This window comes from Sulfuriferula multivorans (genome assembly GCF_003851125.1).
Taxonomy (GTDB): Bacteria; Pseudomonadota; Gammaproteobacteria; order Burkholderiales; family Sulfuriferulaceae; genus Sulfuriferula; species Sulfuriferula multivorans.
In genome coordinates, this window is record NZ_BGOW01000017.1 from 109,769 (window position 1) to 166,556 (window position 56,788).

Annotated in this window: 59 protein-coding genes (2 of these 59 cut by a window edge); 21 read left to right on the plus strand and 38 right to left on the minus strand. The window is 56.6% G+C overall.

Translation table 11 applies throughout. From position 1 onward, the window contains the following. From ribD to EI185_RS10420, 16 genes are all read left to right on the plus strand, one after another. Positions 1-592: the 3' portion of a bifunctional diaminohydroxyphosphoribosylaminopyrimidine deaminase/5-amino-6-(5-phosphoribosylamino)uracil reductase RibD gene (gene ribD / locus EI185_RS10345; protein ID WP_124705072.1), read on the plus strand. It extends 479 nt beyond the left edge of the window; only the last 592 of its 1,071 coding nucleotides appear in the window; the start codon falls outside the window, past its left edge; it ends in the stop codon at positions 590-592. Position 593: 1 nt separating this feature from the next. Continuing rightward, positions 594-1,190, plus strand: a complete 597-nt coding sequence (locus tag EI185_RS10350; RefSeq protein ID WP_124705073.1) for a riboflavin synthase — start codon at positions 594-596, stop codon at positions 1,188-1,190. Then, positions 1,187-2,278 carry a bifunctional 3,4-dihydroxy-2-butanone-4-phosphate synthase/GTP cyclohydrolase II gene (ribBA, locus tag EI185_RS10355; protein ID WP_124705074.1) on the plus strand — a complete coding sequence of 364 codons (1,092 nt, stop codon included), beginning with the start codon at positions 1,187-1,189 and terminating at the stop codon, positions 2,276-2,278. Before EI185_RS10350 ends, ribBA begins: the two co-directional genes overlap by 4 nt. 62 nt (positions 2,279-2,340) lie before the next feature. Beyond that, entirely contained in the window at positions 2,341-2,808 is a 468-nt protein-coding gene (gene ribH, locus EI185_RS10360) for a 6,7-dimethyl-8-ribityllumazine synthase (RefSeq protein ID WP_124705075.1), read from the plus strand. Next, the gene (gene nusB / locus EI185_RS10365) at positions 2,805-3,242 is read left to right on the plus strand and encodes a transcription antitermination factor NusB (RefSeq protein WP_124705076.1); all 438 of its coding nucleotides are present in this window, start codon (positions 2,805-2,807) and stop codon (positions 3,240-3,242) included. The genes ribH and nusB overlap by 4 nt, the downstream gene beginning before the upstream one ends. Before the next feature lie 15 nt (positions 3,243-3,257). Then, entirely contained in the window at positions 3,258-4,217 is a 960-nt protein-coding gene (thiL, locus tag EI185_RS10370; protein WP_124705077.1) for a thiamine-phosphate kinase, read from the plus strand. Further along, positions 4,198-4,686 carry a phosphatidylglycerophosphatase A family protein gene (locus EI185_RS10375; RefSeq protein WP_124705078.1) on the plus strand — a complete coding sequence of 163 codons (489 nt, stop codon included), beginning with the start codon at positions 4,198-4,200 and terminating at the stop codon, positions 4,684-4,686. The genes thiL and EI185_RS10375 overlap by 20 nt, the downstream gene beginning before the upstream one ends. After that, complete coding sequence (locus EI185_RS10380; protein WP_124705079.1) at positions 4,683-5,177, plus strand: CinA family protein; 495 nt, start codon at positions 4,683-4,685, stop codon at positions 5,175-5,177. The genes EI185_RS10375 and EI185_RS10380 overlap by 4 nt, the downstream gene beginning before the upstream one ends. Before the next feature lie 173 nt (positions 5,178-5,350). Then, complete coding sequence (gene recA, locus EI185_RS10385; RefSeq protein ID WP_124705080.1) at positions 5,351-6,373, plus strand: recombinase RecA; 1,023 nt, start codon at positions 5,351-5,353, stop codon at positions 6,371-6,373. A gap of 305 nt (positions 6,374-6,678) precedes the next feature. Beyond that, complete coding sequence (recX, locus tag EI185_RS10390; protein ID WP_124705081.1) at positions 6,679-7,125, plus strand: recombination regulator RecX; 447 nt, start codon at positions 6,679-6,681, stop codon at positions 7,123-7,125. Between the two features lie 283 nt (positions 7,126-7,408). Further along, on the plus strand, positions 7,409-8,524 hold the full coding sequence (gene gpgS, locus EI185_RS10395; RefSeq protein WP_124705082.1) for an N-acetylglucosaminyl phosphatidylglycerol synthase: 1,116 nt from the start codon (positions 7,409-7,411) through the stop codon (positions 8,522-8,524). After that, positions 8,517-9,269: an N-acetylglucosaminyl phosphatidylglycerol deacetylase gene (gene gpgD / locus EI185_RS10400; RefSeq protein WP_223247780.1), complete on the plus strand. Its 753-nt coding sequence runs from the start codon at positions 8,517-8,519 to the stop codon at positions 9,267-9,269. The genes gpgS and gpgD overlap by 8 nt, the downstream gene beginning before the upstream one ends. Next, positions 9,266-10,300: a glucosaminyl phosphatidylglycerol flippase gene (gene gpgF / locus EI185_RS10405; protein ID WP_189836368.1), complete on the plus strand. Its 1,035-nt coding sequence runs from the start codon at positions 9,266-9,268 to the stop codon at positions 10,298-10,300. Before gpgD ends, gpgF begins: the two co-directional genes overlap by 4 nt. A gap of 281 nt (positions 10,301-10,581) precedes the next feature. Continuing rightward, the gene (locus EI185_RS18505) at positions 10,582-10,824 is read left to right on the plus strand and encodes a hypothetical protein (RefSeq protein ID WP_502697136.1); all 243 of its coding nucleotides are present in this window, start codon (positions 10,582-10,584) and stop codon (positions 10,822-10,824) included. Positions 10,825-10,958: 134 nt separating this feature from the next. Continuing rightward, positions 10,959-11,834 (plus strand): oxygenase MpaB family protein, encoded by an 876-nt coding sequence (locus EI185_RS10415; RefSeq protein ID WP_189836369.1) that lies wholly within the window; start codon positions 10,959-10,961, stop codon positions 11,832-11,834. Between the two features lie 198 nt (positions 11,835-12,032). Then, positions 12,033-12,974 carry a bestrophin family protein gene (locus tag EI185_RS10420; RefSeq protein ID WP_124705085.1) on the plus strand — a complete coding sequence of 314 codons (942 nt, stop codon included), beginning with the start codon at positions 12,033-12,035 and terminating at the stop codon, positions 12,972-12,974. 32 nt (positions 12,975-13,006) lie between these two features. Here the strand turns inward: EI185_RS10420 and ycaO are convergent, their stop codons facing one another. The 5 genes from ycaO to pmbA form a co-directional block, all read right to left on the minus strand. Beyond that, complete coding sequence (gene ycaO, locus EI185_RS10425; protein WP_124705086.1) at positions 13,007-14,722, minus strand: 30S ribosomal protein S12 methylthiotransferase accessory factor YcaO; 1,716 nt, start codon at positions 14,720-14,722, stop codon at positions 13,007-13,009. An 80-nt stretch (positions 14,723-14,802) separates the two neighbouring features. Continuing rightward, a complete protein-coding gene (locus EI185_RS10430) occupies positions 14,803-16,203 on the minus strand; it encodes a TRAP transporter large permease (protein WP_124705087.1) in 1,401 nt (466 codons plus the stop codon). Next, positions 16,203-16,742 (minus strand): TRAP transporter small permease subunit, encoded by a 540-nt coding sequence (locus EI185_RS10435; RefSeq protein ID WP_124705088.1) that lies wholly within the window; start codon positions 16,740-16,742, stop codon positions 16,203-16,205. Before EI185_RS10435 ends, EI185_RS10430 begins: the two co-directional genes overlap by 1 nt. A gap of 19 nt (positions 16,743-16,761) precedes the next feature. Further along, the gene (locus tag EI185_RS10440) at positions 16,762-17,337 is read right to left on the minus strand and encodes a GDSL-type esterase/lipase family protein (RefSeq protein ID WP_223247781.1); all 576 of its coding nucleotides are present in this window, start codon (positions 17,335-17,337) and stop codon (positions 16,762-16,764) included. Between the two features lie 57 nt (positions 17,338-17,394). Next, entirely contained in the window at positions 17,395-18,732 is a 1,338-nt protein-coding gene (pmbA, locus tag EI185_RS10445) for a metalloprotease PmbA (protein ID WP_124705089.1), read from the minus strand. Positions 18,733-18,798: 66 nt separating this feature from the next. Here pmbA and yjgA point away from each other — a divergent pair, with 66 nt between their 5' ends. Continuing rightward, on the plus strand, positions 18,799-19,323 hold the full coding sequence (gene yjgA / locus EI185_RS10450) for a ribosome biogenesis factor YjgA (RefSeq protein ID WP_124705090.1): 525 nt from the start codon (positions 18,799-18,801) through the stop codon (positions 19,321-19,323). A gap of 58 nt (positions 19,324-19,381) precedes the next feature. Here the strand turns inward: yjgA and EI185_RS10455 are convergent, their stop codons facing one another. From EI185_RS10455 to EI185_RS10520, 14 genes are all read right to left on the minus strand, one after another. Beyond that, the gene (locus EI185_RS10455) at positions 19,382-20,563 is read right to left on the minus strand and encodes a YeeE/YedE family protein (RefSeq protein ID WP_124705091.1); all 1,182 of its coding nucleotides are present in this window, start codon (positions 20,561-20,563) and stop codon (positions 19,382-19,384) included. Positions 20,564-20,726: 163 nt separating this feature from the next. Beyond that, positions 20,727-21,416: a 7-cyano-7-deazaguanine synthase QueC gene (gene queC / locus EI185_RS10460; RefSeq protein WP_124705092.1), complete on the minus strand. Its 690-nt coding sequence runs from the start codon at positions 21,414-21,416 to the stop codon at positions 20,727-20,729. Then, positions 21,416-22,063, minus strand: coding sequence for a 7-carboxy-7-deazaguanine synthase QueE (queE, locus tag EI185_RS10465; RefSeq protein ID WP_124705093.1), 648 nt, complete (start codon positions 22,061-22,063; stop codon positions 21,416-21,418). Before queE ends, queC begins: the two co-directional genes overlap by 1 nt. A gap of 4 nt (positions 22,064-22,067) precedes the next feature. Next, on the minus strand, positions 22,068-22,859 hold the full coding sequence (gene ybgF, locus EI185_RS10470; protein WP_124705094.1) for a tol-pal system protein YbgF: 792 nt from the start codon (positions 22,857-22,859) through the stop codon (positions 22,068-22,070). 6 nt (positions 22,860-22,865) lie between these two features. Continuing rightward, entirely contained in the window at positions 22,866-23,438 is a 573-nt protein-coding gene (gene pal, locus EI185_RS10475; protein WP_124705095.1) for a peptidoglycan-associated lipoprotein Pal, read from the minus strand. A gap of 350 nt (positions 23,439-23,788) precedes the next feature. Further along, complete coding sequence (tolB, locus tag EI185_RS10480) at positions 23,789-25,075, minus strand: Tol-Pal system beta propeller repeat protein TolB (RefSeq protein WP_124705096.1); 1,287 nt, start codon at positions 25,073-25,075, stop codon at positions 23,789-23,791. Between the two features lie 30 nt (positions 25,076-25,105). Continuing rightward, a complete protein-coding gene (gene tolA, locus EI185_RS10485) occupies positions 25,106-25,984 on the minus strand; it encodes a cell envelope integrity protein TolA (RefSeq protein ID WP_124705097.1) in 879 nt (292 codons plus the stop codon). Further along, the gene (gene tolR, locus EI185_RS10490; protein ID WP_124705098.1) at positions 25,984-26,403 is read right to left on the minus strand and encodes a protein TolR; all 420 of its coding nucleotides are present in this window, start codon (positions 26,401-26,403) and stop codon (positions 25,984-25,986) included. Before tolR ends, tolA begins: the two co-directional genes overlap by 1 nt. Positions 26,404-26,406: 3 nt before the next feature. Next, positions 26,407-27,090 (minus strand): protein TolQ, encoded by a 684-nt coding sequence (gene tolQ, locus EI185_RS10495; protein ID WP_124705163.1) that lies wholly within the window; start codon positions 27,088-27,090, stop codon positions 26,407-26,409. 2 nt (positions 27,091-27,092) lie between these two features. Continuing rightward, positions 27,093-27,494 carry a tol-pal system-associated acyl-CoA thioesterase gene (gene ybgC / locus EI185_RS10500; RefSeq protein ID WP_124705099.1) on the minus strand — a complete coding sequence of 134 codons (402 nt, stop codon included), beginning with the start codon at positions 27,492-27,494 and terminating at the stop codon, positions 27,093-27,095. Continuing rightward, a complete protein-coding gene (gene ruvB / locus EI185_RS10505) occupies positions 27,487-28,530 on the minus strand; it encodes a Holliday junction branch migration DNA helicase RuvB (RefSeq protein ID WP_124705100.1) in 1,044 nt (347 codons plus the stop codon). The genes ybgC and ruvB overlap by 8 nt, the downstream gene beginning before the upstream one ends. A 10-nt stretch (positions 28,531-28,540) precedes the next feature. Next, the gene (gene ruvA, locus EI185_RS10510) at positions 28,541-29,119 is read right to left on the minus strand and encodes a Holliday junction branch migration protein RuvA (protein WP_124705101.1); all 579 of its coding nucleotides are present in this window, start codon (positions 29,117-29,119) and stop codon (positions 28,541-28,543) included. A gap of 16 nt (positions 29,120-29,135) precedes the next feature. Beyond that, the gene (gene ruvC / locus EI185_RS10515; RefSeq protein WP_189836370.1) at positions 29,136-29,663 is read right to left on the minus strand and encodes a crossover junction endodeoxyribonuclease RuvC; all 528 of its coding nucleotides are present in this window, start codon (positions 29,661-29,663) and stop codon (positions 29,136-29,138) included. Between the two features lie 30 nt (positions 29,664-29,693). Next, on the minus strand, positions 29,694-30,419 hold the full coding sequence (locus EI185_RS10520; protein ID WP_124705102.1) for a YebC/PmpR family DNA-binding transcriptional regulator: 726 nt from the start codon (positions 30,417-30,419) through the stop codon (positions 29,694-29,696). Positions 30,420-30,490: 71 nt separating this feature from the next. On the opposite strand from EI185_RS10520, the gene EI185_RS10525 reads away from it, so the two are divergent. Continuing rightward, entirely contained in the window at positions 30,491-31,990 is a 1,500-nt protein-coding gene (locus EI185_RS10525; RefSeq protein WP_124705103.1) for a helicase HerA-like domain-containing protein, read from the plus strand. A 185-nt stretch (positions 31,991-32,175) separates the two neighbouring features. Here the strand turns inward: EI185_RS10525 and EI185_RS10530 are convergent, their stop codons facing one another. The 4 genes from EI185_RS10530 to EI185_RS10545 all read right to left on the minus strand — a co-directional run bounded on the left by EI185_RS10530 (position 32,176) and on the right by EI185_RS10545 (position 35,899). Then, complete coding sequence (locus EI185_RS10530) at positions 32,176-33,099, minus strand: hypothetical protein (protein WP_124705104.1); 924 nt, start codon at positions 33,097-33,099, stop codon at positions 32,176-32,178. Between the two features lie 122 nt (positions 33,100-33,221). Continuing rightward, a complete protein-coding gene (locus EI185_RS10535) occupies positions 33,222-33,725 on the minus strand; it encodes a DsrE family protein (protein WP_223247783.1) in 504 nt (167 codons plus the stop codon). Between the two features lie 57 nt (positions 33,726-33,782). Next, the gene (locus tag EI185_RS10540; protein ID WP_124705105.1) at positions 33,783-34,514 is read right to left on the minus strand and encodes a response regulator transcription factor; all 732 of its coding nucleotides are present in this window, start codon (positions 34,512-34,514) and stop codon (positions 33,783-33,785) included. Beyond that, the gene (locus tag EI185_RS10545) at positions 34,511-35,899 is read right to left on the minus strand and encodes a sensor histidine kinase (RefSeq protein ID WP_189836371.1); all 1,389 of its coding nucleotides are present in this window, start codon (positions 35,897-35,899) and stop codon (positions 34,511-34,513) included. Before EI185_RS10545 ends, EI185_RS10540 begins: the two co-directional genes overlap by 4 nt. Positions 35,900-36,111: 212 nt before the next feature. Here EI185_RS10545 and EI185_RS10550 point away from each other — a divergent pair, with 212 nt between their 5' ends. Then, entirely contained in the window at positions 36,112-36,567 is a 456-nt protein-coding gene (locus EI185_RS10550; protein ID WP_124705107.1) for a DsrE family protein, read from the plus strand. An 87-nt stretch (positions 36,568-36,654) separates the two neighbouring features. On the opposite strand, the gene EI185_RS10555 is transcribed toward EI185_RS10550, so the two are convergent. The 5 genes from EI185_RS10555 to nudB form a co-directional block, all read right to left on the minus strand. Next, complete coding sequence (locus EI185_RS10555) at positions 36,655-36,888, minus strand: hypothetical protein (RefSeq protein ID WP_124705108.1); 234 nt, start codon at positions 36,886-36,888, stop codon at positions 36,655-36,657. A gap of 84 nt (positions 36,889-36,972) precedes the next feature. Continuing rightward, a complete protein-coding gene (gene clsB / locus EI185_RS10560) occupies positions 36,973-38,130 on the minus strand; it encodes a cardiolipin synthase ClsB (RefSeq protein ID WP_124705109.1) in 1,158 nt (385 codons plus the stop codon). Then, complete coding sequence (locus EI185_RS10565) at positions 38,127-38,879, minus strand: endonuclease/exonuclease/phosphatase family protein (protein WP_124705110.1); 753 nt, start codon at positions 38,877-38,879, stop codon at positions 38,127-38,129. Before EI185_RS10565 ends, clsB begins: the two co-directional genes overlap by 4 nt. Positions 38,880-38,985: 106 nt before the next feature. Further along, positions 38,986-40,776, minus strand: a complete 1,791-nt coding sequence (locus tag EI185_RS10570) for a GGDEF domain-containing protein (protein ID WP_124705111.1) — start codon at positions 40,774-40,776, stop codon at positions 38,986-38,988. Positions 40,777-40,887: 111 nt separating this feature from the next. Next, positions 40,888-41,325, minus strand: a complete 438-nt coding sequence (gene nudB, locus EI185_RS10575) for a dihydroneopterin triphosphate diphosphatase (RefSeq protein WP_124705112.1) — start codon at positions 41,323-41,325, stop codon at positions 40,888-40,890. Between the two features lie 93 nt (positions 41,326-41,418). Between nudB and EI185_RS10580 the strand changes: the two genes are divergently transcribed. After that, complete coding sequence (locus EI185_RS10580) at positions 41,419-41,955, plus strand: hypothetical protein (RefSeq protein WP_124705113.1); 537 nt, start codon at positions 41,419-41,421, stop codon at positions 41,953-41,955. 28 nt (positions 41,956-41,983) lie between these two features. Here EI185_RS10580 and aspS read toward each other — a convergent pair whose 3' ends face one another. From aspS to EI185_RS10630, 10 genes are all read right to left on the minus strand, one after another. Next, on the minus strand, positions 41,984-43,768 hold the full coding sequence (gene aspS / locus EI185_RS10585) for an aspartate--tRNA ligase (protein ID WP_124705114.1): 1,785 nt from the start codon (positions 43,766-43,768) through the stop codon (positions 41,984-41,986). 39 nt (positions 43,769-43,807) lie between these two features. Then, positions 43,808-44,425: a DUF502 domain-containing protein gene (locus EI185_RS10590; protein WP_124705115.1), complete on the minus strand. Its 618-nt coding sequence runs from the start codon at positions 44,423-44,425 to the stop codon at positions 43,808-43,810. 37 nt (positions 44,426-44,462) lie between these two features. Next, complete coding sequence (locus tag EI185_RS10595; protein ID WP_124705116.1) at positions 44,463-44,717, minus strand: FmdB family zinc ribbon protein; 255 nt, start codon at positions 44,715-44,717, stop codon at positions 44,463-44,465. Positions 44,718-44,798: 81 nt separating this feature from the next. Next, entirely contained in the window at positions 44,799-46,688 is a 1,890-nt protein-coding gene (locus EI185_RS10600; protein ID WP_124705117.1) for an ATP-binding protein, read from the minus strand. Continuing rightward, positions 46,685-47,626, minus strand: coding sequence for an ABC transporter substrate-binding protein (locus tag EI185_RS10605; protein WP_189836372.1), 942 nt, complete (start codon positions 47,624-47,626; stop codon positions 46,685-46,687). Before EI185_RS10605 ends, EI185_RS10600 begins: the two co-directional genes overlap by 4 nt. A 459-nt stretch (positions 47,627-48,085) precedes the next feature. Then, on the minus strand, positions 48,086-48,733 hold the full coding sequence (locus EI185_RS10610) for a response regulator (RefSeq protein WP_124705119.1): 648 nt from the start codon (positions 48,731-48,733) through the stop codon (positions 48,086-48,088). Between the two features lie 3 nt (positions 48,734-48,736). Next, positions 48,737-50,722: a TonB-dependent receptor plug domain-containing protein gene (locus EI185_RS10615; RefSeq protein WP_124705120.1), complete on the minus strand. Its 1,986-nt coding sequence runs from the start codon at positions 50,720-50,722 to the stop codon at positions 48,737-48,739. Positions 50,723-50,788: 66 nt separating this feature from the next. After that, positions 50,789-52,360, minus strand: coding sequence for an AMP-binding protein (locus EI185_RS10620; protein WP_124705121.1), 1,572 nt, complete (start codon positions 52,358-52,360; stop codon positions 50,789-50,791). Beyond that, positions 52,360-52,827, minus strand: coding sequence for a single-stranded DNA-binding protein (locus EI185_RS10625; RefSeq protein WP_124705122.1), 468 nt, complete (start codon positions 52,825-52,827; stop codon positions 52,360-52,362). The genes EI185_RS10620 and EI185_RS10625 overlap by 1 nt, the downstream gene beginning before the upstream one ends. After that, a complete protein-coding gene (locus tag EI185_RS10630; protein ID WP_223247784.1) occupies positions 52,827-54,206 on the minus strand; it encodes an MFS transporter in 1,380 nt (459 codons plus the stop codon). Before EI185_RS10630 ends, EI185_RS10625 begins: the two co-directional genes overlap by 1 nt. A gap of 146 nt (positions 54,207-54,352) precedes the next feature. On the opposite strand from EI185_RS10630, the gene uvrA reads away from it, so the two are divergent. Further along, positions 54,353-56,788: the 5' portion of an excinuclease ABC subunit UvrA gene (uvrA, locus tag EI185_RS10635; protein WP_124705123.1), read on the plus strand. It continues 381 nt past the right edge of the window; the window shows 2,436 of its 2,817 coding nt (coding positions 1-2,436); the start codon lies at positions 54,353-54,355; its stop codon lies beyond the right edge, outside the window.

Below are 56,788 nucleotides of genomic sequence, written 5' to 3' on the forward strand. Positions count from 1 at the left end.
CGTCAGCAAATGGATTACCGGCGCGCCGGCGCGCCACGACGTGCACCGGCTGCGCGCGCGTTCATGCGCCATTCTGACCGGTATCGGCACAGTGCTGGCGGATGACCCGGCGCTGAATGTGCGCGATGTTGAAACCACACGCCAGCCGCTCAAGGTCATCGTCGATTCGCGTCTGCAAACCCCGGTGACGGCGAATATACTGAATGGCGCTCCGACCCTGATTGCCTGTGCCGAACCGGACGCCCGGCGTATCGCCGCCCTGGAAGCCGCCGGCGCAGAAATCCGCTGCCTGCCGGGTGATGCAGGACAGGTTGACCTGGGTGCGCTGTTGTCCATACTGGCGCAGCGCGGGATCAATGAAGTGATGACCGAAGCCGGTGCCACACTCAATGGCGCGTTGATTGCGGCGGGATTTGTGGACGAATGGGTGATGTATATCGCCCCGCTATTGCTGGGCGACACGGCGCGCGGCCTGTTTGCGCTGCCCGAGCCGGCGCAGATGGAGGAACGCCGCAAACTGGTGCTGCGCGACATGCGGCTGGTCGGTACGGACATGCGCATCACCGCACAATTTGAGGTTAACGAGGCTTAAGATGTTTACAGGCATTATTCAGGCAGTCGGCAAGGTCGCGGCAGTGCAAGCCGGAAACGCCGATGCGCGTCTGCTGATCGACGCCGCCGATCTGGACTTGAGCGATGTGGCGCCGGGTGATTCCATTGCCTGCAATGGCGTGTGCCTAACCGTCGTAGCGCTGGATGCGGCGAGCTTTTCGGTAGACGTGTCGGCAGAGACTTTCCGCTGCACGGTGGGCTTTCCCGAACACAGCCTGGTCAATCTGGAAAAGGCGCTGCGCCTGGCCGATCGTCTGGGCGGCCACCTGGTATCCGGCCACGTCGACGGCGTCGGCGAAGTGCTGCGCTTCGATCCGGTGGGCGACTGCTTCGAACTGCTTATTCGCGCGCCCGGCGAACTGGCAAAATTCATCGTCACCAAAGGCTCGGTCACCGTCAACGGCGTCAGCCTCACCGTCAATCGCGTTGACGGTGACCGCTTCAGCATCAACCTTATTCCGCATACGCTGGAACATACCAATCTGCATGCGCTCCAACCTGCCAGCCCAGTCAATCTGGAAGTGGACATGATGGCGCGCTACGCCGAACGCATCCTTAATTATCGAGACCAAACATGAGCCTGAGCCCTATCGAAGACATCATCGCCGACCTGAAAGCCGGAAAAATGGTCGTACTGGTGGACGAGGAAGACCGCGAAAACGAGGGCGATCTGGTGATGGCAGCCGAATTTGCCACCCCTGAAGCAGTCAACTTCATGGCCACGCACGGACGCGGCCTGGTCTGCCTGACGCTGACCGACGAACGCTGCAAGCAACTGGGATTGCGCCAGATGGTGGCTGACAACCAGACGCCTTACAGCACCGCGTTCACGGTCTCCATCGAAGCCGCCACCGGCGTGACGACGGGCATTTCCGCCGCCGACCGGGCGCTCACCATCCAGGCCGCCGTCGCCAAACACGCCAAGGCTACCGACATCATCCAGCCAGGCCATATTTTTCCGCTACGCGCGCAACCCGGCGGCGTGCTGATTCGCGCCGGCCACACCGAGGCAGGCTGCGATCTGGCTGGACTGGCCGGACTGGAACCCGCCGCAGTAATTTGCGAAATCCTCAAGGATGACGGCACCATGGCGCGCCTGCCGGATTTGCTGGAATACGCCAAAATCCACGGACTGAAAATCGGCGCCATCGTCGATCTGATCCACTATCGCAGCCAGAATGAAAGCCTGCTGGAACGTGCAGGCAGCCGCACTATCGAGACGGTTTACGGCGAATTCCAGCTCATCGCCTACCGCGAAAAAATCTCCGGTGCCGCACACCTGGCCCTGGTCAAAGGCGAAATCAATGCCGCCAGCGAAACGCTGGTACGTGTCCACGAGCCGGTATCGGTGATGGATGTACTCGAAGTCGGCAGCCGCACCCACGCCTACAGCGTCAATCAGGCGCTGGCTAAAATTGCTGCGGTGGGTAAAGGCGTTGTCGTCCTGCTGCACCGCCCCGAGAGCGCAGCAGAATTGCTCACCCGCGCCCTGCCTGAAGCCGATGTCAAGCTTCCGCAAAAATGGGACGCACGCAATTACGGCATTGGTGCGCAGATATTGAAAGACATCGGCGTGGGCAAAATGCGCCTGCTGGCTACCCAGCGCAAAATGCCGTCGCTGGCGGGTTTCGACCTGGAAGTGACCGGCTACGATGAGAACGCTTAAACCCAACCCCATTGCATAGGCAATACATGCAATCCAAACAGGATTATCAGGAGAAATAAATCATGGCAGGCTACGACAATATTCCCGAACTGGAACCCAATCTCGACGGCAGCGCTTTGCGCATCGGCATCGTCATGAGTCGCTTCAACATGGACATTTGCGAAGGGCTGCTGGCGGCTTGCAGCGCCGCACTGATCAAACATGGCGTAAAAACCGGCAACATACTGCTTGCCACCGTGCCCGGCGCGCTGGAAATCCCGCTGGCGCTGCGCAAAATGGCCATGAGCGGAAAATTCGACGCGCTGGTGGCGCTGGGCGCCGTGGTGCGCGGCGACACTTATCATTTCGAAGTGGTTTCCAATGAAATGGCCAACGGTATCGCACGCATCCAACTCGATACCGGCGTACCGATCGCCAACGGCGTGCTGACCACCGATACCGATCACCAGGCCACCTCGCGCATGTCGGTAAAAGGCGCCGAAGCAGGCCAATGCGCGATCGAAATGGCCAACCTGCTCAAACAGCTATGAGCGGTAACCGCCGCAAGGCCCGCGAATTCGCCGTGCAGGGCGTGTATCAGTGGCTGCTCAACCATCAGCCGACCGCCGATATCGTCAAACAACTGCGCGACGATCCAGCGTACCGTAACATCGACGAACAGATGTTCCTGGCGCTATTGAATGGTGTGGTTGACGAGGCCCCGGCATTGGACTTGCGACTCGCTGCCTACCTGGACCGCAAGCCCGCGGAACTGAGCCCGGTGGAACATGCCGTTCTGCTGCTGGGCGCGCAGGAGCTGTTGCATCATCTGGAAGTACCGTATCGCGTTGTCATCAACGAAGCAGTCGAACTTGCCAAGATATTTGGCGGCACCGATGGTCACAAATACGTCAACGGCGTGATGGATAAACTGGCTGCCGAGGCGCGTAGCGTGGAAGTGAGTGCGCCACGCCGCAAGCCCTGATACGGGGTGCGTTTCATGCCTTCCGAATTCGATCTGATCCAGCGCCATTTCAGCCGTACCGCCCAAAATGCGGTGCTGGGCGTGGGCGACGATTGCGCATTGCTGCAGCCCGGCACGGGGATGCAACTGGCCGTATCCACCGATACGCTGGTTGCTGATGTGCATTTTTTTGCCGATGCCGATCCGCAAAAACTTGGCTGGAAATGTCTCGCCGTCAATCTTTCCGATCTCGCCGCAATGGGCGCGACGCCGCGTTGGGCAACACTGGCGCTGACGTTGCCGGAAGTTGACGATGACTGGCTGGCTGCATTTGCCTCAGGGCTATATGACTGTGCCAACCAATTTGGCGTGAGCCTGGTGGGCGGAGATACCACGCACGGTGCATTGAGCCTCACCCTCACCATCATCGGCGAAGTGCCGCCCAACCAGGCACTGCGCCGCGACGGCGCCCGCCCAGGCGATGAAATCTGGGTATCCGGTACGCTGGGAGACGCCGCGCTGGCACTGGCGGCGTTACAAGGCCGGGTCAATCTGACCGACGCCGATCTGGCCACTCTGGCCGCACGTCTGCATACGCCTGCGCCGCGTATCGAACTGGGACTGGCATTACGTGGATTGGCGAGCAGCGCGATTGATGTGTCGGACGGCCTGCTGGCTGACCTGGGGCATATTTTGTCGCGCTCCGGTGTGGGCGCCGTGGTTGAATACGCGCACCTGCCATTGGGCGAAATCTTGCATGACTACACCGCGCACCCGGCATTTGATGACTGCGTACTGAGCGGAGGCGACGACTACGAACTGTGTTTTACCGCACCCGCCGCACAGCATCAGGCGCTCGACCAAATCGCCGCTCGCCTCAACCTGCGCCTTACTGCCATCGGCAGCATTCTCGCCGAGCCCGGCCTGATCGTGCGCGATGCGCAAGGACAGCCGCTGGACATTCGCCGTACCGGTTATGACCACTTTGCCGCCTGACTGGCGTTTCGTTACCCGCCACCCGGCCCATTTTCTGGCTTTCGGTCTGGGCAGCGGTCTCGCTCCCAAGGCACCGGGCACGTTTGGCACGCTGGCAGCACTGCCGCTGTACTATGCAATCGCCTGGTTTGCCACGCCGGCCGAGTTGTACCTCATCATCGCTATCGCAGCAGTCGGCGGCATCTGGATTTGCGGCAAAACCGGGCGCGATCTGGGCGTAGCGGATTACGGCGGCATCGTCTGGGATGAGATCGCCGCATTCTGGATCGTGCTCGCAGCCACCCCGCAAACGCCGCTGTGGGTCGCCGCCGCCTTTGGCCTGTTCCGCCTGTTCGATATCTGGAAGCCGTTGCCGATCAACTGGTTCGATGCGCATCTGAAAAACGGCTTCGGCGTCATGTTCGACGACTTGCTGGCGGCAGGCTACACTTTACTGGTACTGTTCCTCGCGCAAAAACTTCTGCCATGAGACCGACCGACGCAGAACTCTATCAACTGGCCGAACAAACCGGCCAGGCCCTCAGCCGGCGCGGCATCATGCTCGCCAGCGCCGAGTCCTGCACGGGCGGCTGGGTCGGCATGCTGGTTACCGCGGTGCCGGGCAGCTCGGCCTGGTATGAGCGCGGCTTCATCACCTACACCAATACCGCCAAGCACGACATGCTGGGGGTGCAAACCGCCACGCTGGAGACATTTGGCGCCGTATCCGAACCCACCGTGCTGGAAATGGCGCAGGGTGCGCTCACCCATAGCCGCGCGCACATTGCCGTGGCCATCTCCGGCATCGCCGGGCCAGGCGGCGGCACCCCAAAAAAACCGGTCGGTACCGTGTGCATCGCCTGGGCAATGCAGGACGGTACCCGCCTCACCACGACCTGCAGGCTTTCCGGCGACCGCGAAGAAATTCGCGCGCGCGCCGTGGCGGCCGCGTTGCGCGGCGTGATCGAGTTGCTGGACTAGACAAAACAATTTGCCACGGAGGGCACAGAGTACACAGAGAAAGCCGGACCAAACCAGTGCGTACTATGGGTTGGTAGTTCGATTTGATTTTCTCTGTGTACTCTGTGATCTCTGTGGCTAACGGGTGCCGACGGTTTATGCCATAATCCCGGACTAAATTTGAGGAAAAACACATGGACGAAAACAGAAGCAAAGCCCTCGCCGCTGCCCTGGCGCAAATCGAAAAAAGCTTCGGCAAAGGCTCCATCATGCGCCTCGGCGATGGCGAAGTCGTACGCGATATTCAGGTGGTATCCACCGGTTCGCTTGGACTGGATATTGCGCTGGGCGTCGGCGGATTGCCGCGCGGTCGTGTCGTTGAAATCTTCGGGCCGGAATCTTCCGGCAAAACCACCCTCACCCTGCAGGTGATCGCCGAAATGCAGAAACTGGGCGGCACCGCAGCGTTCATTGATGCCGAGCACGCACTCGACCCGCAATACGCGCAGAAACTCGGGGTGAATGTCTCCGACCTGCTCATCTCCCAGCCCGATACCGGCGAGCAGGCGCTGGAAATCGCCGACATGCTGGTGCGCTCCGGTTCGGTGGACGTGGTGGTAATCGACTCGGTGGCAGCGTTGACCCCCAAAGCCGAAATCGAAGGCGAAATGGGCGACTCGCATATGGGTCTGCAAGCCCGCCTGATGAGCCAGGCGCTGCGCAAACTCACCGGCAACATCAAACGCACCAATACCCTGGTGATCTTCATCAACCAGATCCGCATGAAAATCGGCGTCATGTTCGGCAACCCGGAGACCACCACGGGCGGCAACGCGCTCAAGTTCTACGCCTCGGTACGCCTCGACATCCGCCGCACCGGCGCGATCAAGAAGGGCGACGAAGTGATCGGCAGCGAAACCCGCGTCAAGGTGGTCAAGAACAAGGTCGCACCGCCGTTCAAGCAGGCTGAATTCGACATCCTTTACGGCGAAGGCATCTCGCGCGAGGGGGAAATCATCGAGCTCGGCGTGGAGCACAAGCTGGTGGAAAAATCCGGCGCCTGGTATGCCTATAATGGCGAAAAAATCGGCCAGGGCAAAGACAATGCACGCGAATACCTGCGCGAGCATCCTGAAATCGCCCACGAGATTGAAAACAAAGTGCGCGCAGCCATCGGAATCGTGCCGATGGCGGCTACGGCAGAAGCCGCCGAGTAATTAACAGCACGAACCTGGAAAAGCTTTATCCACCAGGGAAAATAAAGGCGAGAGGCAAAAAATATAGCCCGGCAATGGTCTTAAATTTTGCCTTTTGACTTTCCATTTTTGCCTTTTGCCTTCATCCTAAGAACGGCAATTTCTCCACGAAAAATACGAAATAAATCAATACATTGCATTCATTTAAGTCATTCACCCATTGGGTGATGATCTACAGCTTGTTATCGCTTTGAATATTTTTGTGCTTTTTGTGTTTTTCGTGGACAACTGCTTTTTCTAGGTTCATTGTTTTTTGCCTGGTTACAATGCCCAAGCCTCCGGAAAAATCCCTGCGCGCCCGCGCACTCGACGCGCTCTCCCGGCGCGAACATTCGCGCATGGAACTGATGCGCAAGCTTGCTCCGCACACCGACAACCCGGATGATCTCGCTACCCTGCTCGACGATCTGCAAACGCGCGGCTGGCTGTCCGACGCACGTTTCGCGGAACAGGTGGTCAATGCCAGACAAAGCCGTTACGGCAGCCGCAAACTTGCCTTCGAATTACGCGAAAAAGGCGTAGACGAAGACCTCATCAATGCCGCCCTGGTCAACCTGCACGACACCGAACTGGAACGCGCCCGCGCCGTCTGGGAGCGAAAATTCGGGCAGCCCCCTGCCAGCGCGCAGGAAAAAGCCAAGCAGGTACGCTTTCTGCAGAGCCGGGGGTTTAGATGGGATGTCATCCGAAAAATCCTGGGCAATATCGAATAGCGGCCGGAATCCGGCCTCCACAGCCTTCGTAACCGGGCAGACATATGAATTTTTTATCATAATGTGCGCAAACAGACATACGCCTGTAACCAAACTCGGGAAAATGGTGTCCTAACAATTAATCGTCGTTTTGATTAGTGTGCATCGGTTTATCCATCTATTTCTTGCCCCTTCAAGACGCGATCGTGTTCCAAAGCCATCCTGGAGCCGTGTTTGGAAGAAATCACCTGTCCTGGCGACGGCTCATGGATAAACTGTAAAGTCACCAGGGTACGCTCAACGCATGCATATCGCCGACGTCACCATGTTTTACACGCCAGCCAGTGGCGGCGTACGGACCTATCTCGAAGCCAAGCATCGCGGGTTGGCAGGATATGTCCAACACAGTCTGGTAGTGCCGGGGCCGCAACGCTCTCACAATGGATACGTCCATAACGTCGCAGCGCCGCGGATCCCGTTTGGTCATGACTACCGCTTTCCGTTACTGACAAAAAACTGGGTGGACACCCTGACCCGGCTTCGCCCTGACCTCATCGAAGCGGGTGATCCCTACGTCACGGCGTGGGCTTGCCTGGAAGCCGGACAACGCCTGGGGGTACCGGTGGTCGGCTTTTATCACTCCGACTTGCCGCGCCTGGTGAACTCGCGCGTCGGGCACTGGACTGATCCGGTGCTGGATAACTACATATCCAGGCTTTACAGTCGGTTTGACCTCGTTCTGGCACCCAGCCAGGTAATGGCCGAGAAACTGCTCCGGCTGGGCGTGGAAAAAGTAAGGCTGCAACCGCTGGGCGTGGATACCACGCAATTTCACCCTCGCCATCAGTACTTGCCTTTCAAGCAGACACTGGGCATTTCCGACGACGCTTACCTGCTCATCTTTGTCGGACGCGCCGCGCGCGAAAAAAACATCCCCCTGCTGCTCCGGACCATGAAACTGCTGGGTAAAAATTATCATTTGTTATTGGTGGGGCCGGGCATGCCGCGCGCGGTGCCGGAGAATGTCAGCGTGATTCATGAATATGTCCCGGCCGATCGGATCGCCCGCTATCTGGCCAGCAGCGATGCGCTGATTCATGCCGGCGATAATGAAACTTTCGGTCTGGTAGTGCTGGAGGCAATGGCGAGCGGGATTCCCGTCATCGGCACACGCAAGGGCGCGGTCGCCGAGCTGGTCGTGCCAGGTTGCGGCTTGCTGGCCGAAACGGTAAGCGCGCCGGCGCTGGCGGAAGCTGCACGCAACCTGTTTGCCAACGGCTATCATGGCATGGGACGTCTGGCCCGGAAACGTATCGAACAGTTTTATGGCTGGGATCAGATACTGGCTCAGTTGCTGAGGCAGTATCATGAACTAATCGGTTATACAGAGCGAAAGATAGAGGAAAGCCGTCGTGCCTGATCAACCTGCCAGCCTTGCCATGAATGTGGTCCTGCATGACGTGACGCCGGAAAGCTGGCCTGTTTATCAGGACTTCATCCACGCAGTGGATACCTTGGGACGCGTCCCTTTGACCTTGTTGGTGGTACCCGACTTCCACCACCAGTTCCACCTCGACCGTTTCCCGGATTTCAGAAACGCCATCGAGCAGCGCATTGCCCGTGGCGATGAAGTCGTGCTGCATGGTTACTACCATCATGACGACAGCCCGTTACAGCCCAACCCGGTGAATTGGTTCATGCGCCGTATCTATACCCATGAAGGCGAGTTCTACAGCCTGGATGAGATGCATGCCCGGCAACGTCTGGAGCAGGGGCTGGAACTGTTCCACCGCTATCGCTGGCCGGTGGCCGGTTTCGTCGCGCCTGCGTGGCTGATGAGCCGGGGAACGCAAGCCGCTCTGCGTGGCTTGCCGTTGCGCTATACCAGCGACCTGAGCGGACTCATCCGCTTGCCGGACTGGCAGCGTCTGGACACGCCTACGCTGGTGTGGAGCTCGCGCAGCGCCTGGCGGCGCCGGGCCTCGCGTCACTGGAACCAGTTCCGTCTGAGGCAGAGCTTATCCAGCCCGCTGTTAAGGCTCGGGTTGCATCCCATCGATATGTGTTACCGCGAAGCCGTGCATTTCTGGCTGGAAACACTGGAGACACTGTTACCCACCCGCACTGCGCTAACCAAGGCGCAATGGGTGAATCGCTGCGCATGAGGCGGTCCCTCTGGCTTATCGGGTTTGGTTTGATTCTGGGCCTGAGTATCCCGCTGCTATATGGCGGCAGCGGCCTGTTTCAGCGCCTGAGCAGCTTTCCGTTATCTCTGCTCGGCGTGGTGCTGACGATGATTTTTGTCGGCTGGAATTTCAACGCCGGGCGTTTGCGCCTGATGCTCTCCGGCATCGGCCATCCTATGGCTCAAAAACGTGCACTGGCCACCGTCATGGCTACCGAATTCGCCATTTGCGCCACCCCGGCGGGCAGCGGCGGCCCCCTCACCTACGTCTTCCTGCTGCGCCGCCATGGTGTATCCGGTAGCAGCGCCGCAGCCCTGTATGCGCTGGATATCCTGATGGACATCCTGTTCTTTACCACCGCGGTGTTAGTCATCGCGCTCACCCTGTTCATCCACCCGCAACAATTACAGGTAGGCTGGCAGCTCGCTCTGCTGGCCGCATTACTGTTTGGCGCCATGGTATTGGCATGGCTGGCGGCAAGACACTATCGCTCCACCTTGATGTGGGCAAGCCAAGGTTTGCGAAAATGGCACGTATCTCCTGCCCGGCGAAGACGCGTATTGCGCACGCTATTACGCTTTCGCCACGGCCTGCGCCTCACTCTGGCGATGTCGCGCGGACGCCTGTTCGCCATCTACCTGCTGTGCGTCGGCCACTGGCTGATGCGCTATAGCATTCTGTATGTGCTGATCGCCGGGATGGGCCGCCATATATCCTGGGCCTACAGCTTCCTCATCCAGATGCTGGCGCTGACTGCCGGCCAGTTCACCATGCTGCCCGGTGGCAGCGGCGGGGTCGAGCTGAGCTTCACCGCGCTGCTTGCGCCGGTGCTCGATCACGCCACCCTGGGCGCAGTCCTGCTGATGTGGCGCTTCACCACCTACTACTGGTACCTGATCGCAGGCGCGCCGGTCTTTGCCCTGTTCGCAGGCAAGGCGCTGTGGCAACATCTGGGAAATGGCGCCGCGAAACAAGCCGTGGCGGCTCAGGCAACATCGACACCATCCTGATCAAGGCCTATAGGCCTTGCTATTCATCTATATCGCTTGCTGGCAAAATTGAACAATGTGCCCTATCGCTCCATGCTCGCTCCCTGGATATCCTGTCGTGGAAAACCCGTATCACGGCGCGAATGCGCTCGAGCAATTTGGGTGAATCCTGAGTAATGACCGGAGTTTTCATCCGTAGAATTTTGGCTTGCCCTAACAATTTATCGATGGAGATTCATATGAAAATGAATACCTTATTAGTATCGTTAGCTTTGCTCGCCACTCAATCAGCGATTGCCGGAATGTGCCCGGATGGGACGCATGTTTCGGGGAATGATTGCACGATGACTCCAGATGGTTCCTACGTGAGTGGAAACAAAGTCACTATGGCACCCGATGGCTCTTACGTCGGCGGTGGCAAGACAACCATGGCACCCGATGGATCCTACGTAGGCGGTAGCAAATCGACTATGTGTCCTGATGGAACATTCGTTGGAGGCACCCGATGTGTGATGCAGCCCGATGGTTCTTACGCAGGCGGGTAAATACGCGAGCGTCCAGACCAGAGCGGGGTATCCATTGTGTTAAGAAAAGGATTAATTTTGTATGCAAGATTCAGTTGTTCCGGGGCTATCGGATTTGTATCAGGCCACAATGTTTGCCGGACTGAATTGCTGACGTGAAACAACGCTTACGCGACCAGATACGCGGCCTCGACCCGGTGCGCGATCATCAGCGCATTGTCTATCTGGATGTGTGTTTCGAGTTTCCTTTCGACACGACCCGCGCGCTGGAATTCGCTTTGTTCCGCACTTATTGCGTACCGGACATTTCCGCTTTGCTGGATCGTACCGGCGAATTCGGACGTTGCCCGCAGAAGCGCTACGACGACACCGATCTCATCATCAGTGAAATGATGGAATGGGGCTACGACAGCGCACGCGGAAGTGCGGCACTGGCGCGCATGAACCGGATTCACAGCCATTTCAGGATTGCCAACGAGGATTTTCTATACGTATTGTCCACCTTCGTGTTCGAGCCGATACGCTGGAACGCGCGTTTCGGCTGGCGCACGATGTGTGAACAGGAACGCCTTGCGTTGTTTTATTTCTGGCGCGAAGTGGGTGAGCGTATGGGGATACGGGAGATACCGAAAACCTGTGCGGCATTCGAACGCTACAACGTGGAATATGAACACACGCATTTCATGTTTGCGGAGAGCAACCGCCGCATCGGTACCGCCACGCGCGAACTGTTCGCCAGCTGGTTTCCCGCACTGTTACGGCCTGTTGTGAGACACGTCATTTATGCGTTGCTGGATGAGCCGGTGCGCCACGCCTTCGATTTTCCGAAGCCGCTGCCTGGGCTGCGTGCGACTGTTGTCGGTGCGCTCAGGTTGCGCGCGCTGGCGCTGCGTTTCATGCCGGCGCGGCGCCAACCACGGCTGCGTACGCAGATGACGCACCCCAGTTATCCTGCGGGTTACCAGCTGGACCAAATCGGCCCAGCGTATATGACGCAAGCCAAATCGCCTCCGAGTGATCCACAGGCATGAAACGCCGCCGGTTTTTTCACGAGTAGTAGCAGCGCTCTGGGAGCAAACGTGACCGGCCTATTTTTTATTTAATGCACCTGTCTCCAGTGGAATCCACTCTTCCACAGCCTGCAACCGTGCGTCTGATCGAACGCCAGCCGAAAGCATCCGCAGAGCAAACGGGATCAGACTACGAGGTATTCATAGAGGAAAGTAATTATGATTGTGCGTGATCGCCCATCCGGACTGCGTCTATTTTTCATTCTAAAAGGGTCGATTTTATCGAGGATATGGAAAGTCTTGCTGGTGAATACAGCGGTCGCCATTTTAGTGGCGATCGCTCATGGCTCGCTGTTCAACTACAAAATCATAGTGACCGCAATTCCGTTTACCTTGATCGGTCTGCCCTTGGCAATTTTTCTGGGTTTTCGCAATAACGCCGCTTATGACAGATATTGGGAAGGCAGGAAGCTATGGGGCAGACTGGTATCGGACACCCAGAATTTATCCAGGCAATGCCAGAATCTGATCCAGCAGCCGGCGCCCGTTAGTGCCAGCCTGGGATTAACCGATATACGCGTAAGGATGATTTATCGGGCTATCGCTTATGCGCATTCGCTCCGGGATCGGTTGCGCAACGCCAGGGAAGCGAGCGATTTGTCCGGCCTGCTTCAGGAGGAAGAGCGCAGACAGTTGGGGCAGTCTGCGAATGGTCCGAATTTTCTGATGTTCCGGATGGGCGCAGACCTGGGCCAATGCGTCAGGGAAGGCCGAATCGAAGCGTGTCTGGCTGCTTCCATCGACGCTACCCTATCCTCTATGGTGGTGGTGAATGCCGGTTGCGAGCGCATTAAAAATACGCCAATCCCGTTTTCTTATACCCTGCTATTGCATCGCACCGCCTATCTTTATTGTTTCCTCCTTCCTTTTGGCCTGGTCGACTCCATCGGGTTCATGACGCCATTCGTAGTGGCGATCGTCGCCTATACCTTTTTCGGCCTCGATGCGCTGGGTGACGAGATAGAGGAACCCTTTGGCCTGAGCGAAAACGATTTACCTCTTGACGCCCTATGCCGAACGATCGAGGTCAACCTGCGCGAATCCATCGGCGACGCAGTCAAACTACCAGCCCTGGCACCCGTGAATTATTGCCTGATGTAAAGGTCAGTATTGCTGCCCCAGCAGAGAGGTAATCAAACCTGGTTCAATTTGCTGTACGCAGTCAGCAGCCGCTGATGCATATCGCACCCTGACAATTCCATGCCCGGCGCCTGCAGACCAAAAAAGCGCTGTTCACCGCGCAACATGGCCTGGGCTTGTTTCAGGGTATCCGCACCGTAAAGCGTTTGCAGGCTGTCGCTGTAGCGTTCGGCGTCTTCCATCAATAGCAGGGCTTCGATGCAGCGATAAACCAGACGTCGAGCGGGATCGAGCTGTTCGAAGTGACGCACCCAGTGGCAGCCTGCGCGGATCGCCTCCTTATCGCCAATAGCCAGTGCCAGCAGCGTTTTCAACTCGCCCACACGCAGGTCTTTCCACAGCGTACCGGCATCGGCAACGAGGCCGATCAGCGCAGCGACAGGACGCTGGTCGTCGAGGGCGAGTTCGTCGAGCTGGTCCAGCAGTTCGCTGCATTCCTCGTCATCCAGTTGCGCCAGATGCAGGATGGCGTGGCGCAGCTGGTTGCCGACGCTGTTGTTGTTCCATTCCAGATCGTCGGTGGGATAGATTTCGGACATGCCCGGGACAATGATGCGGCAGGCATACACGCCCAGATCGGGGAAATCAGCGATATAGATATCGCGTTCCTCGGTATGGATGAGCTCGCACAGCCAGGCGTATTCCTGCTCGGTGGTGCCGCTGAAGTTCCAGTCGGCAAACTCGTAATCGGGCGTGGCACGCAGAAATTCCCAGCTGATGATGCCGCTGGAATCGACAAAGTGAATTTCCAGGTTTTGCGGATCGGCGATTTCTTCCAGGTCGAAACCCGGTTCTGGAAAGTCGCCCAGCGCATCCAGCGCGCGGCCTTGCAGCAGCTCGGTGAGCGCACGTTCCAGCGCAACCTCAAAGCGCGGATGCGCGCCAAAACTGGCGAAGCAGCCCTGGTCGCGCGGGTTGAGCAGGGTGACGTTCATCACCGGGTATTTCCCGCCCAGCGAGGCGTCCTTGACCAGGATGCCGAACCCGGCGGCGCGCAAGTCGCGGATGCCGGCCTCGATTTTAGGATAGCGCGCGATGACGGCCTCCGGCACATCGGGCAGGCACAGGCCCTCGGTAATAATGCGGAACTTGACGTGGCGCTCGAAGATTTCAGACAACGCCTGCACGCGCGCCTCGGCGGGAGAATTCCCCGCCGACATGCCGTTGCTGACATACAGGTTGCCGATAATATTGACCGGGAACCACAATGTGGCGCCGTCGCGTTGACGCTGGTAGGGCAACGCGCAAATACCGCGCGCGGCATTGCCGGAATTATGTTCCACCAGCACATGCGCCTTCACTGTTTCATCAGGGTTATAGAATGCCTGCAACTCGGCATCCAGCAAACCTTCCGGCCAGCGCTCGTCCTCGCTTAATGGAAACCATTTTTCCTGCGGGTAATGTACATATTCACGCTGAGCAATGGTTTCGCCCAGGTAGTAATGGGTCCAGAAATAATGGCAACCGAGACGTTCGAAATATTCGCCCAGCGCACTCGCCAGCGCGGCCTTTTGCGATGCGCCCTTGCCGTTGGTGAACAGGATCGGACAATCGCGGTCGCGAATGTGTACCGACCAGACATTGGCGATGGGATTGAGCCAGGAGCGCTCCTCGATATGGAAGCCCAACGCCTCCAGTTTGGCCTGCATGGACTGGATAGACGCTTCCAGTGAAGCGTCTTTGCCGGGAATGAAACTTTCTGTTTGCATAATGGTTTCCATTAACGATCTAAAACGGCAATTCAATTTACCCAAGTAGTAGCTACCCAGGTTTTGCCTTTTGCATTTTGTCAGCGCCATTCACGCGGCAGGAAATAATCACCATAGCCATCCTGCTCCAGCGGCACATCGATCACGCCGGGGGAAAGGGCATCGTGCCTGACGCCAGTCAGACCGGGGAAGGCAATGAGCAGTCCCACCATCAGCAACTGGATCACCACAAATGGGATCGCCCCCCGATAAATGGCGCTGGTTCGAATCGATTTGGGGGCAACACTGCGCAGATAAAACAGCGCAAAACCAAACGGCGGATGCATGAACGAAGTCTGCATATTAATGCCTATCAGCACCCCGAACCATATCAGATCAATTCCCAGCTTGTGCGCAACCGGCGCCAGCAGCGGGATGATGATGAAGGCAATCTCGAAAAAGTCGAGGAAGAACGCCAGCACAAATATCAGCAGATTGACCACGATCAAAAAGCCCAACGCACCACCGGGCAGGGCAGTGAGCAGATGTTCCACCCACAGATCGCCGTCCATGCCGCGAAACACCAGGCTGAACACGGTGGATCCGATCAGGATGAACACCACGAAACTGGTCAGTCGGGTGGTGGAATCCATAGCCTGTTTGAGCAGATCGAGGCTGAGGCGGCGCTTGATCAGCGCCAGCGCCAGCGCGCCGCTGGCTCCCATGGCCCCGCCTTCGGTAGGCGTAGCCCAGCCCAGGAAGATGGTGCCGAGCACCAGGAATATGAGCAGTAGCGGTGGCAGCAATGACGCCCCAACACGTCGCAGTAAAGCACGCCCACGCAAGGTACGCGCACCGCGCGGCAACGCCGGTGCAGCAGCGGGTTTGACCAGGGTGATGAGCAGCACAAAGGCTATATACAACCCGGTCAGCACCAGGCTGGGTACCAGCGCGCCCTTGTACAGATCGCCCACTGATATGCCCAACTGGTCGGCCAGCACGATCAGTACCAGACTCGGCGGAATGATCTGCGCCAGCGTACCGGATGCGGCAATCACGCCGGCCGCCAGGCGCTGGTCGTAACCATAGCGCATCATGATGGGCAGCGAGATCAGCCCCATGGCGATGACCGAAGCCGCCACCACGCCCGTCGTCGCCCCCAGCAAAGCGCCGACAAGAATCACCGCATAGGCCAGGCCGCCGCGCAGATTGCCAAATAGCTGCCCGACGGTTTCCAGCAGGTCTTCGGCCATGCCGCTGCGTTCCAGTACCAGGCCCATGAAGGTGAAAAACGGGATCGCCAGCAGGGTCTGGTTGGCGATGATGCCGAGCACGCGCTCGGGCAACGCCTGCATCAGGGAAATATCGAAAAAGCCGTAATGGATACCCATCAGCGCAAACAGCAGGCCATTGGCGGCGAGCGAGAACGCCACCGGATAGCCCAGCAGCAGGAAGATCACCAGGCCGGCAAACATCAGCGGCGCCATGAGCTCCATGCTCATCACATCTGCTCCAGCGGCGCTTCCTGTGCCAGCGTCAGCACCCCCGCCAGCACTGCGATGCGCTTGATGATTTCCGCCACGCCCTGCAGCGCCAGCAGGCCGAAACCTGCCGGGATCATCAGCTTCACCGGCCAGCGCAACAGCCCCCCGGAATCGGGCGACATTTCATTGCCCTGCCAGGACGCCATGAACATCGGCCACGCGTACCAGATCATCAGTAGCGTGAACGGCAGCAGGAACAACAGGCCGCCCAGCAGATCAACCAGCGCCCGGCCGCGTTCGGATAATCGCCCATAGATCAGGTCGATGCGGACATGACCGTTATGCTTCAGGGTATACCCGGCACCGAGCAGGAAGATTGCGCCAAACAAATACCACTGGATTTCCAGCCAGGCATTGGAGCTTTCGCCCAGACCATAGCGCACCAGCGCATTGGCGGCAGAGATCAATGTGGCCAACAACACCAGCCAGCGCAACGCGTGACCGATTTGCTCGTTCAGTGCATCAATCGCACGCGCCAGGGTCAGCAATGCTTTCATGTTGCCCCCCAAATTATTATTAAACCGCCCCGGTCTGGTGCAGCAATTTGGCCAATGCATCGGCAATCATGCGGTAGCCTGCAGCATTGGGATGGATCGGGTCGGATTTTTTAGTATTGTCGAATAATACGGTTTTCAGCACCTTGCCCTCGTAAGGGATGTCGGTCTTTGCAGCAATATCCGCATAATACTTGGGTACGCCACCAAACAAGCTGGGTTCCGGCACACCGATCAACACCACGGCGATACCGCGTTGGCGCGCCTCGTACACCATGGTGCGCAGATTGGCCGCAATCGTCACTGCATCCAGCTTGTGCAACAAATCATTGCCGCCCAGGCATAACAGCAGCAATTTAGGTTGTACGGTATCCAGCACACCCGGCAGGCGCGTCACGCCTTGTGCCGTAACTTCGCCCGGCACTCCAGCCGCCACCACCTTGTGCCCGATGAGCTGGCCGAGTTGTGCCGGGTAGCTGTGCGCCGCGTCGACACCGGTGCCGTAAGTCAGGCTGTCGCCAAACGCCAGCACCACATCGTCCGGCCCCAGATGCGGCAACGCCGGCTGTGTGACGCCACAGCCAGCGAGCAACAGCACCCACAACAGGCATAGCCAAGCTAACGCTCGCTCTGTTGGCAGCTGCTTCCCCAAAAATTATTCCCCGGCCACAGTCATGCGCTCTATCAGGATCGAGCCGGTCTGCTTAGAGCCGCGCGCTTCGACATCGGTGCCGATGGCGATGATCTGCATGAACATGTCCTTGAGATTGCCGGCAATGGTGATTTCTTCCACCGGGTACTGAATCACCCCGTTTTCCACCCAGAATCCGGCCGCGCCGCGCGAGTAGTCGCCGGTGACGGTATTGATGCCATGACCAAGCAGTTCGGTGACCAGCAGGCCGGTATCCATTTTCCTGAGCAGGGCGGCGAAGTCCTCGCCGGTGCTGGACAGGATCAGGTTATGGTTGCCGCCGGCGTTGCCGGTGGACTGCATCCCGAGCTTGCGTGCGCTGTAACTGCTGAGGAAATAGCCGCCCAGCACGCCGTCCTTGACCAGGTCCCGGTCATGCGTGGCGACGCCCTCATTGTCAAACGGACTGCTGGCCAGCCCTTTGGCAATATGTGGACGCTCGGCAATCTGCACGATCGGAGAAAATATCTGCTTGCCCAGGCTGTCGAGCAGGAACGACGACTTGCGGTACAGGCTGCCGCCGCTGGCAGCGGAAACAAAGTGTCCGATCAGTCCCGCGGCCACGGGGGCTTCAAACAGAACCGGCACCTGGGCGGTTTTGACCTGGCGCGCATCCAGACGACGCACGGTGCGTTCGCCGGCGCGGCGGCCCACCATGGTGCCGGGGTCCATATCCGCGGCATTGCGGGCAGTGGTATACCAGTAATCACGCTGCATCCCGGCCGTCGATTCGGCAATCACCGCGCAGCTGATGGCGTGGCGCGAAGTCGGGTAGCCCGCCAGAAAGCCCAGGCTGTTGCCATACACGAACAGTGACTCCTGGGTATTCACGCTGGCGCCTTCGGAATTGGTGATGCGGCTGTCCACTGCGAGGGCGGCCACTTCGCATTCGCGTGCTGCGTCAATTGCCTGCTCGACGCTGTATGCCCACGGATGGTAAAGATCAAGATCAGGAATGTCGCGCGCCAGCAAGGTTTCATCCGGCAGGCCTGCGAAACTATCCTCAGCGGTGTAGCGCGCGATGGTAAGCGCCTTGTCCACCGTGTCGTGCAATGCTTGCATGCCAAAATCGGAAGTCGACGCATGGCCCTTGCGCTGGCCAATGTATACGGATACGCCGATCCCCTTGTCGCGGTTGTATTCGATGGTTTCCACTTCGCCTTTGCGCACCGTCACGCTCTGCCCAAATCCGGCGGAAGCCTCGGCTTCGCAGCCGGTGGCACCTTGTTGCCGGGCATAGGTAAGCATGTTATCAACAAGCGCTTGCAGGTCGTCGCGGGAATGGCTGAATCGGTCGGTCACGGAGACTCCAGGAGGGAATGCCTAAAAGCCGTTATCATAGCAACATTTCCCCACCCTCTGCGCACCATGGACGACGACATCGAACAACCCATCAGTAAAAGTGAAATCAAACGCCAGATGACCGCGCTGCAAAAGCTCGGTGAAGAACTGGTCGCCTTGCCCGCCAGCAAGCTGGATCAGCTGGATTTACCGGAAACCCTGCGCGATGCGGTGAATCAGGCCAAACGCATCACTGCACATGGCGGCCTGCGTCGTCAGATGCAGTATATCGGCCGCCTGATGCGCATTACCGATGCACAGCCGATCGCCGAGCAACTCAATGCCTGGCGTGGCGATAGCGCCGAAGTCATCGCCGAGTTTCACCGCATGGAAAACTGGCGCACGCGCCTGCTGGCCGACGACGCGGCGCTGACCGAGTTTGTCGATATTTACCCGCAGGCCGATGCCCAGCAACTTCGCACCCTGGTCCGTAATGCGCGCCGTGAAGCGGCTGCCGCACAAGCACCGAAAAGCAGCCGGGCACTTTTCAAGCTGATTCGCGGGCTGCTTTCAAATGACGCAACGGATGAACAGGACCCTGTTGAGGAATAAGAAAAAGGGCAGGATGCCTGGCATCCTGCCCTTGTTTGAATCAGCTGAACTGTTCAGTTCAAGCTTCGCGCATCATGATCATGTATTGGATTTTCATGGTGATCGCGCTGCCTGCCACAATCGCGAAAAATGCGATAAATGACCCCAGGGCAAGCGTCGACACGCCGGTAATGCCTTGTCCGATGGTACAACCCATCGCCAGTACCCCGCCGAAGCCCATCAAGACTGCGCCGATGACATGGGTTACGAAGTCCTTGAAGGAGGCGAACCACTCGATACGGAAGCTGCGGCTCACCACCGACCACAGGAACGAGCCAGCGGCCACTCCCAACACCGCCATGATGCCGAAAGTCAAAAAGGCTTTAGTGAATCCGGACGCGCCATACCCCAGCATCTGCCCCATCGGGTTGATAAAGGTAAACGATTGCGGGCTGAGCGGCATGATATCGGCTGGCTTGCCAGCATCCGAGTTCGCCAGGAAGTCCCATTGCTGGCCATAGTCCAGTAATGTGTGACGTGATCCGTCCACCAGGACACTGACGTTACTGGTCACATACCAGGCCGCGAGTACCGCCAGCCCAACCACCAAACCGCCGAGAATGAGATCACGGTTATTGCGGAAGTCGACTGATTTAAACACATACACGAGCAGCGCCAAACCCAGTATTCCACCGATAATCAGGCGTGCCTTGACAGCGTTTTGAGCGCCAGCCAGAAGCGTGCCCAAATCCTGGTGAGGGCCCACATTGATCGCCAGAGGACGAATCCAGCCGTTAAACAGCACGCTGAATAATGTCTTGTCCGAATTCGGAAACGGGTTGGTCATATAGTAGGCGATCACTCCAATAATCAGCACAACCACGATGGATTTAAGGTTACCGGCGCCAGCGCGGACCAGGCTCTTATTACCGCAACCAGACGCCAGCGTCATTCCAACGCCGAACATCAAACCGCCGAGCAGGTTTTCTGCCCAGATTAATTGCCCGCTGCGGTAGGGAGGAAAGGATGCATCGGGATTCAGCTTGCCGAAATATTCCAGTACCACTACACCCAGCAATGCCACCGCAATCGCCAGCAGCCAGGAGCGCATCCGGCCGGTATCGCCCATATTGACCCAGTCCGATACGGCACCCATGGTACAAAAATTTGTCTTGTTGACGACTGCGCCCATGATCAACGCTATGCCGAAAGTCAGCCAGAGGAACATTGACTGTCCCTGCTGAAAGGTATCAAAAATCATCTTTTTTTACTCCTGTTACGGTAACGCACTGCCGCACGTACAATTTTATATTTTGCAGCCAATTAACAACGTCCTGCGCCGCTTACCCAACGCCGGACGAAAGTTTATACAGGCTACCCATTCACAACCAATTACCCTGACAAAACCCGGGAACGACGCGTAATTACTCCGGACTCGCTACATACCGCGTCGCATCCGCCACACCCGCTTCGATGAAGCCTTGACGACGTAACCGGCATGAGTCGCATACGCCACAGGCGCGTCCTGCCGCATCGGCCTGGTAACAGGAAACCGTGGCATTGTAATCCACACCCAGTTCGGTTCCAAGACGAATAATCTGCGCCTTGCCGAGCTGCATCAGCGGAGTGTGGACATGCAATTGCTTGCCTTCCACACCTGCTTTGGTCGCCAGATTTGCCATGGTTTCGAAGGAAGCAATGTATTCCGGGCGGCAATCGGGATAGCCGGAGTAATCCACCGCATTCACGCCGATGAAAATATCGCGGCTCTCCAGCACTTCCGCCCAGGCCAGTGCAATCGAGAGCATGATGGTATTACGCGCCGGGACATAGGTCACTGGTATGCCTGTACTGGCCTGCTCCGGTACGGCAATGCGCGAATCGGTCAGCGCGGAGCCTCCGAACATCGCCAGATCGAGCTTGAATACACGATGCTCGACGGCACCCTGGCGGGCAGCCACCCGCGCCGCGGCATCCAGTTCGGCACTGTGACGCTGTCCGTAGTCAAAACTTAAAGCATGACAGGCGAATCCGCTGCTGCGCGCAATCGCCAGCACTGTTGCGGAATCCAGTCCGCCGGAAAGCAATATGACTGCGCGGCGCGTCTTGTCCATCAACGTCCCGCCACTTCGCCCCAGAAAATTTTGTGCAGCTGCACCTGCATCCGTACCGGCAGACGATCGCGCAGAACCCAGTCAGCCAGCTGACCGGACTGCAATTGCCCGTGCACCGGTGAAAACAAGACCGGGCAGCGCTGTGTCAGCTGGTGCTCCTGCAACAGGCTGCGCGCCCAATCGTAGTCGGCCGCATCGACGATGACGAACTTTATTTCGTCGTGCGGGGTCAGGTATTTGAGATTGTTCCAGTCGTTTTTTGCTGCTTCGCCCGACCCCGGTGTTTTGATATCCATTATTCTGGAGACCCTCGGGTCAATACCACTGATGTCCAGTGCACCACTGGTTTCGAGTGACACATCGTAGCCGGCATCGCACAGCGCGGCGAGCAGTAGCGGTGCATTCTTTTGGGCCAGCGGTTCACCCCCGGTGACGGTGACATAGCGCGGCGCATACTGTGCTACCTGCTCCAGGACAGCCGCGATGCTCATGCTGTTACCACCATGAAAAGCATAGGCGGTGTCGCAGTAACCACAACGCAGCGGGCATCCGGTCAGCCGGATAAATACCGTAGGCAGGCCGGCACGGCTGGTTTCGCCTTGCACGGAATAGAAAATCTCGGTGATACGAAGGGTAGCGTCGAACAAGATATTACTTCAATGCGTCCAGGCGCTTTCGCGCCAGTGTCGTGGCATTGCTGTCCGGATATTTGGTAACCAGCACTGTCAAGGTCTTGCGCGCTGCGTCGAGATCGCCCATTTCGAGTTGCGCGCTGGATATATTCAGCATCGCATCCGGGACTTTGGGATTATCCGGGTGAGCTGCAATCAACTTCCGCTGCTGTGCGATTGCCGCCTTGTAATCCTTCATGGAAAAGTAGGCATTTCCTATCCAGTACTGTGCGCTAGGAGTTAGCGGATTGTCCGGATATTTTTTGATGAAGTCCTTGAATGCAGCAATCGTGGCTGGATAGTTAGCCGCCTTGAACTGGTTTAATGCGGCTTCATAGTCGTGTGCGCTGTTACCGCCAGCTGCAGGCAGCGCGGGTACGGCTGAAGTGGTTTTGTCGGATGCTGCGTCAGTTGCAGCCGAGGCAGCAGGACCATTATCGGCATGCTGGATCTTACGCAGTCGGGTATCGAGATCCGTATATAAATCATTCTGACGTTTTTGCGTCACGCTGATTTCGTTGGACTGTACGTCCACGTCGCCACGCAAGCGTCTGACCTGCGCTTTGAGTTCTTCTACTTCAGACAACAGGTTAAGCATGGAGCCATTTTGCAGCATGGATTCAAGCCTGCCGATACGAGCATCCATGCTGCTGATCTGGGCTTGCATATCCGCCAGATGGCGCGCCACCTCGGCGTCATTCGCACTTGCCGGAAGATAAATACCAGCAAGGCAGACCGCCAGAAGCAAACGGAAGTATGGCGCGCGCATCATTCGCTGTTACTCGCCTTGATAGACGATATCAACGCGGCGGTTTTCTTTCCAGGCAGCTTCGTCATCACCAGTGGCTTTGGGTTTTTCTTCGCCGAAGCTGACTGCTTCCATCTGCGACTCGGGCACACCCAGGGTGTTCAGCACCTTGCGTACGCTGTCGGCACGACGTTGACCCAGCGCCAGGTTATATTCACGGCTGCCGCGATCATCGGTATTGCCCTGCAGCGTGACTTTGGCATCCTTATGGCTGCTCAGATAACCGGCGTGAGCCTGCAGCGTTGGGCGGTAGCTGTCTTGCACCACCGAGCTGTCGTAATCAAAATAGATACTGCGCTGCGACAGCGGGCTGTTAGGGTCGGTGAGCGGATTAACCTGCTTGTTGCGAGCGGCTTCCTGTTCGGCGAGGCGGCGTTGCTCCAGCGCACGCAGCTCGGCAGCTTTTTCCGCCGCAGCTTTTGCTGCCGCATCCTGTTGTGCTTTTTGCGCATTCAAATCCTGCACATTGGCGGGTTTTTCCTGCATCGACGAACAGCCGGCCAGTACACCAACCAGCAGCAGACTCAGTATCATTTTGTTCATGTTATTTCCTTTTAGTTTAGTTAATTACACGTGCAACCAATTGAACAAGTTATTGCCCAAGCCAGCATGGCCGCGCTGCAGCTTGACCAATTCATCATAGTGCCAAACCTGCCCATCACAACTGGCATAGCGCAGCATTTCTGATGATCCCCGGGTTCATGGCTTCCCTGAGAAAAGCATTTCCTGTCTCACAGGTTCGATTCTGCCAACTCCCCATGTCGTACCTGCATGTTAGCGAAGCGCCCCGTAATGCCTTGCGCAAAATCAGGGACGATTCTCCAGCCTCCAGTTACGACAGCGCTTGGGATGCCGGATTTCATTACGAGTTCCTTGCTGACAAATTCGTCAGATTAAGGCCCCCAGGCCGGCTCGCGCATGTCGCCCGCCTGATCGGATAAACGGGCGCGCGTTTTACCATCCACCGATACCGTTGCCAAAATTCCACGGCCGTTAATATCGGTTGCGTAAACAATCATGCTGCCATTGGGGGCAAAACTGGGCGACTCATCATGTGTGGTATCGGTCAACACCTGCACCTGGCCGTTATCGATGTTTTGCAGCGCAACCTGAAAACGCCCGGCATCGCGACGAATATAAGCAAAGCTTTTTCCGTCCGGACTCCACGCAGGCGAGACGTTATACTTGCCCTCAAAAGTAACGCGCTTGATATCGCTACCGTTCGCGTCCATACGATAAATCTGTGGGCTACCGCCGCGATCGGAGGTAAACAGCAACGACTTGCCATCCGGGCTCCAGGCCGGTTCGGTATCGATATTGCCGCCATGTGTCAGTCGGGTCACGCCCGAACCATCCGCCTTGATGGTATAAATTTGCGAGCCGTCGTCCCGCGACAGCACTATCGCCAGTCGCGTGCCATCCGGTGACCACGCAGGCGCACTATTGCTACCCTTGAAATTGGCCAGCACACGGCGCGAACCCGTGGCCAGTGACTGGACATAAATGACTGGCTTCTTGTTCTCAAACGAGACATATGCAATGCGCGTGCCGTCCGGCGACCAGGCTGGTGAAATTAGCGGTTGCACCGAATTCACCACGACCTGTGGATCCTGTCCGTCCGAATCTGCTACCAGCAACTGATAGTGCTTGCCATGCTTGATGATGTAAGCAATGCGGGTGGAAAAAGAACCGGGGATACCGGTGAGTTTTTCATACACTACATCGGCAATCTTGTGACCGGTGGCACGCAATTGCGCGGGTACGATGGTGTAGTTGAACCCGGCAATCTGGGTTTGCTTGACCACGTCCATCAGCCGAAATCGCACTTCCAGCCGTCCATCCGGCAGCGGCACGATGCGCCCGATCACCGCGGCATCGCTGCCCAACGCCCTAAATGCCGGGAACTGCACGTCTCCGACATCGGTAGGTGGCGGTTGCACGCTGCTCGCGTCCACCAGCCTGAACTGACCGCTGCGATTCAAATCCCCCCCCACCACGCTGCTAATGACCTGCGCCGGCCCCGGCGCGCCAGCGAATGGCACAATGGACACTGGAATACGGGTGGCCGCTCCGCCAAACACCTCTATCGTCATGGCTGCGAAAGCAGCCTGCGCCAGGCCGAGCAGCAACAGGAAAACAGCAAATCGGGTACGGTTTGGATTAAGCCATTCAGTCTTCATAAGTTGTCCATTTTAACACATTCAATCAGCTCAATTTTCCTGCTTTGGCTGGATTGGCAAGGTCAGGTCGCGAAAGCGCGCAGCGACCGCTTTATCTGGCGGCAGCGGCAACGGCACCGCTTTCAGAATTGCCCGTTCCACGGCCGTATCGTAAGCAGGCTGGCCACTGCTGCTAATCAGCTTGACCGACCCGACTTCACCGCTGGGCAGTACCGTCACGGCAAAGACAGCCTTGGGGTTGCCGACCATGTTCTCCGGCAGATTCAACATACTGGCGATCTTGCTACGGATGCGCTCCTTGTAGGTTGCCTCCATTTTGGCCTGCTCGGCACCCAGCTGACTTGCCTGCTGGGCCTGTTGCAACCTGCTGGTTTCGCTCGCTAATTCCTTGTTCATGAGATCACGCGCCTGTTGCGCATTCAGCTTAAGCAAGGCTTCCTGTTTGCGCTTCAGCTCGTCTTGTTTACGTTTCGCCGCCAGCTGTTTCTCCTGCTGCTGTTTTTCCTGTTCGGCCTGTTTGCGTTGCTCAGCTTCCTGCTTTTGCTGCTGCTGTAACTGCTGTTTGCGCTGTTGTGCCTCGGCCCGCTTTTGTTGCTCAAGCTGCGCTTGCTGCTGCTCACGTTCCAAGCGTTCTTTCCGCTTTTTTTCCTTTAATGCAATATCGGGCTGCGGCTGGGGTGGCTGCGGCTCTACCACTGGCTCCGGCTTGGGTTTCGGCGCCGGCTGAGGCTTCACCACAGGCTTGGCCGGGGGCGGCGGCAATGCTTCCCACAAATCCGCCATCACCGGTGGAGGCGGATGGGATCGCCAGTTCACGCTGAATATCAAAAATCCGATAAACAGCAAGTGCACCAGCACCGCCAATATGGCAGCGGGCAAACGCCCTGGTTTAACCGTATCCTCCCGCATCAGCTGGCCCCGGGTTTGGCCAGCAACCCCAGGCGTTTGACGTGGTTTTGCTGCATCAGGCTCATTATCTTCATTACTTCTTCATAGCGCACATTCTTGTCGGCTGCGATGACGACCGGCTGATCCGGATTAGCCTGCTGCTTCTCGTTGATAATGCCGGCCAGCTCACCACGCGTAACAGCATTGTCCGAACCGCCAGTGGCCCGATCACGCAAGCGTAGCGTGCCGTCGGCACGAATCGTGACTTCGATCGGTTCCACCGGTACTGATTGTGATTTGGCCACACTCGGCAATTCCACCTGCCCGGGGTTAATCATCGGCGCGGTGATCATGAAAATAATCAGCAGTACCAACATCACGTCGATGTAGGGCACCACATTGATCTGGTTCATCTGCTTGCGCGGGCGGCGGCTACTCATCTATCAAGCCTTGTGCGCCTGGCGTTGCAGGATGTTGGAAAACTCTTCCATGAAACTCTCGAAGCGGTTGGCCAGGCGGTCAATATCATGGGTGTAACGGTTGTATGCGACCACCGCCGGTATCGCGGCGAACAGGCCCATGGCCGTGGCTATCAGCGCCTCGGCAATTCCCGGCGCCACATTTGCCAGCGTGGCCTGTACCACATTGGACAAACCGCGGAACGCATTCATGATGCCCCATACGGTGCCAAACAATCCGACGTAGGGGCTCACCGACCCAACTGTAGCGAGGAACGCCAGATTCGATTCCAGCCTGTCCATTTCGCGCTGGTAGGTGGCACGCATGGCGCGTCTGGCACCCCCCATCACTGCACTCATATCCATGCCGGGCTGTCCCTTGAGCTTGCCGAACTCGCGGAATCCCGCCTCAAAAATGCGCTCCAGTTCGCCTGCCTGCTTCCAGTCCTGGGTGGCACGCTTAAATAGTGTTTGCAGGTCGGTCCCGCTCCAGAACTCTTTCTCGAACGCTTCAGCCATACGGGTGGCACGCCGGATAGCGAACATTTTGATAAAAATGTACCACCATGACATGAACGACGCGACCAGCAACAGCCCCATCACGAATTGCACTGCCAGACTGGCGTTGCCGACCAGCGCCAGCATGGAAAGATCCTGGCTTAACCCGATATTCACGCTATTATTTCCAATGCCTGTAAAAGAGTGTCCGGTATTTTAACCGGTTTGAATGACAGCGAGCTGACGCACGCCACCTCGGTTTCACCACCGACGAGTAAATTGTCGCGCACAATATTCTGGGCAAAAACAATACGGCACTGACCAAAGCGCTTGACCGTGCTGACTACGCGGAGTTCATCATTAAAACGTGCTGGTTGCAGATATTCCACGGCGACGCGCCGCACCACAAACATAATTTCATGTACGGCTATCAGTTCAGTCTGTTCAAAACCCAGCGCGCGCAGCCACTCGGTACGGGCGCGCTCCATGAATTTGAGGTAATTGGCGTAATACACCACACCGCCGAAATCGGTATCTTCGTAATAAACTCGCACCGGCCACACGAATTCAGACATCGCCATCCCACAATTCCGCTGCCGCAGTCTTGCCTGGGGCGGCCAGACCAAAGTGACGGTAGGCCATGGCGGTGGCCATTCTTCCGCGCGGCGTGCGCTGCAAATAGCCCTGCTGGATAAGAAAGGGTTCGAGCACATCCTCGATGGTATCGCGTTCTTCGCCGATGGCAGCCGCAAGGTTATCCAGCCCGACCGGGCCGCCGTCGAACTTTTCCAGCACTGCGGCGAGCAGCTTGCGGTCCATTACGTCCAGCCCGGCGCTATCCACGTCGAGCATCACCAGCGCGGCGTCGGCCACAATGCGGCTGACGATGCCGTCGGCGCGCACTTCGGCATAATCGCGCACCCGGCGCAGCAAGCGGTTGGCGATACGCGGCGTGCCGCGCGAACGGCGCGCGATTTCAAATGCGCCGTCATCCACGATGCTCATTTCCAGCAAATGCGCAGAGCGGGCAACGATGCGGGCGAGCTCTTCCGGCGTGTAGAACTCCAGCCGGGCGACAATGCCAAAGCGGTCGCGTAGCGGATTGGTGAGCATGCCGGCGCGGGTAGTGGCGCCAACCAGGGTGAACGGCGGCAGATCAAGCTTGACCGAGCGTGCGGCCGGACCTTCGCCGATCATGATGTCGAGCTGAAAATCTTCCAGCGCCGGATAGAGTATTTCCTCCACCACCGGACTCAGGCGGTGGATTTCGTCGATGAACAGGACGTCGTTGGGCTCGAGATTGGTGAGCAAGGCGGCCAGGTCGCCGGCGCGTTCCAGCACCGGTCCGGAGGTCTGGCGCATGTTCACGCCCATCTCGCGCGCGATGATGTGTGCCAGCGTAGTCTTGCCCAGTCCGGGCGGGCCAAACAGCAGCACGTGATCGAGTGATTCACGACGCTTGCGCGCCGCCTCGATGAATATGCTGAGCTGTCCGCGCGCTTTTTCCTGCCCGACATATTCGGACAAATGCTTGGGGCGCAGCGCGCGTTCGATTTGCTCTTCGGCGACGCTTTGCGCGGCAGGCGCGATGAGACGGTCGGTTTCGATCATGCGGATTTAATCATGTCCTGGAGAGCAATTTAAGTGCCTGGCGGATGCCGTCTTCCACGCCGGCACCGGCTGCCAACTGACGCACGGCATGGGTTGCTTCGCGTTCATTGTAACCCAGCGCCAGCAGCGCGTTCAGCACGTCGCCTCCGGCAGCTGCTACACCGCTCTGCCCCGCCCCCGGCAAGGCGTCGGCAAGCTTGCCCTTGAGTTCCAGCAGCAGGCGCTCCGCGGTTTTCTTGCCGATGCCGGGGATTTTGGTGAGGCGCCCGGTATCCTGCATCGCCACGGCTTGCGCCAGCTCGTTCGCATTCATGCCGGATAGCACCGCCAGCGCCATTTTCGCACCGACGCCGGTGATCTTGATGAGCTGCCGGAAGGTCGCACGTTCTGCCTCGCTGCCAAAACCATACAGCAACTGCGCGTCCTCGCGCACTACCAGATGCGTATGCAGTGCCACCCGCTCACCGATGGCTGGCAGATTGTAGAAAGTGCTCATGGGCACATCGATTTCGTAGCCGACTCCGTGCGCATCCACAACAATCTGCGGCGGGTGTTTTTCGATGAGCGTACCGGTAATTCTGCCGATCATTTGCGATCCTTTTCATTCACACCAGGCGCCCGTTTTTAACCCGATACCCCGCCGTGGCAAAACCACCCAGTCCTTGCCCGCCGTGCGCATGGCAGATGGCGCAGGCCAGCGCATCGGCAGCGTCCGGGCTTGGCACCCCAGGCAGATTCAGCAGGCGTTTGACCATTTCCTGCACCTGCTCCTTGGCAGCGTGGCCGTTGCCCACCACCGCCTGTTTCACTTGCAGCGCGGTATATTCGGCCACCGGCAACGCCTCCAGCACTGCCGCGCAAATCGCCGCACCGCGCGCCTGGCCGAGCAACAGGGTGGACTGCGGATTGACGTTGACGAACACCTTTTCCACCGCCACCTGCTGCGGCTGATTGTTCTGGATCACCTCGCGCAGGCTCAGCAGGATGACTTTCAGCCGTTCCGGCAATTCTCCCTCCCCGCTCTTGATGCAGCCGCTGGTAAGGTATTGAATACGATTGCCGGTTTTTTCTATGACCCCGAAACCCGTAATGCGCAGGCCGGGGTCGATGCCGAGGATGCGGATACTATTCACCTTGGCGCGTTCAAGTCGGGCTGCGTGCAGTTACTCATTGATCACTGCGGAGGTAAATACCTCCTGCACGTCGTCCAGCGATTCCAGTGCATCCAGCAGCTTCTGCATTTTCTCCGCATCGTCGCCGGTGAGTTCGGTTTCATTCAGCGCCTTCATGCTCACTTCAGCGAATTCCGGCTTGAATCCGGCCGCTTCCAGCGCCTGTTTGATGGTACGCAACTCGTACGGCGGCGTAATGACTTCGATACTGCCATCTTCGTGGCTGACAATGTCATCCGCACCCGCTTCCAGTGCGGCTTCCATCAGCTTGTCTTCGTCGGTTCCGGGAGCAAACAAGAGCTGTCCGCAATGCTTGAACTGGAACGCCACGCAGCCGTCGGTACCCATGTTGCCACCGTATTTGCTGAACGCGTGACGCACATCGGCAACGGTGCGCACCTTGTTGTCGGTGAGGCAATCCACCATCACTGCCGCGCCGTTGATGCCGTAACCCTCATAGCGTATTTCCTCATAATTCACGCCTTCCAGCTCACCGCAACCGCGCTTGATGGCGCGTTCGGTGGTGTCTTTCGGCATGTTGGCGTCGAAGGCCTTGTCCATCGCCAGACGCAAACGCGGGTTGCAACTTACATCGCCTCCACCCAGTTTGGCGGCAACGGTGATCTCCTTGATCAGGCGCGTAAAAATCTTGCCACGCTTGGCGTCAGTCGCGGCTTTCTTGTGTTTGATGTTCGCCCATTTGCTGTGGCCGGCCATAACTACCTCTGGTATTCTCAAAAATACCCTAATCTTACCATTGCGACCCCCTAACCGATAAGGCCAGAACCATGACCGAGCCGCTGCACATCGCCCAAGCCACCCAACCGCTCTACCTGCTGCCGCAAATGGCCAACCGCCACGGCCTCATCACCGGCGCCACCGGCACCGGCAAGACCGTCACCCTGCAGGTCATGGCCGAGCATTTTTCCGCCATCGGCGTGCCGGTGTTCATGTCCGATGTGAAAGGCGATTTGTCCGGCGTCTCGCAGGCCGGCGGCGGCAACGCCAAGGTTGAAGCCCGCGTGACGCAACTCGCGCTAACCGATTTTGCTTATCAGGCTTACCCGGTCACCTTCTGGGATCCATTCGGCGCAATGGGCCACCCGGTGCGCGCCACCATCTCCGACATGGGACCGCTGCTGCTGGGACGCATGCTCAACCTCAACGACACGCAGGCGGGTGTGCTCAACCTGGTCTTCAAAATTGCGGATGACAATGGCCTGTTGCTCCTCGATCTCAAGGATCTGCGCGCCATGCTGCAATACGTGGGCGACAACGCCAAGGACTTCACCACCGAATTCGGCAACGTCTCCGCTGCCAGTATCGGCGCCATCCAGCGCGGCTTGCTGGAGCTGGATAGCCAGGGCGGCGAGAAGATTTTCGGCGAACCGATGTTGAACATCGCGGACCTGATTCAGACCGACTCGGCAGGGCGCGGCATGGTCAATATCCTGTGCGCCGACCAGTTGATGCAATCGCCCAAAACCTACGCCACGCTGTTGCTGTGGCTGCTGGCAGAGCTATTCGAGAATCTGCCCGAGGCAGGCGACCTGGACAAACCCAAGCTGGTGTTTTTCTTTGATGAAGCCCACCTGTTGTTCAACGACGCGCCGCAAGCCCTGGTGGATAAAATCGAACAGGTGGTACGGCTCATCCGTTCCAAGGGCGTGGGGGTGTACTTCGTCACCCAGAACCCGGCGGACGTGCCCGATAAAGTGCTGTCCCAACTCGGCAACCGCGTCCAGCACGCCCTGCGCGCCTTCAGTCCGCGCGACCAGAAAGCCGTCAAGGCCGCTGCCGAAACCATGCGCGACAACCCCAGTCTCGACGAGGAAACCATCATCACCGAACTGGGGGTAGGCGAAGCGCTGGTGTCCTTCCTCGACGAAAAAGGCCGCCCCGGCATGGTCGAGCGCGCCTTCATCCTGCCGCCGCAAGGCCAGATCGGCCCTATTACTCCGACGCAACGTCAGGCCGTTATCTCCGGTTCTCTGGTCGCCGGGCATTACGAAAAAGAAGTGGATCGGGAATCCGCCTACGAAAAACTCAAACTCCGCACCGAACAGGCAGCTGTCGCAACCACGCAACAAACCGAGGCCAAACAAGCCGAGACCCAAGCGGACAATGGCGGCCTGCTGGGCACCATCTTCGGCGGAGGTAACGGAAGCCGTGGCCGCCAGGGCGCGATGGAGGCCATGGCCAAAAGCGCCGCCCGAGCCATCGGCTCGGAAATGGGCCGACGCATCATACGCGGGGTGCTGGGGTCGTTGCTGGGGGGGAAGCGCTAGGATCAGGTGCCCCGTGATTGAACAACAGGCATAACCTGAAAATCACATCGGCAGAAAACCTGTAAAAGTCGTTCACCCTCTTTTGCGAGCACTGAAGCAGGAGCCTTGTTTGTCAGGCATATTTGCCGACCGTTATCAGGGAAATACGTTGCAATGCAAACTGCATCGTCATTTTCTTCTCCCAATTATTTGGCAACTGTCATACGAAACCGGCAAACCGTTTTCGCTTTGAGTAGTGTTCTACCGTCAGGAAAAGGCAGTTTTTCTACCCCCTGATACTTCAATACCTCCGTATACTCTCGATCCGGCGTGCTGCGATTAATGTCTGGTCCGTTTTTTCCCCAATTTTGAGAATAACAACTCAGGTAGGTCACCCCGTCATAGATAAACGGGCGTATAACCCTACAATCGTAGTCCTCCAACATAACAGCTAGCGGGCGATGACCATTTTGTCCCTGAATGGGCATATCCCAATTGATGGGTCCATTCAGCAAATCAATATCGCCTTTGTGAAAAACGGACCAGCTATCCGTAGGACGGCAACCACCGGAATAAAAGTTATAGCAAGTCATAAATCCAAATTTAATGAAGGTCTCGATTTGCCCATCATTGTTGAGGCCCATATCGGCTGCGATAAATGGAGTATTCTGGGTATCTAACTCTCCAGCAGTACGAGTTATCAGTTTTCCCACCTTCCATTTGATGGCATCGAATTCGGGGCTGGTCGGTTGGAAGGAATGCAACATAGTGACAAAGCTATGCAAATCATCCTTGGCGCCGGGAAGCAAAGGCGGCAGAACGCCTCCGTCTTTTACATACACGTCTTCGTCGCTTATCGTGCTAAATGGTTTCTTGAAATATTTGCTGAACACATCTTCCATGTGTGTACAAACCTTATCGTTATTATTTTCTTCAAGCTTGTAGCGGTAGGTATCAAACTCTCCTGCCATTCCCAGTGCTGGATAAGTCAAACAGAAAAGCAAAAGTCCCAGCATGCAAAGCCCACAGTGGGGATCAGGGATCGATCTCAATTTATTATTCATGCCGCCACCAACCATTTCGCATCGTCCGCCATGCGCCTGCGCAAACTCAGGATTTTCATTTTGCATTTCCCCATCCCTTCTTCGGTTTGATGAGGTGGCCCATCGCAATACCGCAGCTTCCACCTTTTAATCCCAGCCAATATAGCCATCTCGACCCACGCGCCAGTATTGGCGCGACATGGATCAGGCTACCTAAGCTGGCGTATATCCCTGGTTGATAGCGGCGTCGGATTGATGTACTGGTAACCCCTGTATTCAAGATAGGCGATTTCCGCAAAACCGGATGGCACCACGGTAATGAAACCAACCATATCCTCGGGCTTATAACCGGCCATTTTCATGGCATTGCTGCACATGTAAAACGCCACGCCCTCTTTTGACAGAGCGGCCATTTTGTCAACAATGGCCTGGTATTTTGTATAGTTTTCCTTGGCGAAAGCCCTGAGTTCCGGACCGTGAGTAACGATCGCAACTTTTCCGCGCGTAACCTGGCGGGTATTCCGCACAAAATCATAGAGGAGATCGAGTTTTTGCGGGTCGTCATAGCTTACGTCGAACACGGTATTGAGAACGGGAGTCGGGCGCGTTGTAACCGTCGCGGTTCCATAGGGGACAGCAATGTCCTTCGCAGTCGCGGTACCCAGGAATGTCAGCATACTTAAAACAACCATGAAGGACTGTTTCCATCTCACGGTGCATCTCCTATGGATTCAATTGGCGGCATAGCACAAACAGCCCAGCCACTGTCTTCATGCATGGCTGTTTTGAAACTTGATCCAGGCGGCCAATTTTTCTTCCTCTTTCTGGAGTTCAAATTGATTGATTAATCCACGCTGCAAGGCAAGCGCCACTGCGCGCATACGCACATTGATCAGTTCGCTGTCGCACAAAGTATAAGCTTCGGCATTGGCGCCAAGTTTCATATAAAGCGACTGGAGTCGATTCTGGACTCCACGCCGGGACAGATAGTGCCGCTCCGCGATGGCGTTATCTGTCAGTCCCAGCGCGAGGTCTATCAAAACTTCAAATTCGATGTCGGAGATCGACGTGGCGTGTTTGTGCGCTCTGGCCTGCACCGGGCGCACGTGTGGATCAATCCAGCATTGGCATTCCTCGAAAACCGCGTTTACCGCTTTTTCAAGAAGCTCCAGCGAATTATTTTTCAGGATATAGCCGTAAACGGTTTCCGCCGGAACTATTTTTGCGAGTGCGCGTACGTACATTTCGTCGTCATACTGCGACCAGAACAGAAAACGCGCGCCCGGTTTGGTTTCCCATACCCTGCGAGCCAGTTCAATGCCGTTTATTTTGGGCATCTGGATATCCGTAATGACCCAGGGCTCATCTAACTCAGTACACAGGGACAATGCTTCCATGCCATTCTCTGCCGGTATCACCCGACATGGCGCAAGCAACTCAATGAGGAAACCACGATCTCGGTGATTATCGTCGGCTACGATCAGGGAGTGGCTGGCATTCATGGATTGGGGTTCACTTCACGCTGAGAGGTAAACAACCAGCGAAAATCCAGCCGGGTACCTGTATTGAAGCGGGAATGCTCATGTTTGAATGTGGCACCCATTGCACGAGCACGCTGACGCAGATTGGAGAGCCCGTGACCCTCTGTACCAAATGCCGCAATCCCTACGCCGTCATCATCGATCGTTAATACAATATGATCGTCCACTGCGCGCAAGGCAATCTCGCCCATCGAGGCATGCGCATGGCGTAGGACATTGGTGGCAGACTCACTGATGATGCGAAATAAATTAACGCGCTGAAACTCTGTCAGGGCTTGTTCGGCAGCGTGTTCAAAGTGGAGCGTCCAGGTCGGCGATCCTGCTGCGTTACGCTCAAGGAAAGAACGGGTTGCGGCTTCCAGGCCGAGGATATCCAGCGTTTGTGGATGAAGGTCGTCGATAATGCGCCGTATGTCGGTGGAAATGTTGACGACATCCTTTCTAAGCGACGCCAATTGACCCGCTTGTTCGACACCTCTGTCCGGTAGTTTTTCAACGGTTTCCAGGATACGTGCCACCGATGTTAAATCGGCAAGTGCCTGGTCATGAAGATCCATGGCGATGCGCTTGCGTTCATTTTCAGCACCCTGCAGGACTTTTTCCACGGCAACAACATTGAGCAGACGCTGGGTCATATCGGCAACACAACCAGCCAGTTCGTCAAGCTCATCGCGGATGGTTGATGGCGCATCCACAGGCACCAGATTTCCACTGCATAGGGATCGTGCTTGCCTGGCAAGTGCTCCAATCCGCGAGCGAACCGACCGTACGGTAATCGCCGATAGAAGCACGGCAAGAAACAGGCATGCAAGCAGCATGTACAACGAGGTCTCTGCCAAATCGGCGATAGCGCTGTTGAGCCTGGTGTAGTAATTTGCATAGGCCTCGCGTTTTCTATCCCATAAAGCACTGTTGAATGCTTCAAGTTTTGGCATCACTTGCGCCAACGCCAAATTGACGCGTGCCGGATCGTATCCGGCTGGATTATTTATGATTGCCTGCTCCTTCTCTACAAACGCACGCAGATCGGAAGGCATCTTATAGAGCACCTCGGGATATAACAGATTCTCGGAAAAAATAGCCGATTGTTCGAGATGTTCCGGCGTTGCTGAGGGCAGATCCGCTGGATTACTGCGCAACGGGAGCGCAATGATTTTCTGAAGCCGGTACCCTGCACCCATTGCCAGGTGCAGGTGATCAGTAATACGAACCCACTGCCGCACGATCTCATTTTCATGACGAATCTGAGCCAGACCAAGCAATGAATATCCTATCAGCCCGGTGAGCAATGCAATGATTACTGCCGGGGCAAGTGTGAGCTGATAGACAAATGGCAATCTCGGCATGGCCTGGCCTTGCGCTATTAAGTATCGTTTTGATTTTATACTTGATATGTACATTCATGACTGTGCAAATGCACAGTCATGAATGACCAGTCGATACTGATTATTTGCGTTTCGAACGCTTTCCTTAAATCCGATATATCGCAATAGTGGGCCTGGCAGGTTTGTTCCTGCAAGGAAGAATACCGACTCACTACCTATCGGAAGGAGATAACATGCGAAAAAAACCAGCTATCTACATGTTACTTGCGCTTTTTTTGGGCGGACTGGCTATTTTCCAGCCGGCTCAGGCAGCAAGCGCACGACCCCAACACTCAGCCGTTGCTGTTAAAGAAAAGGTGGTCATTCAGGTGAGTGACAATGATCCGAAAAAATGGGCGCTCGCTCTTAATAATGCCGAAAACGTACAAGAAGATATTGGTAAGGACAAGGTGGACATTGAAATAGTCGCGTACGGACCTGGCCTGCCAATTTTGAAACTCGACTCACCTGTTGGCACCAGAGTAGCGGATGCGATCGCGAGCGGAATCAAGGTAGTTGCCTGTGAAAACACCATGAGGAAGACCAATCTGACCAAGGATGACATGCTGCCTAATCTGAATTACGTTAAATCCGGGGTGCCTGAGATCATGCACCGACAACAAGAAGGCTATACTTATATTCGTCCCTGAAATAGCCTGTTTTGGCACCGGTATGCAATCAACTCCGGAGGAAATGCAGCTACGTTTCTTCCGGAGCGCTCCAGCAATTCAAATAGGTCACAACCCCACTAGCTGCGCATCCACTCCGCGCTTGACGAGATTTTGATGGATAGTACGCATACTGGTGCAGTCGGGATCGTAGGCGACCAGCATGAGGTGTGGAGCGGATGGTGAAACATGGGCGCTGATGACGCAGGGATCTTCGCATACGCAGTCTTCAAGCACCACTTTTTCCGTAGGACCGAGATTGCGATCGAGGTGAAACATGATATTGGCGATGGATGTAAGCATGATTTTTACCTCCTGTTATTCGGCATAGACCAGCGATCCCGTCTCTGGCTGGTCATAAGAGAAATTCATCGCGCTCCTGTTTCTTCAATTGAGCTTGCCGTATCCCAGCATCCCCATCATGAATCTTACTGTGCCATAAGCCAGCCAACCCAGACTGCGCTTATACCAGGGTCGATGCAGCCAATGGTCGTGGACTAGACACTGGCTACCCGTATCGATGGCCGCTTGCAAGCTGGCATGCAGTTGCCCGGCGAATGCATGGTCTTCGAGCACGATATTGGCCTCGCGTGCCAGTAACAGGCTAAATGGGTCAATATTGCTGGAACCCACGGTGGCCCAGCGCTGGTCGATTACCGCGACTTTGGCGTGCAGAAAGCTCTTGTGGTATTCGCATATGGTAATGCCTGCCGCCATGAATTGGCCGTAAAGAGCACGCGAGGCGTAGTGCAGCAGGCGATATTCCACCCTGCCCTGCAATAGCAGGGAAACCCTCACGCCGCGCCCTGCCGCTTCGATCAACGCACGGCGGAAACGGATACCGGGCAGGAAGTAGGCATTGGCGATAATGATTTCGCTGCGCGCTGCATTGATGGCATCCAGATAGGCTTCTTCAATATCGCGCCGGTGGCGCAGGTTGTCGCGTATCAGCAACGCGGCCTGTTGTTCGCCTGCCGGGGTCGAATGCACCGCCACTGAATGCAACCGGTGTGCCCTGCGGCCTTGCGTCCATTTCACCAGCTTCCACAGGCGCCGCATCACGGGCGCGATCTGGGCAAGTACCGGCCCCTCCACCCGAACTGCATAATCGTAGCGCGGTGGAATCTGTCCGGGCATATCCATATCGTCAATGATATTGATGCCACCCACGAACGCGTAGCGTGCATCAATCATGCACAGCTTACGGTGCAGACGGCGCAGGCGGTTGCGGCGCAGGTGCAGTATGCCGGGTTCGGGGCGAAAAATTAAAATCTCAACGCCGTCGCGACGCATCTCGTTCAGTAGCTGGCTTGGCAATGCCTTGCTGCCGAATCCGTCCAGCACCAAACGTACAATTACCCCTCTCAATGCGGCACGCGACAGCGCCGCAGCTATCGTACGTCCGGTCACGTCGTTTGCAAAAATGTATGTCTCCAGGTGGATTTCGTGCTGTGCGGCCTCTATCGAGGCTTCCAGCTCGGGGAAAAATTCCACACCATTTTGCAGCAGGGTAATGCGGTTACCGGACAGGAGGCCTGGTGTCATGCGTGCTTAAGGGTTGCAGTGAGCGCGGCGTGGTCAGAAATACGTCGCCAGTAAGCGCCATGCATTACGCTCGCCTCGGCAACATCAAAGCCGCGTACGTAGATTCGATCCAGGTGAAACATTGGAAACGCCGAGGGAAAACTGCGTGCCGGACTGCCATTAGCCAGCTCGAACACTTCTCTCAATCCCAGCTCCTGGGCCAACTGCTTCCCGATCCGGATACGCCAATCGTTAAAGTCGCCGGCAATAATGAGCGGCGCATCATCAGGGACTGCGCTGCGGATACGCTCAGCCAGCAAATGCATCTGGATGGCACGACCACGCTCGAACAAACCCATATGCACGCACAGGCAATGCAGCGCCTGTTTCATCCCCGGCACCGCCATTTCGGCGTGCAGCAAGCCGCGCGATTCGTAAGCATGGGCGGAAATATCCAGATTTTCCCAACGCAGGATGGGATAGCGCGACAAGATGGCGTTGCCATGGTGGCCTGCATCATAGACGGCATTTTTGCCATAGGCGAAGTCCGACCATACACTGTCGGCGAGAAATTCGTACTGAGGGGTGGTGGGCCAGTTGGCGAAACGCTCTGCGTGGCCTGCGTGACTGCCTTGCACCTCCTGGAGAAATACAATATCTGCAGACAGTGCCCGTAGCCGCTCACGCAACTCATGGATGACCATGCGCCGGTTAAAGTGGGAAAACCCTTTATGGATGTTGTAGCTGGCGACGCGCAAAACGATGCTCATGCCCATATGATAGCAATTCCTGTGGCCGAGGCGTCAGTTCAATGCGTACCTTATATTACCGCCTGCTGGAGGATGGCTTGCCCATGCGCGGCAAAATCATGGATCGCTATGCGGCAGCGCGTGGCTGCTCGCGCTCCTGTGCACTGCTGCGTTTATCGACATAGATGCTTGAACCTGTCGTACGTTTTGCCATTTTCTTCACTTCCGTCGCTGCGGCCGCGACTTCGTGGTGCCCGGCAAATCGTCCCGGCGCGACTTGCACTATGCCAATGGATAACGCAGGAAAAGAATGGAATTCCATGTTGCCGCGCCGGTCTTCCGCCTCATAACCGCCAGCGGTCAGAGTTTGCGCGGACAGCATCCGGGCAAGGCTGCTATCAAATGCATCCAGCATCCTGCGGCAGCGCTGTTCCCAATCCGGACTTTGGAAAAGTATGAAAAAATCATCTCCACCGATATGCCCGACAAAATCCATGTCCGGGTCACTATGTACAGAGAGTAAATTGGCCGTCATCTGAATGATCTCATCTCCCTTGCGATATCCGTAGACATCGTTGAAGGGCTTGAAATGATCCAGATCGGCATAACACGCACAAAATGCCTGCCCATTTTCCAGCAAACGTTCGGTATGTTCGGTGATCGGCACATTTCCTGGCAGCAGGGTCAAAGGATTGGCATAGCGCGCTGCCTGGATTTGCAAATCGGTGATTTCCTGCATCAGATCGAAGCTGGACCCGACCCCCAGGTAGAGACCGCGATCGGTGAAGATATATCCATCGGCAAAATTGCTTTTACCCTTGTTGACCACCAGTTGACTCAATTCGGCCACGGGTGTTTTGATATCGACAATCAACGGGTCACTGTCCATGAACATTTCGCAAGGCTTTCGGCCATACAGCTCGCGCGTATACACCCGCGAAAATCGGTCTATCAGCAGACTGCGATTGATCAGGCCAACGGGCACGCCATCTTTAACCACCGGCAAGGCATGGAGCTTGGGATGCGTTTGAAATACCTTGAGCACTTCTTCGCTCATCGCATTCGGTGGTACTGAAGGCGCGTCCATCAGTAATTTCCGGGATTGATGTTTACGCGCATCGATCTTCTGGGTATGCGGATAAACACAAATCTGCGCGCTGGCCATGCACTCCAGCACTTCCTGGCTGGGTGAATGAGCCGGACGATCGAGCGGATGACCAATAAAATAGCCTTGCCCGAAACAAATTCCCATGTCTTTGATGACCTGGAATTCGGCACGATTTTCAATACCTTCGGCAATCAGGCGAGCGCCGCCGTTCTCGGCAATTTGCTGGATGGAACGAATGAATTGCAACTTGGTGGGATCCTGATGAATCCTGTGAACGAAATGCTTGTCTATTTTTACATAGTCAGGCTGCAGTTCTGACCATAGCCTGAGACTGGAAAAACCCTCGCCCAAATCATCCAGGGCAATCTGGAAGCCTTCCGCGCGCAATGCCATGATCGCTTCCACTACCGGCGCAAGCGCCATCTTGGGAGAGCTTTCAGTGATCTCGAAAACGATACGATCACGCGGAAAATCATCCCTATTCAGGAGCGCCTGCACTGCATCCGTTTTCAGGCAACCTTCCAGCAAACCCAGCGGACTTATATTCAAAAACAGGCGCCCGGGCAGCGCTCGCTTGATGAACCAGTCAAGCACAGTGGTCACGCACAGGGACTCGACGCGACCAGACAAACCGAATTGTTCGGCAGTAGCCAACAGTTTGATGGGGGAATGCAGTGGACTGTTGGAAGGGCCACGGATCAGGCCTTCATAACCTATCAGTTGACCCGCACGCAAATCCATAATGGGCTGGAAAACAGCCTGGAGCGTTTCATTTTCCAGGATATCCAGCAACAGGTCATGCAGTCTCATGGCTACCCGCCTATTTACAAAATAACCTGGGCATCCTATAGGCACACTATGACAGTTACGTGACAAACGCAGCTACGCGAAGCCTCATATTGCTACCCCGCCTAGCAGAATTCACTTGAGTAGACGCTTGATTGCTTCGGCATTGCTGGATGAGAAGCATTTTTCTGGTGCTGCTTCAGCGGCTAGCCATACATAGCCAAGGTGCTCGCGCGGCGACACAGTGATCGGCAATACATTGGGCAACACCAGACCGAATACATGCTCGGTATTCTCGGTCACACCTGGCGCATAGCGATGACGCCACTGCGGATAGATGGTGAAAGTATTTTGATAACCCCAATCATCAAGGCGAAAACATTGCGCATCCAGGCCGGTTTCTTCCTCCACTTCACGCACCGCGGTTTGGCGGAGACTTTCCTCACCATCACGGCTTCCGGTGACCGATTGCCACAAGCCGGGATGATCGGCACGTTCCAGTAGCAGCACCTGCAGGTCCTGGGTATAAATAACGACCAGCACGGAAACAGGCTGTTTATACGTTTGCTCCATGTACTTTCTCAAGGTTCGTAACGAATTGCCGTTATTATGATAATAATGGTATATAAATACCAAAACAAAACATAAAAAACATGGAGACTGAAGATGAATCCTGCACTCTGCTATATCCGTACCGCGCTCGGTCGGGACGAACTGCAACAACCCAAACTCGGCCTCAAACCACGTTGCCGGCAACTGCTGTTTGTACTGGATGGCACGCTATCAATCGCACAGCTAGGTCAGTCCATGCCTGGCATCAGCGATCTGGAAGGCACCTTGCAAGATATGCTGAAGCTGGGCTTGATTTGCCTCAGTAGCGACACCCCTGCCCCTGCCAAAACCGGTGTCAAAGAAAGCGCTGCAACCAGCAGTCACGATGATCTGGCAGAAAAGCTGGATCATGCCATGCATCACAGCACGGATAGTGGCAACCGTTTTGAGGATGCGAAGCGCCATGCAGCAGATATGATGACCGCACTGTTTGGCGCCAAATCCTCGCATGTGGACAAACTCGCACAAGCCAGCACGCAAGGCGAACTGCTGGCCGAGGTCGCCAAATGCAAGAAAATCCTCGGCGCTGTGGCGAGTGCATCCAAGGCACAACACTTCGAACAGTCGGTGCTCGCTGCGCTGCAAAAATAACCCCCCTATTTGGGGCGGAGAAGCGTTGCTACGCCTTTGCTGGTTCTATATTGCGCAGGCGGATGTGCAATTCTCGCAACTGACGCTCGTCCACTGCATTCGGTGCTTGCGTCATCAAGTCGTTGGCACGCTGGGTTTTTGGAAAGGCGATTACGTCGCGGATGGATTCCGCGCCCGCCATCAGCGCCACCAGACGGTCCAGACCGAAGGCCAGGCCGCCATGCGGCGGGGCACCGAATTGCAGGGCATCCAGCAGGAAGCCGAATTTCTCGCGCGATTCTTCCTGGCTGATGCCAAGCGCGCGGAACACGATTTCCTGGACTGATTGCTGATGAATACGCACCGAACCGCCTCCCACTTCCCAGCCATTCAGCACCATGTCGTAAGCGCGTGACAACGCAGCACCCGGGTTGCTTTCCAGCAGCGCTTCGTGACCCAGCTTGGGTGCGGTGAAAGGGTGGTGCAGCGCATCCCAGCGTTGCTCACCTTCGTTGTATTCAAACATCGGGAAATCCACCACCCACAATGGCTTCCATTCATTCACCGCATGGCCTTTTTCGTGGCCGACCTTGCTGCGCAGTGCTCCCAGAGCATCGTTGACGACACCGGCTTTGTCCGCGCCGAAGAAAATCAGATCGCCGTTGCCAACTCTGGTGCGCGAGATAATCTCGGCCAGCGCCGCTTCTGGCAGGAATTTGACAATCGGCGATTGCAGGCCGGTTTCATTGAGCTGGGTCACATCGTTGACCTTGATGTAAGCCAGGCCTTTGGCACCGTAGATTTTGACAAAATCAGTGTAGTCATCGATCTCTTTACGCGACAGCTCCGCACCACCGGGAACTTTCATTGCCGCCACACGGCCGCCTTGCATGTCCGCCGCACCACGGAATACCTTGAAGTCCACGGTTTTCATCAGGTCGGTGAGTTCGACCAGTTCCAGCGTCACGCGCATGTCCGGTTTGTCCGAACCATAACGGTTCATCGCCTCGCTGTATGGCATGCGCGGAAACGGATTGGGTAAATCCACGTCCATGACCTTTTTGAACATCTCGCGGATCATCGCTTCCACCAGATTCATGATTTCCTCTTCGGACATGAACGAGGTTTCAATATCCACCTGGGTGAATTCAGGCTGGCGGTCGGCGCGTAAATCTTCGTCGCGGAAACATTTGGTGATCTGGAAATAGCGGTCGAAACCGGACACCATCAATAACTGTTTGAACAGTTGCGGCGACTGCGGCAACGCATAGAACATGCCGGCATGCACGCGCGACGGCACCAGATAGTCGCGTGCGCCTTCCGGCGTGGAGCGGGTCAGCATCGGCGTTTCGATTTCCATGAAGCCGTTGACGTCGAGGTAGTCCCGTAAAGTCTTGGCCACGCGATAGCGCAGGCGCATGTTGTTCTGCATCACCGGGCGGCGCAGGTCGAGATAGCGGTGTGTGAGGCGCACATTCTCCGACAGGTTTTCGTCGTCGAGCTGAAACGGCGGCGTGGCAGAGGCGTTGAGTACCTCCATCTCCACTGCCAGCACTTCGATTTCGCCGGTTGGCAGATTGGGGTTGACCGTGCCTTCCGGGCGGGGGCGCACGCGGCCCGTGATTTTCAATACGAATTCGCTGCGCACGTCCTCGGCAATTTTGAAAGTATCGGCACGATCCGGGTCGCATACCACCTGCACCATCCCTTCGCGGTCGCGCAGATCAATGAAAATTACCCCGCCGTGGTCGCGGCGGCGATGGGCCCAACCACATAGTGTGATGGTTTGGTCTAGATGGGTGCGGTTTACGGAGCCGCAGTAATGGGTGCGCATGGTAATTTTGAATTGGAATTGTTGAAAAATTGAAGCTGCTTATGTGCTGGAATGATTGACCAGCGGATGTTTGTCAGGCGACGAGACGACTCCCATGGAAACAATGTACTTGAGCGCCACATCCACACTGATACCCAGTTCTATGGTGTCAGTTTTTTTCACAAAAAAATAAAAGCCATTCACCGGACTGGGTGTAGTAGGAATAAACACACCTACGTATTCGGCATCCAGGCTACCTGCCACATCACCGGGTATGTTGGTCTGAAATGCCAAGGACCACGCGTCCGGGTGCGGGTAGCGCACCAGCAGCACTTTGCGGAACGCCTCGCCCGACCCGGAAAACAACGTGTCCGACACCTGCTTGACGCTGTAATAGATTGATTTTACTACCGGAATCCGTCCCAGCAGGCTTTCCCAGAACAGCAGCAGGCGTTGACCTATGATATTGGCTGTCACCAGACCCGTCAGCAGAATCACCGCCAAAGTCAGCACCACGCCCAGACCGGGCAGATGCATCCCCAGCCATGCCTCTGGCCTCCACGCATGAGGCAGCAACAGCAGCGTCTGATCCATGCTGCCGATGATGAGATTGAGCACCCACAGGGTAATCCCCAGCGGCACCCAGATCAGGAGCCCGGTGATGAAGTAGCGTTTCATATTGACTTACTCTCGCACAGCCTGTGGTTGCGTCTGGTCAAGAACACGCCGGGCACGCTCCGGTACCGCAAGCCGGGGCTGGGGCAGCTTCTTCCTTCTTGGCAGGACTGCCCCCCTTGAAGTCGGTGGCATAGTAGCCATTTCCTTTAAGCTGGAAGCCGGCTGCGGTAAGTTGTTTACTGAAGCTCTCCTTGCCGCATTGCGGACACACCGTGAGGGCGGCAGCAGACATTTTTTGCATGACGTCTTCGGCGTGGCCACAAGCAGCGCATTTGTAAGCGTAGATAGGCATAGCAGACTCCTGAAAAAACGGTTAACAATTCAACCCGTTATTGTACATTAAGAATGTCTGATATATGGGTTTTTCAGGGCTTTACAAGTGCGGCAGCATTTTCGACAGCAACACGCGCAGTTTGGCCGGCCGCACCGGCTTATACAGCAGCGCATGGCCGCTGACCTTGATTGTACGTACTGATTCGGGAGCCGTATCGCCAGTGATCAGCACTGCCGGTATGTCCGCACCAAATATAGAGCGAAACCTTGCAATAACATCCAGCCCGATCTCCCCATCACGCAGGCGGTAATCGCAAAGCAGCACGTCTGGCGCCCGCTCCAATTGCGCCAGCGCATCGCAACCCCTGGTGGCCGAGACCACTTGCAATCCCCACCCGGTCAACAGACTACGCATAGCGGTGAGAATTTCCTCATCATCATCAATGACTACGACCAGCCCATGCAATTGCCCGGACAAGGTGCGTCGTCCGGAGTCGCGCAAATCCTCTACAACCGCTCCTGGTTCAGACTGTGCCACGCTAATGCTGAACACCGAGCCATGCTGCGGATAAGAGCGCAAACTCAGCGGGCAATCCAGTAGCCGTGTCACGCGTTCAACGATGGCTAACCCCAGCCCGAGGCCATTGCCGCGTGCGCGCTCGGGATTATGCAGCTGTACGAATTCTTCAAAAATATCCTGCTGGCGATCCTCTGGAATACCTCGGCCGCTATCCCATACCTCGATCAATACCCGCGCATTGCGTCTCCGACAACCCACTACCACGCCGCCGGAATCTGTGTAGCGCACCGCATTCGACACCAGGTTGAACATCACGCGCTGCAATAGCAGCGGGTCGGTATGCAACAAAGCTCGACTCGGCACTACCAGCAGCTTCAGTCCTTTGGCCTCAGCCTGATGAGTAAATTCGGTGCGTATCCGATCAAGCACCCGGTTAACCGGAAATACCCGCTCGTGCACTTCCAGCACACCCGCATCGAGCCGGGAAATATCCAGCAGGGAATTGAACAAACCTTCCATCGCAGCCACCGAAGCTTCGATGTTAGCCAGTATGCGCAGCTGTTCAGATTCATGGAGTTCATTCTTGAGCGCAGCGAGAAACAGCCCCAGCGCATGGATGGGTTGGCGCAGGTCATGGCTGGCTGCAGCCAGAAATTTGGATTTGGCAATGTTGGCGTGCTCGGCAGCTTCCTTCTGTTCTGCCAGCGCGGCAGTCGCCTCTCGAATACGCTGCTGCATGCCTACCCGCGAGGCGGTGAGATCCTCTGTCATCTGATTGATGCCAACTTGCAGCGCGCCTAGCTCGCCCCCGGCGTCATGCTCCACGCGTGCGTGCAGATTACCGGCACCGATGGCGTGCACCACAGCCAGCATTTCACGAATCGGTTTTGTCACGTTTCTCGATAAACGTAACGCCAGCGCAATGCCTAACATCATCACCAGCAGGCAAATACCCGCACTGGTCAATAACGTGGTGCGATTGATGGCCGCCAGATGCTGCAAAGAGACGCCCACTCGCACCCAGCCGATGCGACGTCCGGATGTATCCGGCGCATTCTCGTGCAGGGTAAACATGTCTGTAGCGTGCAGAGGAGCCATATCTATGGGCGCAGTAAAAACCAGCCTGTCGCCGACTTCCATCGGCTCAGTCGCACCCTGCAGGGCGGATGGCACCTCCCCGGCGGAAGCAAGCAGTTTGAAACGCGTATCGTAGATGGCCGCAAAATCCACCCCTGTCTCGGCATGCTGCGCGTTCAGCAGGTTTTGCAAAAACTTCTGATTGTAGGTAACCACGCCGTATTCCGCCGCAGTCGCCAAATAGCGTGCCTGAGCAGCGCCACGTTCGCGTAGCGCCTGCTCGGCATCCTGGATACGGCTATAACTGAAATACACGCCAAGAAGCACTGCGGTGATCAACACCGGCAACACACCCAATAGCATCGCATGTTGTCGCAAACCCCACCGGTTCACGGCTGGGGCTCCGCTTGCAAAGCAGCATACAGCTGTGCATCCGCCGGGATGGTGAGCGACAGGGCGCGCGCCACATTTCGGTTAACCATCACACTAAAATAACGCGGTGGCTGAGGTGGTGGCAACACAAAGGGCTTGCGGCGGATTATTTCGGCAATCTGCCGGCCGATCTGCTCCGGAGTGGAATAGACCGCGAGCAGCGCTCCCGCTTTGACCAGTGCAGCCGAATAACCCAGTACCGGCCTGCGTTGACGATAGGAAGTCAGGATCAAGCTCTGCAAACTGGCGCGATTCACCACTTCGACATCCGGCAGCAGCAGCAATGCGTCGCTATGCAGCAATACTGCGTCAATATCCGGAAATAGTGTCGTGACGTTATCCAATGTTTTGGTCACCAGTTGCAAGCGGCTGTCCTCGGCGGCTTCCTCCAGCATATCCCGCTCACTCAGTGTGGCTGATCCCAGCAACACACCGACCTGTTTTATATCAGGTAGCGCTGCATTCAATAGCCGAAATTGGCGGGGGTAGGGCTGATCCAGGCTCACTGCACTAAACTGGTGGCGGCGTGCTCGCAATACCAGTTCGCGCAGGATTTTCTCGTAATGCTGACGTGGCAACAAACCGGCCAGTACCGGGGCGACCCCGGGCGAACGGGCGAGCGCTTCGGTAGCTTTCACACCCAAAGGAACCAACAAGGTATCGGCACCAAATCCACTATCACGCACCTCATTCATGCTCAATATGCGCAGCGCGAGCTTCCCATCAGCTTCTGCCAGGCCGCTGCTTATTGCTGCTGCGGCCTCCAGATACGGAGCGCTTCGTTCGGATAACACCAGCACCACTTGGCGTGCGCAGCCCTCTGTCACAAACCCCATACACAGCAGCACAGCCAGCCACAGCTGTAAGGTGTCCGGCACTAGGTAGAGGCGCTTGCCCATTTCTGTTGGTTTTTCCCCGCATCGGTTCTTGGTTTCGACATCCTGTCGTTTGTTTCGCCACCTCTGCAGGATTGTCATCTGTGAACGGGGCAGCGTGTAGCTTCGCGATGGTCTAGGCCATTCGAATTAGTCCATTTGATACAGCAATTCATTGATTTATCTAAAACTAGACCGAATGGTGGATTTCCATTTTCCTCTTGGCGGGGATAATTACGGTGTCGACTCGCACTGAGCCTGTCGCAACAGGATAAATTTGATTTGGTAAGAAATAACAAACAACAACAGCCAATCAACCCAGCTCACAACATGGCATAAGTAGTGCCACTCAGACTGCCGCTTAACCCCCATTCTCTATCTGAAAATGGGGGTTCTTTTTTTGTCTTGCCGTTTCATTTTACAAGAGCGCGGGTTACCCGCCGTTGCCCATGGCGCAAAAGATCGTCAGTCGTGCAAACACGCCTACAACAATTTGCGCCGCTGCGCTTCCATCACTGCTTCGGTGCGGTTATTCACTTCCAGAGTGCGGAAAATACCGGCCAGATGGACTTTGATGGTCCCTTCACCCAACCCCAATTCACGCGCAATGAGTTTATTGGGCTTACCCGCAGCGAGCAGTTTGAGCACATCCATTTGGCGTTCGGTCAAACAACACGACGTTTGGCCCCGTGAAGTAGCCTGGGGAGCAGTCATTACTTCCGTGGCGGCCAACTCGTGATCCATCACCAGCGGCGGCAAGTAAATGCCGCCCGACAATACCAGGCGTATTGCCGAGAGCATGACCTGGCTGGAGGAAGATTTCGGAATATAGCCCAGCGCTCCGACATCCAGGACTGCCTGCACGTTGGGCCGCGATTCGGAACCCGACAATACCACTATCGGCACATCGGGATGAGCAGCCTGGAAATGAATGACGCACTCGACGCCAGTTACGCCGGGCATGTGCAGATCGAGCAATGCGAGATCGATGTCCTCATGTTGATTGGCGTGTGCGATGGCCTCCTGACAGGTTCCCGCTTCCAGCACTTCAACATCCTTCCCCATCTGCTGCAGCAGATGGCGTGCACCTTCACGAAACAGCGCATGATCGTCGGCCAGAATAATTTTCATCGGCTACCAGCCCAGTGTCAACGTCACAAAAGCACGGCGTTCGAAACGCATTTCCGGCCTGAATTCACTATACGGGCCATTCAGGCTCTGTCCTACCAGCGCCAACTCGGCCTCGTGTGCGCCATCGCGCCAACGTTTGGCGAGACGCGCGTCCACCCGTTCGTAACGATGCACCGGGTCGCCCTCGCCCAGCCAGGTCATCGCCGCCTCCTGATAATAGCCCATGCTGGCCTGGTATCCGCCAATGAATTCCTGGCTGATCAACAGACTGGTCTGATGGCGTGGCACGGAATAGCGTGTATCTTCATCGGCAGAACGTGCCTTGGTCCAGGCTTGGTTGAGCACAATCAGGCTGCCTTCCAGCGGACGCCAGCGCAACTGGAACTCCGCCCCGGTGAGAGTGGCGCCATACAGGTTACGGTTGCTAGTGTAGCCATTGTAAGGATCAAGAACCTCGGTACCGGCTGGGAAGTATTGCTTGACCTGGCCTATCAGCCGACTGTAACTATCGTGAAACACCCGTGCATCGACCGTCAGCCGAAGTTTGTGAAAATCACCCACATAACCGATTTCACGCGACAGCACCTGCTCTGAATCCAGTCCGCCGTTGTTCAGAGCCACCTGATTGAGCAGAAGTCCATTGTATGTATAGCGAAAATTGGCGCCTTCCTCAACTGGCGTGGGCGAGCGGTAACCCCGGCTGATACTCGCACGAACAGCGTGGTCAGGATTGATCAAATAATTCACGGCCACGCGAGGAGAGAGTGTGGTGCCGCCGTAATACTGCTTCTCCAGCATGGCACCGGATTGGAGCAACCAGTGGGATGTGGCATGCCACTCGCCATTGATGAACAATCGATACAAATTTCCGCCCAATGCTTGATTGGAGCCAAGATAGCTAGCTGAAGTAACCTGATCGCGCCGCGCCTCGGCACCCCATACCAGGCGCACATCCTGGCGCAGGTTGGTAATCATCTGAAACTCAAGGCTATCGCGATAAGCTTCATAGTCAAGATTGACAGGATAATTGAGTGTAGGTGGCAAGGGTGGGGGCAAAAACGGGAGCGCTGGCGGCCCCAGGAATACATTCCACGCTTCGCGCACGCGGTTATGAGAATGATTGAATTGCAGCGACCATTCGCTGTTGGCATCTGGCGCGCGACGGAATTTCATCTGCACGAAATCGCTCACCGAATACTGATCATGTGCGGGATACGAGAAATCGTTTGGGAACCCCTTCTGCCATTTACCCTCGCTATATCCCGCTTCGGTACTGAGCTCATCCGAGGTATTCAAGCGATAATCCGCACGTACGTTGACCAGTCGGTCCCGCGACAGATCTGGCAGGGTGTTATAGCGTTCATCCTGCTTCTGCGCCACGGTAATACGGTAATCGAGAGCACCGCGCTGACCGCCGTAACGATACATGCCGTCACGCACGCTTTTGTCACCCATCGTTAAAGAAGCAGTGTTACCCTGGGTTTGAGAAGGATGCTTGGTAATGATATTGATGACTGCCAAAAAAGCATTCGGACCGTAGGTCGATGCGTTGGGGCCACGCACCACTTCGATCCGTTCGATGTCCTCGATCGCCAGCGGCAGATCACGCCAGTTCACCTGGCCAAAACCGACGTTGTAGATGGAGCGTCCATCCACCAGCACCTGCATGCGCCGCGAGTAGGCATCGCTCATGCCATGATAGGTCACCACCGGGATGTTGCCAGCATAGTTGGATACGCTAAAACCCGGCACCAACCGGAGCAAATCGGGAATCTCGCGAAAACCCGAGGCACGGATCATTTCCTGGTCAATCACCGTTACTGCGGCCGGCGCTTCCTGCTGGGGTTGCTGCAACCGCGAAGCGGACAGCACTACCGGCAGGTCGGTAAGGTAATCCGCCTCGGTGGGTAGTTGTTCTGTATCGGCCCACAACGGGCTACTCCCTGCCAGCGCGAGTCCTGTGAGCAGACGCAGGAATACTGATTGCATGCTTCCCCCTTTTTTTGCATTTTTTTTATTATTATTCAAACCGGATGATTAACTACACACGGCCGCCTATATACCTCTGGCCAAAACCTGTAGCAACACATAATCCACCTTGCCGGTGCCCAGCACCGGCAAGCTTTCCAGATATTCGAATCGGCGCGGCACCGCAATTTCCGGCATTCCCATGCTTCTCGCCGCTTCCAGCAGACGCTCGCGCGACAATCCCGGCGCCGTGGTAAACAACACGATCGCTTCACCGCGCTGTTCGTCCTGCACCGTTGCCGCACCATGTTGAAAATCCGGTTCCGCCTGGCCGGCAATAGCCTCGACCGTTTCCAGCGAGATCATCTCGCCAGCCACTTTGGCAAAACGTTTGATGCGGCCAACAATATGGACAAAACCGTCGTGGTCAATGTCGACGACATCGCCGGTATTGTACCAGCCCGACCCGACTTCTGACGCCGGCGGCTCCAGTACGCCGGGGTGCTCGACCCGGTAGTAGCCCAGCATCAGATTCGGCCCACGCACATGCAACACACCGCCACGATGGATGCCGGGAATCGGCACCACGCGTGCCTCAACGCCTGGTAACAAATGTCCCACACTGCCGGGATGATTATCCGCCAAAGGATTCACGGCCAGCACCGGCGCGGTTTCAGTCGCACCGTAACCTTCTATTAGCTCAATGCCAAATTTGCTGCGCCAGGCCTCGCGCACCGACTCGGCCAGTTTTTCCGCGCCTGCCACTACGATACGCAAGCTGCGAAAATCCTCCGCCGTGGCGTATTTCGCGTAATTGCCAAAAAAAGTACTGGTGCCAAACAACACCGTCGACCCACTCTCGCGAATCATCTCCGGGATCTGTTTGTAATGCAGCGGCGTGGTATAGAGCCTGTTGGACACGCCGGTCAGCAAAGGCAGCAACACCCCGGCCGTTAGTCCAAAAGAATGAAATATTGGCAACGCATTGAAAAATTTCTCGTCCGCAGAAAAATTGATGGCTGCGCAGATTTGATCCACATTGGCGAGCAGCGCCCGATTGGACAGCACCACGCCTTTGGGCTTGCCTTCCGACCCCGAGGTAAATAGCACTACCGCTTGACTATCCGCATTTCCTGGTCTGGCTGCGCGCGCTGGAAACAACATCGCATAGCCCATCAGCCACGCCTTATCCAGCCAGCCGAATCCGGCACGCATATCTTCCAGATACACGAGGCGCACCTGTTCGCCCAGAACGGCAGCCTGTTGTTCGAGCTCGGCAGTTTTGAGAAATTGTCGCGAAGTAATGACGGTTTTCACCTGCGCAGCAACGCACGCATCGAGCAGATTTTGTACACCTGAGGTGTAGTTGAGCATCGCCGGTACACGCCGGAAGGCATTCATGCCCAGCACCAGCCCAACCGTGCTGGCGAGGTTGGGCATCAACACGCCGACATGTTCTTCCGGCGCGGTGATTTTACTCACCAGCCGTCCCAGCGCCAGCGTGAGCTTGAGCAGCTCCCCGTAGCTGTAGCGTGGCTGACGAATGTCCTCCAGCGCCTGACGCTCTCGGCCAAACCGCGTCAGGGTATCGAGAAAACGGGTATAGAGACTTTCTGTTGCGCCCGGCTCGACAAATTTAACCTGGGCTGCGGCTGCCATCAGAACGGAATATCGTCTTCCATATCGTCAAAGCTGGAGCCGCTGGATTTGGCCGGGCCATTCGATGCAGGGGCTGGGCGTGCCGCGGCAGGACGACGGCTCTCGCCGCTATCGTTATCCATGCTGGCTGAACCGCTACGGCCACCCAACATCTGCATTTTGTCGGCCACAATCTCGGTGGTGTAGCGTTCCTGGCCTTCCTTGTCGGTCCACTTGCGGGTCTGGATGCGGCCTTCCACATACACCTGGCTGCCTTTTTTCAGATATTGGCCCACCACTTCGGCGGTTTTTCCGAAAAACGATACGCGATGCCATTCGGTTTTTTCCTGCTTCTCACCGTTTTTGTCTTTCCAGTTTTCAGTCGTCGCCAGAGTCACATTGGCGATGGCGTCGCCGCTCGGCGCATAGCGCACCTCCGGGTCCTTGCCCAGATTGCCTACCAGAATTACCTTATTGACCGATGCCATTATGTTGTCTCCCCTATCAAATTAAGCGCGCCCTGCTCATCCCAACCGTGCAGCGCGACTTTCAGTATGGCCACACCCTCTTCGGCAATCACCGCGGCTTCCATCACGCCTGACAACGCGCCAAGATGGCGGCTAAGCTGCCCGGCCTGATGAGTATCCATCGGACCGACATGGAACATGCGGGTTTTCACTGCGGGCGGGGTGCGCATTCCTACCGCCGCCACCAGCCATGCCAGCATCAGCCCCGAACTGAACATGAACACTGCGGAAAACCCGTAGTGTTGCGACAGCCAGCCGCCCATGGCGCCCCCGAAAAACAATCCTAAAGACTGGGACGTATTATACACCCCCATTGCGGTCCCCTTGGCAGTGGTCGGCGCAAGTTTGGAGATCAATGACGGTAGTGAGGCTTCGAGTATGTTGAACGCAACAAAATACAATATGAGCGCGGCAACGATACCCCAGAAATGATGCATGCTGGCCGCCATCCCCAATTGAGCAGCCAGCATGGTCGCTATCGCCGCAACGAATACCTGTTTCAGCTTGCCGCGCGTCTCGCCATAAATAATGGCCGGTATCATCAGCGCGAACGACACCAGCACTACCGGCAGGTATATCTCCCACTGGTGGTTGATATCCAGATTACTGGTGTTGCGCAGCGCAAAGGGCAGCACTACAAACATCCCCATCTGCGCGGCATGCAAAGAAAAAATGCCGAAATTGAGGCGCAATAGCTGGATATCCTTCAACACGTCGCCAAGCCTTGCCGGGTTGGTCTCGGCATCCGCATGAAAGTGGCTGACCAGTGGATCAGGGACGCCCCATTTGACCACTGCCAAGGCTGCAATGGAGAGGACACCTGTCATCGCAAAAATTCCCGGCATCCCGATAAACTGATACAACGCGGGTCCCATTACCAGCGAGGCCGCAAAAGTCACCCCTATCGTGCCGCCGATCATGGCCATTGCCTTGGTACGATGCTCTTCACGCGTCAGGTCGGCCAGCAGTGCTGTAACCGCGGCGGAAATCGCTCCGGCACCCTGAATCACGCGACCCAGAATAATGGTCTCGATCGTTGTTGCATTGGCGGCGACAAAACTGCCAATGGCAAACAGGATCAGCCCGAAGTAGATCACGCGCTTGCGTCCGAATTTATCCGAGGCAATGCCAAACGGCAATTGCAGCAGCGCCTGGGTCAGTCCATACGCTCCCAATGCCAGGCCGATCATGGTGTGATTGGCACCGCCAGGCAGGTGCTCGGCATACAGCGCGAATACCGGCAAGATCAGGAACATTCCCAACATACGCAGTCCAAAGATACTGGCCAGGCCAATACTTGAGCGCAACTCGGCGGGGGTCATTTTTTCAGATGGCAGCATGGATTTGGGCACACTCTCAAAAGTCGGTATATTAACAGGTTAGCCTTTTCCGATTAATGCGGAAAAAGCATTTAACCACGGGATGCCAGCTCTTTTTGAGCAGCCCGCGCCCCGCTGGTTCCATTCACTCAGGAATATGCAACCCGATGGAATACATCCGCATTCGCGGTGCCCGCACCCACAATTTGAAAGACATCAATCTCGATCTGCCGCGCAACCAGCTGGTGGTGATTACCGGCCTGTCCGGCTCGGGCAAATCGTCGTTGGCGTTTGACACGCTTTATGCCGAAGGTCAGCGTCGCTACGTAGAATCGTTGTCTGCCTATGCGCGCCAGTTTTTGCAGTTAATGGAAAAACCTGACGTGGATCTGATCGAGGGACTGTCGCCCGCCATTTCCATCGAGCAAAAGGCCACCAGTCATAATCCGCGCTCTACCGTGGGCACCGTCACCGAAATCCACGACTACCTGCGCCTGCTCTTCGCTCGCGTCGGTACGCCGCAATGTCCCGATCACCATATCGAACTCGCTGCACAAACCGTTTCGCAGATGGTGGATCATGTGCTGGCTCTGCCTGAAGACACCAAGCTGATGATTCTTTCTCCTCTGATCGTCGGACGCAAGGGCGAACACCTGGATCTATTCGATGAATTGCGCGCGCAGGGCTTCGTGCGCGCACGCATTGACGGCAAGGTTCATGAAATGGATGCGCTGCCCAAACTCGACAAGAATAAAAAACACACCATCGAGGTGGTAGTGGATCGCCTGAAGGTGCGCGAGGACGCCAAACAGCGTCTGGCCGAATCGTTCGAGACCGCGTTACGCCATGCCGATGGTCGTGCATTGGCAGTGGAAATGGATAGCGGCAAGGAAACCCTGTTCTCGGCACGCTTCTCCTGCCCGGTGTGCGATTACTCACTCCCGGAGCTCGAACCTCGCCTGTTTTCATTCAACAATCCGATGGGCGCCTGCCCCAAGTGCGACGGACTGGGAGCAATCCAGTATTTCGACCCCAAGCGCGTGGTGGCTTTCCCGCACTTGTCGCTGGCGTCCGGCGCGGTAAAGGGCTGGGATCGACGCAATCAGTTTTATTTCCAGATGCTGCAAAGCCTGGCGCTGCATTATGGCTTCGACCTGGAGACACCGTTCGAAAAACTGCCTTACCCGATCCAGCAAATTCTGCTTCATGGCGGCGACAAGGAAAAGATCGCGTTCCGTTATCCCGGCGAACGCAAACCGCGCAGCCATGCTTTCGAAGGCATCATTGCCAACCTGGAACGACGCTACCGCGAAACCGACTCCAGCGTGGTACGCGAAGAGCTGGCCAAATACCTCAACAACAAGCCTTGTCCGAGCTGCGCTGGCACCCGTCTGCGCCGTGAGGCACGCCATGTGTTCGTTAACGGCCAGACCGTGTATGCGCTGTCGGCACTGCCGTTGAAGCAGGCGCAGAGCTTTTTCGAAACCTTGAAATTATCTGGCAACAAGCAAGCGATCGCCGATCGCATCATCAAGGAAATCGCTGCGCGGCTGACCTTCCTCAATAATGTCGGTCTGGAATACCTGTCGCTGGATCGCTCCGCCGACACCCTTTCCGGGGGCGAAGCACAACGCATCCGCCTCGCCTCGCAAATTGGTTCCGGGCTGACTGGCGTGATGTATGTGCTGGATGAGCCTTCCATCGGCCTGCACCAGCGCGACAATGAACGTCTGCTCGGCACCCTGAAACGTCTGCGCGACATCGGCAACACCGTGATCGTGGTGGAGCATGATGAAGACGCCATCCGCCTTGCCGATTACGTGGTGGATATGGGCCCCGGTGCGGGCGAACATGGCGGCAGAGTGGTGGCCGAAGGAACACCCGCCGATATTCTCGCCAACCCTGCTTCGCTCACCGGCGATTATCTGTCCGGACGACGCAGCATTGCTCTGCCCGCAACACGGCGGACACCCGATCCGAAGCGCATGCTCATCCTCACCGGCGCCAGTGGCAATAACCTGAAAAATGTCACCCTTGAACTCCCTGCCGGACTGCTGGTGTGCGTCACGGGCGTATCCGGTTCAGGCAAATCAACGCTTATCAACGACACCCTCTATGCCGCGATGGCGCGGCACCTGTATGGCTCCGCGGCAGAACCCGCGCCGCACACCGATATCCAGGGTCTGGCGCTGTTCGACAAGGTCATCAGTGTCGACCAAAGCCCGATTGGGCGCACTCCGCGTTCCAACCCGGCAACTTATACGGGGCTGTTCACCCCGATTCGCGAGCTGTTCGCCGGCGTGCCGTCAGCACGCGAGCGCGGTTACGGCCCGGGACGTTTTTCCTTCAACGTCAAAGGCGGGCGCTGCGAGGCCTGTCAGGGTGACGGGGTCATCAAGGTGGAAATGCATTTCCTGCCGGACATTTACGTACCCTGCGACGTCTGCCACGGCAAACGCTACAACCGTGAGACCCTGGAAATTCAGTACAAAGGCAAGACTATCCATGAGGTGCTGCAAATGACGGTGGAGGATGCCCACGCCTTCTTCAGCGCCGTACCGGTGGTAGCACGCAAGCTGCAAACGCTGCTAGACGTTGGTCTG

What these genes read in the sequence shown, in the direction of transcription:
- EI185_RS10530 (WP_124705104.1), bottom strand. Translation starts at nt 33,099, where the DNA reads ATGCAAAATGAAAATCCTGAGTTTGCGCAGGCGCATGGCGGACGATGC.
- EI185_RS10620 (WP_124705121.1), bottom strand. Translation starts at nt 52,360, where the DNA reads ATGGCAGCCGCAGCCCAGGTTAAATTTGTCGAGCCGGGCGCAACAGAA.
- EI185_RS10580 (WP_124705113.1), top strand. Translation starts at nt 41,419, where the DNA reads ATGAATCCTGCACTCTGCTATATCCGTACCGCGCTCGGTCGGGACGAA.
- ribH (WP_124705075.1), top strand. Translation starts at nt 2,341, where the DNA reads ATGGCAGGCTACGACAATATTCCCGAACTGGAACCCAATCTCGACGGC.
- ybgC (WP_124705099.1), bottom strand. Translation starts at nt 27,494, where the DNA reads ATGTCTGAATTCGTGTGGCCGGTGCGAGTTTATTACGAAGATACCGAT.
- ycaO (WP_124705086.1), bottom strand. Translation starts at nt 14,722, where the DNA reads ATGCAAACAGAAAGTTTCATTCCCGGCAAAGACGCTTCACTGGAAGCG.
- gpgF (WP_189836368.1), top strand. Translation starts at nt 9,266, where the DNA reads ATGAGGCGGTCCCTCTGGCTTATCGGGTTTGGTTTGATTCTGGGCCTG.
- nudB (WP_124705112.1), bottom strand. Translation starts at nt 41,325, where the DNA reads ATGGAGCAAACGTATAAACAGCCTGTTTCCGTGCTGGTCGTTATTTAT.
- EI185_RS10545 (WP_189836371.1), bottom strand. Translation starts at nt 35,899, where the DNA reads ATGCCGAGATTGCCATTTGTCTATCAGCTCACACTTGCCCCGGCAGTA.
- ruvB (WP_124705100.1), bottom strand. Translation starts at nt 28,530, where the DNA reads ATGATCGAAACCGACCGTCTCATCGCGCCTGCCGCGCAAAGCGTCGCC.
- EI185_RS10435 (WP_124705088.1), bottom strand. Translation starts at nt 16,742, where the DNA reads ATGAAAGCATTGCTGACCCTGGCGCGTGCGATTGATGCACTGAACGAG.
- recA (WP_124705080.1), top strand. Translation starts at nt 5,351, where the DNA reads ATGGACGAAAACAGAAGCAAAGCCCTCGCCGCTGCCCTGGCGCAAATC.
- EI185_RS10605 (WP_189836372.1), bottom strand. Translation starts at nt 47,626, where the DNA reads ATGGGCAAGCGCCTCTACCTAGTGCCGGACACCTTACAGCTGTGGCTG.
- EI185_RS10380 (WP_124705079.1), top strand. Translation starts at nt 4,683, where the DNA reads ATGAGACCGACCGACGCAGAACTCTATCAACTGGCCGAACAAACCGGC.
- EI185_RS10455 (WP_124705091.1), bottom strand. Translation starts at nt 20,563, where the DNA reads ATGATTTTTGATACCTTTCAGCAGGGACAGTCAATGTTCCTCTGGCTG.
- EI185_RS10550 (WP_124705107.1), top strand. Translation starts at nt 36,112, where the DNA reads ATGCGAAAAAAACCAGCTATCTACATGTTACTTGCGCTTTTTTTGGGC.
- pal (WP_124705095.1), bottom strand. Translation starts at nt 23,438, where the DNA reads ATGAACAAAATGATACTGAGTCTGCTGCTGGTTGGTGTACTGGCCGGC.
- EI185_RS10420 (WP_124705085.1), top strand. Translation starts at nt 12,033, where the DNA reads ATGATTGTGCGTGATCGCCCATCCGGACTGCGTCTATTTTTCATTCTA.
- gpgS (WP_124705082.1), top strand. Translation starts at nt 7,409, where the DNA reads ATGCATATCGCCGACGTCACCATGTTTTACACGCCAGCCAGTGGCGGC.
- EI185_RS10555 (WP_124705108.1), bottom strand. Translation starts at nt 36,888, where the DNA reads ATGCTTACATCCATCGCCAATATCATGTTTCACCTCGATCGCAATCTC.
- EI185_RS10615 (WP_124705120.1), bottom strand. Translation starts at nt 50,722, where the DNA reads ATGCAATCAGTATTCCTGCGTCTGCTCACAGGACTCGCGCTGGCAGGG.
- yjgA (WP_124705090.1), top strand. Translation starts at nt 18,799, where the DNA reads ATGGACGACGACATCGAACAACCCATCAGTAAAAGTGAAATCAAACGC.
- EI185_RS18505 (WP_502697136.1), top strand. Translation starts at nt 10,582, where the DNA reads ATGTGCCCGGATGGGACGCATGTTTCGGGGAATGATTGCACGATGACT.
- EI185_RS10630 (WP_223247784.1), bottom strand. Translation starts at nt 54,206, where the DNA reads ATGCTGCCATCTGAAAAAATGACCCCCGCCGAGTTGCGCTCAAGTATT.
- clsB (WP_124705109.1), bottom strand. Translation starts at nt 38,130, where the DNA reads ATGACACCAGGCCTCCTGTCCGGTAACCGCATTACCCTGCTGCAAAAT.
- EI185_RS10565 (WP_124705110.1), bottom strand. Translation starts at nt 38,879, where the DNA reads ATGAGCATCGTTTTGCGCGTCGCCAGCTACAACATCCATAAAGGGTTT.
- EI185_RS10590 (WP_124705115.1), bottom strand. Translation starts at nt 44,425, where the DNA reads ATGAAACGCTACTTCATCACCGGGCTCCTGATCTGGGTGCCGCTGGGG.
- aspS (WP_124705114.1), bottom strand. Translation starts at nt 43,768, where the DNA reads ATGCGCACCCATTACTGCGGCTCCGTAAACCGCACCCATCTAGACCAA.
- thiL (WP_124705077.1), top strand. Translation starts at nt 3,258, where the DNA reads ATGCCTTCCGAATTCGATCTGATCCAGCGCCATTTCAGCCGTACCGCC.
- EI185_RS10610 (WP_124705119.1), bottom strand. Translation starts at nt 48,733, where the DNA reads ATGAAAATTATTCTGGCCGACGATCATGCGCTGTTTCGTGAAGGTGCA.
- queC (WP_124705092.1), bottom strand. Translation starts at nt 21,416, where the DNA reads ATGGACAAGACGCGCCGCGCAGTCATATTGCTTTCCGGCGGACTGGAT.
- EI185_RS10350 (WP_124705073.1), top strand. Translation starts at nt 594, where the DNA reads ATGTTTACAGGCATTATTCAGGCAGTCGGCAAGGTCGCGGCAGTGCAA.
- ruvA (WP_124705101.1), bottom strand. Translation starts at nt 29,119, where the DNA reads ATGATCGGCAGAATTACCGGTACGCTCATCGAAAAACACCCGCCGCAG.
- EI185_RS10570 (WP_124705111.1), bottom strand. Translation starts at nt 40,776, where the DNA reads ATGAGACTGCATGACCTGTTGCTGGATATCCTGGAAAATGAAACGCTC.
- EI185_RS10375 (WP_124705078.1), top strand. Translation starts at nt 4,198, where the DNA reads ATGACCACTTTGCCGCCTGACTGGCGTTTCGTTACCCGCCACCCGGCC.
- EI185_RS10595 (WP_124705116.1), bottom strand. Translation starts at nt 44,717, where the DNA reads ATGCCTATCTACGCTTACAAATGCGCTGCTTGTGGCCACGCCGAAGAC.
- EI185_RS10520 (WP_124705102.1), bottom strand. Translation starts at nt 30,419, where the DNA reads ATGGCCGGCCACAGCAAATGGGCGAACATCAAACACAAGAAAGCCGCG.
- EI185_RS10430 (WP_124705087.1), bottom strand. Translation starts at nt 16,203, where the DNA reads ATGAGCATGGAGCTCATGGCGCCGCTGATGTTTGCCGGCCTGGTGATC.
- ribBA (WP_124705074.1), top strand. Translation starts at nt 1,187, where the DNA reads ATGAGCCTGAGCCCTATCGAAGACATCATCGCCGACCTGAAAGCCGGA.
- ybgF (WP_124705094.1), bottom strand. Translation starts at nt 22,859, where the DNA reads ATGATGCGCGCGCCATACTTCCGTTTGCTTCTGGCGGTCTGCCTTGCT.
- EI185_RS10525 (WP_124705103.1), top strand. Translation starts at nt 30,491, where the DNA reads ATGACCGAGCCGCTGCACATCGCCCAAGCCACCCAACCGCTCTACCTG.
- tolR (WP_124705098.1), bottom strand. Translation starts at nt 26,403, where the DNA reads ATGAGTAGCCGCCGCCCGCGCAAGCAGATGAACCAGATCAATGTGGTG.
- tolA (WP_124705097.1), bottom strand. Translation starts at nt 25,984, where the DNA reads ATGCGGGAGGATACGGTTAAACCAGGGCGTTTGCCCGCTGCCATATTG.
- nusB (WP_124705076.1), top strand. Translation starts at nt 2,805, where the DNA reads ATGAGCGGTAACCGCCGCAAGGCCCGCGAATTCGCCGTGCAGGGCGTG.
- EI185_RS10540 (WP_124705105.1), bottom strand. Translation starts at nt 34,514, where the DNA reads ATGAATGCCAGCCACTCCCTGATCGTAGCCGACGATAATCACCGAGAT.
- recX (WP_124705081.1), top strand. Translation starts at nt 6,679, where the DNA reads ATGCCCAAGCCTCCGGAAAAATCCCTGCGCGCCCGCGCACTCGACGCG.
- EI185_RS10625 (WP_124705122.1), bottom strand. Translation starts at nt 52,827, where the DNA reads ATGGCATCGGTCAATAAGGTAATTCTGGTAGGCAATCTGGGCAAGGAC.
- tolB (WP_124705096.1), bottom strand. Translation starts at nt 25,075, where the DNA reads ATGAAGACTGAATGGCTTAATCCAAACCGTACCCGATTTGCTGTTTTC.